Here is a 57,081-nt window from a genome sequence, read left to right on the forward strand (position 1 = left end):
TGCCAGTCGGGATGGCAGCGGGCCTCCTCGCCCCTTTCTGCCCGCTATTTTTTCTAATGGATGGCGAATCTTTCAGCAGATTCATGACGTTGGCTTGCACAAACGAGCCTGCGTCAAAATGCCGCAGATTTTTCTTGACAGTCTCGGGTTGGGTGATAGACTGCGACCCACCAAAAGGGCCGGCATGCCTGAAAGCACGGTTCTGAGGGGCGGCAAGGATGCATGAAACAAGCAGGGAAGTGAGAGAAGATTCATCGGCGCAATGCGCTGATGTTTATGTCGATATAACAGTTGGAGGTAAAAATGGCAGCAACAACTTTGGGTGGTGCAGCTGCGGCCGAAGCGCCGCTGCTGGACAAGAAGTGGCTGGTTTTCGCTATCACTATCTACACCGTGTTCTATATGTGGGTGCGCTGGTACGAAGGCGTCTACGGCTGGTCCGCCGGCCTGGACTCGTTCGCACCGGAGTTCGAAACCTACTGGATGAACTTCCTGTACACCGAGATCGTCCTGGAAATCGTGACGGCTTCGATCCTGTGGGGTTACATCTGGAAGACCCGCGACCGCAACCTGGCCGCGCTGACCCCGCGTGAAGAACTGCGCCGCAACTTCACCCACCTGACCTGGCTGGTAGCCTACGCCTGGGCCATCTACTGGGGCGCTTCCTACTTCACCGAGCAGGACGGCACCTGGCATCAGACGATCGTGCGCGACACCGACTTCACCCCGTCGCACATCATCGAGTTCTACCTGAGCTACCCGATCTACATCATCACCGGCTTTGCGGCGTTCCTCTACGCCAAGACGCGTCTGCCGTTCTTCGCGAAGGGCATTTCGCTGCCGTACCTGGTGCTGGTGGTGGGTCCGTTCATGATTCTGCCGAACGTGGGTCTGAACGAGTGGGGTCACACCTTCTGGTTCATGGAAGAGCTGTTCGTGGCGCCGCTGCACTACGGCTTCGTGATCTTCGGCTGGCTGGCGCTGGCCGTCATGGGCGCACTGACCCAGACCTTCTACAGCTTCACTCAGGGCGGACTGGGACAGTCCATCTGTGAAGCCGTGGACGAAGGCTTGATCGCGAAATAAGGAACTGTCAGGCCGGCGGCCGGTTTTCGGGGTTCTGGCGACAGGCCTCAAGCCGGTCCGGCGGCCGGAAGGGACTCGCGGCGATGGGTGTCCGGGGATTCCCGGGCACCGTCGAAAATAAGAAAACGACAAATTTGGAGGTAACTTTAATGAGTGCTGCGCAATCTGCGGTTCGTTCGCACGCCGAAGCGGTCCAGCTGTCCCGGACCATCGACTGGCTGGCCTTGTTCGTGGTGTTCTTCGTGATCGTGGGCTCGTACCACATTCACGCCATGCTCACCATGGGCGACTGGGACTTCTGGTCGGACTGGAAAGACCGTCGACTGTGGGTCACCGTGACCCCGATCGTGCTGGTCACCTTCCCGGCGGCCGTCCAATCCTACCTGTGGGAACGGTATCGTCTGCCCTGGGGAGCGACCGTCTGCATCCTCGGCCTGCTGCTGGGTGAGTGGATCAACCGGTACTTCAACTTCTGGGGCTGGACCTACTTCCCGGTCAACTTCTGCTTCCCCGCCTCGCTGGTGCCGGGCGCGATCATTCTGGACACGGTCCTGATGCTGTCGGGCAGCTACCTGTTCACCGCCATCGTCGGTGCCATGGGCTGGGGTCTGATCTTCTACCCGGGCAACTGGCCGATCATCGCGCCGCTGCACGTACCGGTGGAGTACAACGGCATGCTGATGTCGATCGCCGACATCCAGGGCTACAACTACGTCCGCACGGGTACCCCGGAATACATCCGCATGGTAGAGAAGGGCACCCTGCGTACCTTCGGTAAGGACGTCGCCCCGGTATCGGCATTCTTCTCCGCGTTCATGTCGATCCTGATCTACTTCATGTGGCACTTCATCGGTCGCTGGTTCTCCAACGAACGGTTCCTGCAGGCCACCTGATCGTCACGATCGGGCCCGCGCAAGACCTATGTGAGAGAGCGTCCGGCCGGGTGACTGGCCGGCGAGAGACCCAACAGCAAGAACTCGAAAGAGGAGAGATCATGAAAACAATAAAGGACCGGATTGCAAAATGGTCTGCAATCGGACTGCTGTCCGCCGTGGCAGCGACCAGCTTCTACGCCCGAACGCTGCCGCCCACGGTGAGAAATCGCAGGCCGCGTTCATGCGTATGCGTACCATCCACTGGTACGATCTGACTTGGTCGAAAGAGAAAGTCAAAATCAACGAAACCGTGGAAATCAAAGGCAAGTTCCACGTGTTCGAAGGCTGGCCGGAAACGGTCGACGAACCGGATGTCGCGTTCCTCAACGTCGGCATGCCGGGCCCGGTGTTCATCCGCAAGGAATCGTACATCGGCGGTCAGCTGGTGCCGCGTTCGGTGCGCCTGGAAATTGGCAAGACCTACGACTTCCGGGTTGTTCTCAAGGCCCGTCGTCCGGGTGACTGGCACGTCCACACCATGATGAACGTCCAGGGCGGCGGTCCGATCATCGGCCCCGGCAAGTGGATCACCGTGGAAGGCTCCATGAGCGAGTTCCGGAACCCCGTCACCACCCTGACCGGGCAGACGGTGGACCTGGAGAACTACAACGAAGGCAACACCTACTTCTGGCATGCCTTCTGGTTCGCCATCGGCATTGCCTGGATCGGCTACTGGTCGCGCCGACCGATCTTCATCCCCCGTCTGCTGATGGTGGATGCAGGCCGTGCGGACGAACTGGTGTCCACCACCGACCGCAAGGTGGCGATGGGCTTCCTGGCCGCCACCATCCTGATCGTGGTCATGGCCATGTCCAGCGCCAACAGCAAGTACCCGATCACCATCCCGCTGCAGGCCGGCACCATGCGTGGCATGAAGCCGCTGGAAATGGCAGCGCCGACGGTTTCGGTGAAAGTGGAAGACGCCACCTACCGGGTGCCGGGTCGCGCCATGCGGATGAAGCTCACCATCACCAACCACGGCAACAGCCCGATCCGGTTGGGTGAGTTCTACACCGCGTCGGTACGTTTCCTGGATTCCAGCGTCTACAAGGACACCACCGGCTATCCGGAAGACCTGCTGGCCGAAGACGGCCTGAGCGTCAGCGACAACAGCCCGCTGGCTCCGGGTGAGACCCGCACGGTCGACGTCACCGCGTCGGACGCAGCGTGGGAAGTGTATCGTCTGTCCGACATCATCTACGATCCGGACAGCCGTTTCGCCGGTCTGTTGTTCTTCTTCGACGCAACGGGCAACCGTCAGGTCACCCAGATCGACGCACCGCTGATCCCGTCGTTCATGTAATCGCTCACGGGGAAGTCCTTCGGGGCTTCCCCTCGGCGGTAAAGGTAAAAGCAAAAACCCCCGGCCGGCAACGGCTGGGGGTTTTTGTTTATCCGGGGAAACGTCGAGCCGACGACCATGGCGACCGGCTGCCCTGGATGATGAAGGCGACCGCCCGCCGTGATCGTTTCCCTCGCCCCGGCCCTCTCCCAAAGGGTGAGCAAGGACGAGCGAAGTGTAGGTTAAAGTGTGAAGGCCCGGCTCGCCGATGCTGCCTGACGGGGGCTGCGGGACCGCGTCAGGTGTCGGCGCTCCGAGAAGCCTTCTTGCGCTCGTGTTCCTGTAAAAGCTTTTTGCGGATGCGGATGGTTTGGGGGGTCACTTCCACGAGTTCATCGTCATCAATGAACTCTATCGCCTGCTCTAGACTGAATTTGATTGCGGGAGTCAGGAGGATGTTCTCGTCACTGCCCGCCGCCCGGATGTTAGTTAGCTGCTTCGCTTTCGTGGGGTTGACCACCAGATCGTTTCCCCGTGTATGCACGCCGACTACCATGCCTTCATAGACTTCGTCGCCATGCTCTACAAATAGGCGCCCCCGCTCCTGGAGATTGAATAGCGAGAATGCCAGCGCTTTGCCCGATGTGTTGGAAATCAGGGCCCCATTGGTTCTCTGGCCGATCGCTCCCTTTTTGATCGGTCCGTAGTGATCGAACACGTGATACAGCAGCCCGGTTCCCGATGTGGTGGTGAGGAACTCCGTCTGAAAGCCGATGAGTCCTCGGGAAGGGATGACGTACTCGAGACGCACGCGTCCTTGACCATCCGGCACCATGTTCTGCAAGTCCCCCTTGCGCTCGCCAAGCTTTTCCATGATGGCGCCCTGATGCGCTTCCTCCAGTTCGATCGTCACGAATTCGTAGGGTTCGCAAGGTTCACCGTCGATTTCGCGGATGATGACTTCGGGTCTGGAAACCGCCAGTTCGTAACCTTCCCGCCGCATGTTTTCGATAAGAATAGAAAGATGCAGTTCTCCCCGGCCGGAAACCGCAAATTTATCCGGGTCTGCCGTGTCCTCCACCCGGAGGGCGACGTTGTGGATCAGCTCCCGATTCAACCTGTCACGAATTTGCCTTGAAGTAAGGAACTTGCCTTCCTTCCCTGCGAAAGGCGAATTGTTGACCTGAAAGGTCATGCTCACGGTAGGTTCGTCTACGGTAAGCGGGGGAAGCTGCTCGGCAAACCCAACCGCACACAGCGTATCCGAAATCTCGAGCCCCTCGATACCGGTGAAGGCGATGATGTCGCCGGCGCTCGCCTCCTCCCTCTCGATACGTTCCAGGCCGTGGAACGCCAGGACTTGAAGAATCCGGGCGCCACTTTGCCTGCCATCGCGTTTGATCAGTGTGACAGGAGTGTTCCTTTTGACGGTGCCTCGGGTGATTCTCCCGATGCCGATGACACCGACATAGGAGTTGTAATCAAGGCTGCTCACTTGCATCTGAAATGGGCCGTCGATATCCACATCGGGCGGCGATACATGATTCACGATGGCTTCGAACAGTGGTTCCAGCGTGCCATCCGTGATATCCGGGCTCAGCCCTGCATAGCCGTTCAACGCCGAGCAGTAAATGACCGGGAAATCGAGCTGGGCTTCGGTTGCGCCGAGGCGGTCGAACAGATCAAAAGTCTGGTCCAGCACCCAGTCGGGGCGGGCCCCAGGGCGGTCGATCTTGTTGATCACCACGATCGGGTGCAGTCCCATGGCGAAGGCTTTTTGAGTGACGAAGCGGGTCTGCGGCATGGGCCCGTCCACGGCGTCGACCAGAAGCAAAACCGAGTCGACCATGGAAAGGACGCGTTCGACTTCGCCGCCGAAATCGGCGTGGCCGGGAGTGTCGACGATGTTGATACGATAATCCCGCCATTTGATCGCGGTATTTTTCGCAAGGATGGTGATGCCTCGCTCTTTCTCGAGGTCGTTGGAGTCCATGACGCGCTCACCCACCCGCTCGTGAGCGGCGAAAGTGCCGCTTTGCTGGAGCAGCTTGTCTACCAGGGTGGTCTTGCCGTGGTCGACATGCGCGATGATCGCTATGTTACGTAACTTCTCTACCATGATTCTCAAAGGGGTCGTGTGGGAAAAAAGAAAGCATCCCGCTTCACGGCGAAGCGGGATGCTCATTGAAAAATTTGACCGCGATTCGACTCAGCGGTTTCAAGGGGAACTGTGAGACGCGTTTAGCCTTGCTCCCAGGGGAGACCGCGATAACGCCACCCTCCTTTTGAGCTGCGATGCCGGCTGTCATCCAATGGGCCTTCGAAGCCTTCGACTATATTGTACAGTTTCGAATAGCCGCCGGATGCTAGCTGTTCCGCAGCTTCCTGCGACCGTTGGCCGCTTCTGCACAGGAGCAAGATCGGAGTCGCGCCATCGGGTGCAAGCTGTTTGACCCCTTCGAGGAAATCGGGATTGATTCGCCAGGCCGGTGCAAACTTCCACGGAACGTTGCTAGCTCCCGCCGGGTGTCCGACCATCGCGAACTCGATGGGGTCGCGAACGTCGAGAAGAACGTGATCGGGATGGTCCAGTATGAACTGCCAAGCGGCAGCAGGGTCGATCTGCTCAATCATGAATGGGGTCTCTGGGCTATAAGAAAAGCTTCGTCACGTTGGCCGGCCTCCGGCTTGCCCGTCAGTGCTTCATCCCGATAATAACGGATCAGCAGCCGGTCGAAGAGCCGGATGAGTTCGTTGTCGCGCAACAGAAAGCGCGGGTTGCCGGGGCCCGAAACGCAGGGCTTGCTTTCTACGAAAGTCTGATAGAACAACAAACCGCCAGGTTTGAGCGCGTCCGCGATGTCCTGCGCCAACGCTCGCTCCAGGAATCTGGCGACGACAATCACGTCGTAACCTTGGGCGGACCACTGGCGTTCCATGACATCTGCTACGCGGGTATCGACGGGAAGCGCTTCGGCGCGCGCAACACTGTTCAACGCCTCGATTCCCACCTCCGAAATGTCGATGGCGTCCACCTCGAACCCGCGGCGGGCCAGAAACATGGCATTGCCGCCGAGCCCGCAGGCGAGGTCCAGCGCTCTGCCGCTGGCCGGGAGAAGGTGCTCATTCTCGGACAGCACCGTTGCAGCTCCGGGGAGGGGGCCCTTCCAGTCCCGATATATCCGGTCCCATTTTTGCCGGGTCGTTTCACCGTCCATCGTCAGTTCCTCGAGGCATCCCCCTGGAACATCTGCTCGATGATCGGGATCACCTTCTTGTCGAGCAGGAACATGATGACATGGTCCCCCTCCTCTATGACGGTGTCGTGATGGACTTGTATTACCTCCTGATCCCTGACCAGGGCTCCCATGACCACGCCTGGCGGAATAGGGATGCGGTCTATCGGTATGCCGATCACCTTCGATTTCCCCGGAGTTCCGTGCGCGACCGCTTCGAGCGCTTCAGCGGCACCGTGGCGCAGCGAATGGACCTGGACCACGTCGCCTTTGCGGATATGACGAAGCAGGGCACCTATGGTGGATTGCTGCGGCGAAATGACCAGATCGATCTGGTTGGGATCTACGATATCCGCGTAGGCGGCTTTGTTGACCAGGCTGATGACGCGTCGTGCACCCAGCCGCTTGGCCAGCATCGCGGAGAGGATGTTGGCCTCGTCGTCGTTGGTGATGGCGCAGAAAATATCGGTGTTTTCGATGTTTTCGCTCAACAGCAGTTCCTTGTCGGAGGCGTCTCCCAGCAACACGACGGTATTGGTCAGGTCTCCCGCGATCTTCTTGGCGCGGTCGGCGTTCTTCTCGATGACCTTGACCTGATATCGTTGCTCCAACGCCTGCGCCACCCGCTTGCCGACATGCCCGCCCCCCGCGAACATGAGCCGCTTGTAGGGCTTGTCGAGCTCACGCAGCTCACTCATCACATCGCTGATTTCCTCGGATGAGGCCATAAAGAACACTTCGTCGCCGTGTTCTATCGTCTGCCGCCCGTTCGGGATGATCGGGCGAGCATTGCGGAAAATGGCGGCGATCCGGGCATGGACATTCGGCATGTGCTGATGAAGCTCGCGGATTTCCCGGCCGACCAAGGGGCCTCCCGTCAGCGCCCGGACCGACACCAGCCGGACCCGCCCTTCGGAGAAATCCAGAACTTGGGAGGCGCCTGGATACTGCAGCAGCCGTTCAATCATCTGGGTGACGATCTGCTCGGGACTGATGACCACGTCTATGGGCAGGCCTTCCTTCGAGAATATCTCCGGATAGCTCAGGTATTCGATGGCGCGCACCCGCGCTATCTTTTTCGGGATGTTGAACAGGGTGTGCGAGATATGGCAGGCCAGCATGTTGGTTTCATCATCGCTGGTCACCGCGATGAGCATGTCGGTGTCGTCGGCGCCCGCGCGCTTCAGTACCGTGGGATGCGCCGCATTACCCTGTACGGTGCCGATGTCGAAGCGGTCGTGCAACTCCCGCAAGACACTGGTCTGTTTGTCGACGACTACGATGTCGTTATCCTCGCTGCAAAGGCTGGCAAGTACGCTCGTGCCGACCTGGCCGGCACCCAGGATAATGATCTTCATCAGCGCTTGTCTTTGAATTTGATGCCCAAGGCGTTGAGCTTTCGATACAAATGCGTACGTTCCAGGCCGATAGCCTGGGATAGCCGGGCAACGCTGCCGCCGTATTTGTCCAGATGGTATTCGAGATAAGTCTTCTCGAAGCGTTCGCGGGCCTCCTTCAGAGGAAGCTCGAAAAAGTCGGATTTGCCTTCCGCTCTAAGCGTGTCGGTCGTGCCGCCGAGTATAGATTTGACCTCGTCCAGTGAGACATCTTCGCCGCTGCCCAGAATCAAGAGCCGCTGGACCAAGTTTTTCAGCTCCCGGATGTTGCCGTTCCAGGCGTAGTGACGTAAGAAATTCTGTACCGACACCGGAAAGCGCCGGAACGGGAGCTTTTCCCGGCTGGCGAAATAGTCAACATAAAAGCGGAGCAATTCCGGGACGTCCTCGCTGTGTTCTCGAAGCGGCGGAATTTTGAGCGTCACAGCATTCAGCAAATAAAACAGTTCCCGGCGGAAAAGTCCGGCGCGGACTGCATCGTCCAGGGGCACATGCGTCGATGCGACCAGACGGAAATCCGTGTGGATGGGTTCGGTTCCACCGACGCGGTAAAACGCACCGGTCTCCAACGCTCCCAGGAGGCGCACTTGGGTTTCCGGCTCGAGATCGGAGACGTCCTCGAGAAAAAGCGTGCCTCCATGTGCTTGTTCCAGCAATCCCCTGCGGATTTTGCCGTTGTTTTCGCTGCCGAAGAATTCGATGGCAGAGGCCGCAGGCGAAATGGTGCCGGCGGCAACTTCCAGGAAAGGCCCTGAGCGGCGCGAGCTATGGGTATGCAGGTACCGTGCGGCGGTTTCCTTGCCGCTGCCCGCCTCTCCAACCAGCAGGACGCGTGCGTCATGCTGCGCCAGGCGCTTGATCTGCTCCCGCAGCAGCTCCATCGTAGCGCTCTTGCCGATCAGCTCCACCGCCGCCATTTCGGCGATGCGTCTCGTCCCCACCGTTTCGCGCCTCAGCCGGACCGATTCCAGTGCCCGCTCCACGGTAATCAGAAGTTTCGCCATCGAGATGGGTTTCTCCAGCACGTCGTGGGCGCCAAGGCGGGTGGCCTCAATGGCGGTTTCCACCGTGGCGTGTCCGGACATCATGATCACGGGGCAGTCTATCGCTCCGCTTTCCAGCCATTCCCGGAGCAGCGAAATGCCGTCCTCGTCCGGCATCCAGATATCCAGCAGGACCAGGTCCGGCCGATGGTCCCTGACGGCCTGGCGGGCAGCGGCCCCATTTTCGGCGGAAACCACGGTGTAGCCTTCGTCGGTGAGGATGTCCTGCACCAGTCCGCGAATGTCGGGCTCGTCATCGACGACCAATATGCAGCCTTGATTCATGATCTCGCTCCAGAGCTCCCGCCATTCGCTTCGGCTCGCATGTCTGTGTCAGGTATCGGGAACCGGATGATGAAGCCGGCGCCCTGCTGGTGCCCGTTTTCCACGCGGATGGTCCCTCCGTGCTCCTCTATGATCTTCTTGACGATCGCAAGTCCCAGGCCGGTGCCCTTGGTCTTGGTGGTGACATAGGGTTCGAAAATCCGATCCGCCTGGTCCTTCGGAATGCCGGGCCCGTTATCCCGGATCGTCAGTTGCACGAAGGCTTCTCCCTGGTCGACCGCCCTGCGAAGAACAAAGCACATATTACCCTGTGTGGACGGCGCCAGTGCTTCCTGTGAATTCTTGATGAGATTGTGCAGGACTTGCCGCAGTTGCAGCGGGTCGGCGGAAATTCTGGGCAGGTTCGGTTCTTCATCGATATCGAAACCGATGCCGGATTGCGGCGGGTACAAAGCCACCACCTCTTCCACGATTTCGGCCAGAGCAACCCGCCGGAGCTGGATGGTCGAAGATCTCGCGTATTCGGCGAAGGCATTTACCATGGCTTTCAGGGCTTCGACCTGCTGCACGATGGTGCGGGTCGAGCGGTCCAGGACTTCCGCGTCGCGGGCGTCGAGCCGGCTGGCGAGCTTGTGATGGAGGCGCTCGGCGGAGAGTTGGATCGGCGTGAGCGGGTTCTTGATTTCGTGGGCAAGACGCCGGGCGACCTCGCTCCACGCCGCTTGACGCTGGGCAAGGATGAGTGCAGTGACGTCGTCGAAGACCACCACGGCCCCGAGTTTTTCCCCGCTGCCATTGAACAGCGGGGTGCCATGGCAGAACAGCTCGCGCCGGCCCGTGGGGCCGACGAAGGATATCTCGCCCTGCCAGGTGCCCGTGCCCTTTTCCAACCAGCGCTCGATGCGGTCCAGCGGTTCGGCGAGGTATGGATGCTCGGCCTTGAGCCGGGAGATGGGAAGGCCCAGGTAGTCGTGAGCGGGAGCGTGCAGAATGTCGTCCACGGAACGGTTCGCGGTGAGGAGCCGGGAGGTGTTGTCGAAGCTGAGCACCCCGGAAGACAGATTGGACAGCACGGTTTCGAGATAGGTGCGCTGGCGCTCGACTTCGAGCCGCGACAGCCGGGCTTCTTCGCTGGCCTGGGCGAGCTTTTCGGTCATCGTGTTGAACGACTCGACCAGGAAGCCAAGTTCGTCTTTCGCCCGCACCGCGAGGCGCTGGCCGTAGCGGCCTTCGGCGACCGCGCGCGTGCCCTGGGCCAGCCGCCGCACCGGGGCGACGATTCGGCGGATGCTGACGAACGCAACCCAGATGGCCGCCAGGAGGCTGAGCAGCAGCACCAGCGACAGCGTGAGAATGAAAGTGTGCTTGAGGGAGCTGCGGAGGAAGCCAAGCTCCTTGTAGTGCACATAGGCCGCTTCGACCGTGCTGGCAAGTTGGGAGATTCGCAGCGGTACCGGGAACACGGCTTGCAGGAACAGGGGGTCGTCGGAGGGGACGGCCACGACGGAGCGGATCTGCAGATTGCCGTCCTGGTTGGGTTCCAGCCGGATGTAGGACTTGCCTTGCTTCACCCGGAGCAGAACCCCGGCATCCGGCAGATCGGGGAGGATGAAGCCGAGTTGGGAGCCGCCGGCCGCGATGATTCTCCCTTGCCTCGAAAACACCGTGAATTCGCCCTCTCCCAACTCGTCCCGGAGTTCGGTGAGGCGCAAGGGATATTCCATGATCGGCGCAAGCTGCAACTTTGCCGCCGCTTGTTCGGTCTGGTGCAGCATGGTGCGCATCCGCTCGTCGAGCGCTGCCTGCCCCAGCTCCAGCGCATCCTCCATGGCCTGGTCGATGCGGACGTCGAACCAGCTGTCGATGCTCTGCTTGAGGAACTGCATGGAGTAATAGAACACGATGGATGCCGGTGCCAGGCTGAGCAGGACGAAGAGAAACGCCATGCGGGCCGTCAGATGGGAGCCGGCCGCTCGCTTGGCGAGTTGCCGGAGGAGTCCGTACACATTGACGACGACCAGCGTCAGCAGCAGGATCGAGCCGACCGAATTGATGAGGACCAGCAGCGAGTACATGCTGCCGAGCTGCGGCGAACTCTGGGTAGCGGAGCTCATCAGGTGCAGCGAGGCGACAATGGCCGTGAACAGCGCGATCACGACCAGACTGAGCGGCAGGCGGATTCTCAGTTTGCGAATGACCATCGGAACCAGGGGCTGTTCAGATGCCACTGGGGGGAGAGATAGGCCGTGGGGCGCAATGGCAGTGGGAGCGATTCGATGTCCAATGTCACCGAGAGGGAGGCGCGATATTCGCCGCCGGCGAGCGTTCGAGGGGCGTCGACCGGCAGGTTTCTTATCCTGCCCAGTTCCTCGAGGAGAGCGTGCAGACTGGCGAAATTCTCGGTTACACCGGATTCCGCCCTCGTCAATTGATAGGCGCGCGCCAGGGGGTGAAAGCGTATGGTTCGCCGATGGTTTTCGGAAATCAGGGTCTCATCCCACCACCAGGGCCTGACCCGCTTAACCCGAAGACGCATGACCAGGGTCAACGGGACGCCGTTATGCATAGCCTCGACGGCGGTCTCGCTGAAATGGTAATCGATGTCGGCATCGAGCCCCCAGGAACGGTCCTCGTGCCGGAACAACTCGGCGCGGCGCACTATGAATCCCGCTTCGGCGCTCCAGCCTGCGATGGGGGCGAGGAGGCCGAACAGGGTCAGCCAGCCGGCAAACCTGTTCATGTCGTCTTACGCAAACGGGCATAGAAGAAGCCGTCCATGCCGGATTCCCCTGTCAGAATCTGGCGTCCATGGCGCAAGGGGATGCCCCAGTCCGCGGTCACCCGCAGTTCGTCCACATCGCCGCGGGTCTCCAGAAAGCGGCTTATCTGCAGTTCGTTCTCGGCGCGGATGACCGAACAGGTGGCGTAGACGAGGATGCCGCCCGGTTTGAGCAGGGGCCAGGCGGCGTCGAGGATGGCAGCCTGAAGTTCATGCAGTGCGTCGAGATCGCGCGCTTCCCGTAGCAGTTTGATGTCGGGGTGGCGCCGGATGACCCCGGTCGCCGAACAGGGCGCATCGAGCAGGATGCGGTCGAAGGGGCGGCCGTCCCACCAGGATTCCGGCGAGCGGGCGTCGCCGGTGACCACCGTGGCGGACAGTCTTTCCCGCTCCAGGTTTTCGCGGATACGCGTGCACCGTTCGGCATCGATGTCCAGCGCGACGGCCTCGATGTCTCCCCGGCTGAGTTCGAGCATATGCAGCGTTTTCCCGCCGGGAGCGGCGCACATGTCCAGAATCCGTTCGCCCGGTTCGGCACCCACCAGCGGTGCCGCCAGCTGGGCTGCTTCGTCCTGGACCGACACCCGCCCCTCGGTGAAACCCGGCAATGCTTCGACCGGGACCGGCGATTCGAGAGTCAGCCCCCAGGGCGAATGGAGGCAGGGGCGGGCGGCGATGCCGGCTTCGGCCAGCCGTGCGAGGTAGCCGGTGCGGTTCTCCTGGAGTGGGTTGACGCGGATCGTCATCGGCGGCGGTAGGTTGTTCTGCTGCACGAGAGTTTCCCACTGCTCGGGCCAGTCGGCGGCGAGCCGGTCGCGCACCCAGACGGGATGGGCGTCCCGGCTCGCGGGGTCCTGCAGGGCCCGGTTTTCCAGTTCGTCCCTGCGCCGCAGATAGTTCCGCAGAATGGCGTTGAGCAAGGGCTTCGCCCAGCTTTTCCGGCCGGCCGCCTCGACCGTTTCCGAAACCGCGGCATGAGGTTTGACGTTCATGCTGCGCAATTGGTGGAGACCGATCAGAGCGAGCAGCCGGACTTCCGGGTCGCGAATCGGTTTGGTCGCCAGTTCGCCGAGCAGGAAGTCCAGCGGCTCGAAGGCGCGAATTACGCCGTAGCACAGCGATTGCACGAACGCCCGGTCTCGCGCATCCGTCAATGAGGAAAGACGTTTTCCCAGCGCCCAGGTCAGCGAATGCCGGTCGACGACGACATCATGAAGCGCCGCGGTAGCCAGCGTGCGGGTTTTAGCGGTCATGTCCCCAGCCGTTTTCCGTCCATCGCATGAGCGTTGAGGAAGTCTGTGGCGCTCATCCGCCGCTTTCCTGGGGCCTGGATTTCAAGAATTCGCAAAGTTCCCTGCCCGCAGGCCACATCGAGGTTTTTCGCGTAGGCGACGATGGTACCGGGCGGGGCGTCCGGCGGGGTATCCAGAGCCTGCGCCGACCAGATCCGCAGTACCGTCCCAGCCAACGTCGTTTCCGCTACCGGCCAGGGATTGAACGCGCGCACCCGGCGGCAGATAGGGGGCGCATCCTGCCGCCAGTCGATGCGTGCCTCGGATTTTTCGATCTTCTCGGCGTAGGTGACCTGACTCTCGTCCTGGGGTTCACCGGGCAGGCGGCCGGCCGCCAGCTCGGGCAGCAATTCGATGAGCAATTCGGCCCCGAGTCCGGCGAGACGGTCATGGATGGAGGCGGCGGTATCGTCGCCGCCGATCGGGCAACTCCGTTTGCCGAGCATCGGGCCGGCGTCCAGACGCGGCTCGATGCGCATGAGAGTGACGCCGGTTTCCATATCGCCTGCGAGGATGGCGCGCTGGATCGGGGCCGCACCGCGCCAGCGGGGGAGGAGGGACGCGTGGATGTTGACGCAGCCGAATCCCGGAGTTGCCAGGATGGGCGTCGGCAGGATCAGGCCGTAGGCAACCACGACCATCAGGTCCGGCGCCAGGTCGCGCAGCCGTTCGAGTTCCTCCGGCCCTTTCAGCGACTCCGGCTGGAACACGGGAAGTCCGTGGTCGGCCGCGAGTTGCTTCACCGGGCTGAACGAGATTTTGCGGCCGCGGCCGGCAGGCCGGTCAGGCTGAGTGTAGACGGCGCAGGGTGAATGGCCGGATGCGATCAGGGCGTGCAGGGCAGGGACGGCAAACTCGGGCGTGCCGGCGAATACGATTCTCATGAAGCCGTTACTACGGTGGGGCGGATGCGGCGCGCTCGCCGGAGGTGGGTGATCAGCGTCTTCGCTCCGGCTTCGGGCGGTCAAACGGCCGCCGCAGCGCGTGGCGCCTTGTGGATTTCCCTCAGCCGCCGCTCTTTCTGAAGTTTTTTGCGCGCCATCTGGCGCTTCAGAGCGGAAAGATGGTCGAGGAAGAGCTTGCCTTCCAGGTGGTCCATCTCGTGCTGGATGCAGACGGCCAGCAGCCCCTCCGCTGACATTTCGAAGAAATCCCCGTTGCGATCCTGGGCGCGGAAGCTGATCGACTCGGCCCGGCACACCTTTTCGAAAATCCCGGGCACCGACAGGCAGCCTTCCTCCATCTCGCCGTTCCCGCTCCTTCCGAGCAATTCCGGATTGATCAGGCACAGCGGTGCGTTCTTCTCGTCGGAAACGTCGATGACGAGAATACGCTTGTGCACGTTGACCTGGGTGGCCGCCAAGCCGACGCCGGGCGCAGCGTACATGGTCTCGAACATGTCGTCGACGGTCCTGCGCAGGGCATCGTCGAAAACTTCGACCGGCGCAGCCTTCTTGCGCAAACGTTCGTCAGGAAATTCGAGAATGGATAGAATGGTCACGGTAGCCTCTTCCGCCGGGCATGCGGGAAACATAGCTGCTCAAGCATGGGGAATTCTAACGAATTCCGCCGGGAGAATGAATCTAAAGCCTGATGCAGCGGGAAATGCATCGTCTGTGAACGGTAAGACAAGCAAACTTCACTCCAGTTTCCTCACGATGTCACGAAAATGCCCATGACCGCCAGGTTCGCAGCGGGCTTGGCGCTGCTCGTCGCCTGCGCAGGGACCTTGGCGGCCGAGATCGCCCTCAATCCGGACCATCCGGAGCGCTACCTGGTGCAGGCGAACGATACGCTTTGGGACGTTGCCTCCCGCTTTCTGCAGAGTCCGGCGCAGTGGTCGCAGGTGTGGTACCGGAACCCGGCATTGGGTAACCCCGACCAGATTTACCCGGGCGACGTGCTCGTGCTGCGCCGGGGCGGCGGCGGGCCCAGGATCGAGCTCGAGACCGCCCCGGCCGTCCCGTTGAGTCCCGTCATCCGGGTGACGCCGCTGGTACGGGAGATTCCGGTCATTCCGGCGGACGCCATCCGGGCATTCCTGACGAGGCCTAGAATCTTGGACAGTTCCGACGTCGATGCCCTCCCTTACATCGTCGGGTTTCCGGACGAGCATATCTCCGGCGGCGCCGGTTACGGCATCTATGCGCGAGGGGTCAAAGAAGCTAAGGATAGCGTTCTGGCGGTCGTGCGTCCTGGCCCCGCCTATCGCGACGGGGCTACCGAAGAAGTGCTCGGCTATGAAGCCTTGTATATCGGGGACGCCCAGGTCCGCAGTGCCGGCGAGCCGTCGGCGCTTCTCCTGGTCCGGGCCGAGCGGGAGGCCGTGATCGGTGACCGCCTGCTGGCCGTCGAGCCTCAAGAGCTTACGACTTCGTACACGCTTCACGCTCCGGAGAAGCCGCTCTCCGGCAGGATCATCGGTGTGCTCGATGGCGTGACCCAGATCGGGCAATACCAGGTGATCGTCCTGGACCGGGGCGGCAGGGACGGTCTGGAGGTTGGGCACGTGCTCGACATCTACCGTGAAGCGGATATGATCAAAGACTACGTCGCCGGCGGTTTCGGCAACGTCGTCGAGACGCCGCCGGACTGGTCGGGTTCGCTGGTGGTCTTCCGGCCTTTCGACCGCGTCAGTTACGCGCTGGTCATGAAGGCGGTCAAGGCGATGCACATCGGCGACATCGTGAAGTCTCCGTGATGTCCGGCCGATGACGGACGCCTCTTTGCGCTGCTGGTTGGCCCTGGTGCGGCTGCCTGGTGTCGGGCCGCGCCGCGCAGCGTCGCTGCTGGAGCGGTTCGGCTCGGCCGGCGCGGTGTTCGCACAGCCGCGGGAGGCCTACGAGGGGCTGCGCTTGAACGGGGATGCACTGCATCGCCTGATGCGCCCGCGATGGGAGGATGTCGAGGCGGACCTCGCCTGGCTGTCGCAACCGGGACACGGTTGCTTCACTCTGCACGATCGCGAATATCCTTCTTTGCTGCGAGAGATCGCGGATCCTCCGGTGGTGCTATTCACGCGAGGGGACGCCGCCGTGCTGAGGAGCAAGCAGATCGCCATCGTCGGCAGCCGCAATCCTACGGTGACGGGGGAGCGGACGGCAAGACGGTTTGCCGCGGCCTTGTCTCGAGCCGGGCTGGCGGTCACCAGCGGATTGGCTTCTGGAATAGACGCCGCCGGGCATAAGGGGGCCCTGGAGGCCGGAGGCCCGACCGTCGCCGTGTTCGGGTGCGGGCCGGACCGGATCTATCCGCCCCGGCACCAGGCGCTGGCCGATGCCATCGCCGCCAGCGGCGGGGTGCTCGTGTCCGAGTTTCCGCCCGGCACTCCACCGAGCCGGGAGGGATTTCCGCGCCGCAACCGCATCATCAGCGGCCTCAGTCTCGGTGTGCTGGTGGTCGAGGCGGCGCTGAAATCGGGCTCGCTCATCACTGCGCGCCAGGCGATGGAGCAGGGGCGCGAGGTCTTCGCCATTCCCGGTTCGATCCTCGACCCCCTGGCTCGCGGCTGCAATACGCTGATTCGTGAGGGCGCAAAGCTGGTGGAGTCGGTCCCGGACATTCTCGAGGAACTCGGCGCGCTGGCGGGTTTCGTGGATTTCCACGGAGATTCCCCTGTTCCGCAGCCGACTGACGCGGAAGCCGCGCGGATTCTGGCACATATTGCCTATGCGCCGACGTCCGTGGATACTCTAGTCGCGGCAACAGGTTATCCAGCGAACCTCATCGCCTCGAAACTCGTCCTGCTCGAGATGGAGGGCCATGTGGCGGCTGCGCCGGGCGGCGGATACTGCCGTATAAAGTAGGGAGCGTACCGACGCTCCCCCACTCGAGAGGGCCAATGAAAGAAAACGTGTTTGATGTGTTGATCTACCTGTTCGAAAACTATCTGGACCGCGATGCCGAGCAGGCGCCGGATCCCGACGAGATGCGGACCGAGTTGCTGGAAGCGGGTTTTCCGCAGCAGGAGATCAATCGGGCGTTCGACTGGCTGGAGACGCTGGGCGCCCAACAGCCGATGCGTGCCGCCTCCCTCCCCGCTTTCCGAATCTTTTCGTCGGAAGAATTGGCCAAGCTGGATGTGGAATGCCGCGGTTTCCTGATGTTTCTGGAGCAGAGCGGCATTTTGACCGCGGAGAGCAGGGAAATGGTCATCGATCGCCTCATGGCTTTGAACGAGGAACCCATCTCGCTCGAAAATCTGAAATGGGTCGTCTTGATGGTGCTGTTCAGCCAGCCCAGCGAGGAAGTCGCGTTCGCACGCATGGAAAATCTCGTTTATGAAAGCTTTCCCGGCTATATCCACTAGAGTCCGGGCGGAGGCTCCGGCCGGGACTGCAGGCGCGAAGCTGCAGCCCGCCCCAAGAGCCACCGCCTGAGGCAGATTTCATCCATGGCTCAACATCTCGTCATCGTCGAATCGCCGGCCAAAGCCCGGACGATCGAAAAATATCTCGGCAAGTCTTTCCAGGTCTATGCCTCCTACGGGCACGTGAGGGATCTGATCCCCAAGGAAGGCGCGGTCGATCCGGACCACGATTTTTCGATGAAGTACGAAATCATCGAAAAGAACAAGAAGCATGTGCAGGCGATTTCCAAGGCCATGGAAAAGGCCGATGCGCTTTACCTCGCGACTGACCCGGACCGCGAAGGCGAGGCGATTTCCTGGCATCTGTACGAACTGCTGAAGGAACAGCAAGTGCTCGACAGCAAGCCGGTGCACCGGGTGGTTTTTCATGAGATCACCAAGCGCGCGATCACCGAAGCGGTGGCTAACCCTAAGCCGCTGTCGACCGATTTGATCCATGCCCAGCAGGCCCGGCGGGCGCTCGATTACTTGGTCGGCTTCAAGCTTTCGCCCCTGTTGTGGAAGAAAATCCGCCGCGGCCTGTCGGCGGGCCGGGTGCAGAGCCCCGCCTTACGGATGATCGTGGAACGCGAGCTCGAAATCGAGCGCTTCGAGATCCAGGAATACTGGACCATCGAGGCGGCGATCCAATCCGAAGATCAGGCGCTTTCGGCACGGCTGACCCATCTGGCCGGCAAGAAGCTCGAGCAGTTCAGCATCGTCAACGAAGAGCAGGCGCAAGCCACGCGGCAGAGCTTGCTGGATCAGGCCCGGGGCAAACTGCGGGTGACCAGGGTCGAGGAGAAGGAGCGCAAGCGCAACCCTGCTGCTCCCTTCACCACTTCGACCCTGCAGCAGGAAGCCGCCAGGAAGCTCGGTTTCACCACCCGGCGAACCATGACGGTGGCGCAGCAGCTCTATGAAGGCATCGACCTCGGCGGCGAGGCGGTGGGCCTGATCACCTACATGCGCACCGATTCGGTGAACCTGGCCCAGGAAGCGATCCAGGAATTGCGCGCGCTGATCGAGTCGCGCTACGGCAAGGACAACGTGCCGGAGCAGCCGCGCCTCTACAAGACGAAGAGCAAGAACGCCCAGGAGGCCCATGAGGCGATCCGTCCGACCTCGGCGTTCCGCAGCCCGGAGTCCGTAAAGGCGCATCTGACGCCGGACCAGCTCAAGCTCTACAGCCTGATCTGGAAGCGTAGCGTGGCCTGCCAGATGGTCCATGCGACCTTGAACACCGTCACGGTGGACTTCGCCTGCGGCAGTACCGACAACCTGTTCCGGGCCACTGGCTCGACCGTGATCCATCCGGGTTTCATGTCGGTGTACCGGGAAGGTCAGGACGATGTACCGGAGGAAAGCGACGAAATCTATCTGCCCAAACTGGCGGAGGGGCAGGAGGTCGACCTGAGGGAGGTAATCCCCTCGCAGCATTTCACCGAGCCGCCGCCGCGCTATACCGAGGCCAGCCTGGTCAAGGCGCTGGAAGAGTACGGCATAGGCCGGCCGTCGACCTATGCGACCATCATTTCGACGTTGCAGCAGCGGCATTACGTCGAGCTGGAAACCAAGCGGTTCCATCCTACCGATCTGGGGCGGGTGGTGAATAAGTTCCTGACGGAGCATTTCAACCGTTACGTCGACTACAACTTCACCGCCGATCTCGAAGACGATCTGGACGCCGTGTCGCGCGGGGAAAAGGACTGGATTCCGCTCATGCGGGAATTCTGGGGGCCATTCCACACCCTGATCGGCGAAAAGGACGAAAGCCTGAAACGGGCCGACGTGACGCATGAGGCGATCGACGAGAAATGCCCGGAATGCGGGAGTCCGCTATCGATCCGGCTGGGGCGCAACGGGCGCTTCATCGGCTGCAACAATTATCCCCAGTGCAAATACACGCGCAATCTGGCGGGCAAGGAATCGGAGCAGGCCGAACCCGAAGTCGTCGAAGGGCGGCAATGCCCAAAATGCAACTCGCCCTTGGTCATCAAGACGGGGCGCTACGGCCGCTTCATCGGCTGCAGCGGCTATCCCACCTGCCGCCACATCGAGCCGCTGGAGAAGCCCACCGATACCGGCGTGACGTGTCCGGAGTGCCACCAGGGTACCTTGACCAAGCGCAAGTCGCGCTTCGGCAAGCTGTTCTATTCCTGCTCGACCTACCCCAAATGCAGCTATGCCGTGTGGAATCCGCCGATTCCCGAGGCTTGTCCCGCCTGCCAGTGGCCGGTGCTCACCCTGAAGACCACCAAGCGCCGTGGCACCGAGAAAGTGTGTCCGCGTAAGGAGTGCGGTTATGCAGCGCCATACGAAGGTGAGCCGCTGACCGATTCCGCCGCTTGAGCGTCGGCTCGGCGCCCGTGGCTTGGGTTTCCGGGTTCCGTGTCGGCCTTGCCGCGGATGCTCTGCGCGGCGGTCGGGTAGTGGCCTATCCCACCGAAGCGGTCTACGGGTTGGGATGTGATCCCTTCAATGAAGACGCTGTCCGTCGGCTGCTGGCGCTCAAGCAGCGCAGCGAGACGAAAGGTCTGATCCTGATCGCGGCGGACGTGGAAGCCATCAAAGTCCTGGTCGACCTTGCCCGCGTCCCGCGCGCCGGTGAAGTGCGCGCGAGCTGGCCCGGTCCCACGACATGGCTGATCCCGGCTCGCCCCGCTATTCCCGGCTGGCTGCGTGGTGCCCATGATTCCCTGGCGGTCCGGGTCACTGCCCACCCCGTTGCGGCCGCCCTGTGCCGCGCCTTTGGCGGCGCGATCGTCTCGACCAGCGCCAACCTTTCAGGGCATCGGCCCGCTCGAACCCCGGTGCGGCTGTGGTGCCAGTTTTCCCGTCAGGCGATCCATTTCCTGCCCGGCCGCCTCGGCGGCGCCGTTCGTCCCACCCCCATCTTCGACGCAATGAGCGGGCAGCGCATCCGCTGAGCGGCGCCTGTCGCAAATCCGACAAAGGCGGGTCCAGCCGGTTTCCATGTGGGAGAACTACCCTGTTGAGATGCCGCCGGCAGGCCCCCCCGGGAGCCGGTAGCCCTCGGGAAACCGCGGTCTTCCGGGCTCTCTGTGCACTCGCCGAGGCGATGGAACGCTGTTTGCTGGGAGTCGTTAAACGATCCCGGAATGTAAGGAGCCCTCTATGCTCGAAATTGCCATTGTCGGAGGTGGACTGTGCGGCTTGGCGCTTGCCCAGAGCCTGCACGCCAAGCGGCGCGATTTTGCGTTGTTCGATGCCCGCGACCGTCTCGGCGGGCGCATCCTGTCGGTGCCTAGCGAAAAGGCCGGCACCGCGCTGGACCTCGGGCCCACGTGGTTCTGGCCGGAAATCCAGCCGCGCATGCTCAAACTGGTAAACGATTTGGGGTTGCACAGCTTTCCCCAGCACGATACCGGCGAAGTCCTGTACCTGACCGATCACGACAAGGCGCCGGACACGCTGAGCCGGCCCGGTCTGCACGGCGGGGCCCACCGTCTCGAAGGCGGAATGGCGAGCCTGGTGAACGCGTTGAGCCGGAGCCTTCCTCTCAGCGCATTGAGGCTCGGCCATGAACTGACCGCCATCACCGATTGCGGCGATCACGTGGAGCTGAGTTTCGTCTGCGGCGGGGAGTCCGTCGTCGTCGCCGCGCGCCGCGTGGTGCTCGCGATGCCGCCGCGCCTGGTCGAAGAACGGGTTCGCTTCGAACCGGCCCTGGACGGCAAGGTACTCGACGCCTTGCGCGACACCTACACCTGGATGGCCGATCAGGCGAAGGCGGTGATCGCCTACGACAAACCCTTCTGGCGCGAGGCCGGGCAATCCGGGAATGCTTTCGTTCAGCACGAACATGTCGTGCTCGGCGAGATCTTTGACGCCTGCGATGCGAATGCCGAACGGGCCGCCCTGGGCGGCTTCTTCGCGCTGCCTCCGGAGGCGCGGGCGAACCTGCGGCAAGGCATGCCGATGTTGGTCTCCAGCCAGCTGGTGCAGGTATTCGGCATCGCGGCAGAGCAGGGGGAGATGTGGTTTCAGGATTGGGCGGAGGAGCCCTACACCTGCAGCCGGAGGGATCATGTGCCGCCGGACAATCACCCGGAATATGGCCACCCGCTGCTGCGGCGGCCGCAATGGGGTGGGCGGCTGCATTTCGGCGGTTCGGAGACCGCGAGCTATGGCGGCGGCTACCTCGAAGGCGCTCTGGAGGCGGCTGCCCGACTCCAAAGGGCGCTGATCCTGGAGCGGCCCTCTGTCGCGCCGGGGATTGCGCAGAACGAGCAGGGCATCGCCGGGTTCGGCGAGTGGGTGGCCGCTCAGCGCGCGGCGGTTCTCGAGCGCTACAAGCGTCTGCTCCATCAGAATCTCGCAAGCCAGCGCGCCGAGCAGCTAACCCAGCGGGCCGTGCTCGGTGTCATGGAGCAGGTCTACAGCGAAGCCTTGGCAAGGCTCGGCGAGCTTTCCTTCGATCCCCCTGCCGGGAGCATCGACACCGGAGTCGCTGCGCTGGCACAGGACCTGCTATCACCCTTCGTCGGCTTCAACAAGTTCCTGCTCGACGAGGCGATCGCGTTCAACAGCGGCTCCTGCGCGTTGTCCAATTTCCCGTCCGAGCATCGGCCGTCGCCCGACTATCTGGAGACCACGGCTCGCGATCTGGCCGCCGCCTGGCGCGAGTTCGCCTACAACGTCAACGCTCTGCTCGCGGGCCGTTTGGCTGTGCGGGCGGCGGCATGATAGAGAGTAAAACGCGGAGGGGTATTCGATGCTTGAAATGGATGTAAGGCTGAGCCGGGATCATTTCGATCTGTCCGCCCGGCTCACGATCGACAGCCCGATGACTGCTTGTTTCGGGCCGCCGGGCGCCGGCAAGAGCACCCTGCTGGGCGTGATCGCCGGCGTCGTCAGCCCGCATCGCGGCTGGATCAGGCTCGGCGGCGATACGGTTTTCGACAGCCGCCAGGGCGTGCGCGTGCCCGCCGCCCGCCGCCGGGTCGGCCTCGTGCGTTTCGATCCGGCCAGCCACCCGCGGCAGACGGTGCGCGCGCTACTCCAGGACGCACATCAGAATTCGGTGCGAACCGGTGCTTTCGGATTCGGCGAGGTGGTCGACCTGCTGGAGCTTGAGCCCTTGCTCGAGAGCGGCGTTCACGCCTTGACGCCGGGAGACAGGCAGCGGGTTGCGATGGCGCATGCGCTGATCCCCGCGCCACGCCTGTTGCTGCTCGACGATCAACTCGAAGTTTCAGGCGTTTCCAACTCGGCGTTGCTGCCCTATCTCACGCGAGTTCGCGATGAGTTGAACGTCCCCGTCATTTACGTCAGCCATTCGCTGGGCGAGGTGCTGCAACTCACCAACCGCATGGTGCTCATGGTCAATGGCCGCATCCTGGGGGTCGGGGATCCGCATGAAATCATCACCGACAAAATCCTTTCCGCCGTCTCGGCCTTGCAGGGCATAGAGAGTATCCTTCCGGTGACCGTGCTGGGTCACGAGGCCGAGAACGGCTGCACCATCGCCTACTACCACGGTACTGAGCTGGTATTGCCGATGGCCGCGCATCTGGCGCCGGGCGATTCCACTCACGTCTCCATCCGCTCCAGCGACGTTGCCCTGTCGAAGCAGTACCTGCGGGGGACGTCGATCCAGAACCAGATCAAGGGCCGGGTTTGCGCGGTCATCCGCACGCCAGGGCACGCCGTCGTACAGATCGACTGCGGCGTCACCCTGCTGGCTGGCATTTCCCTCAAAGCGCTCCATGAAATGGCTTTGCAGGAAGGAGACACCGTGTATTGCCTGATCAAGGTGCATGCGTTCTCCTATGTGGGAATCCCTTCACAGGACCGGCGTTCCGGCGATACGTTGGAACTACCGGTCATCCATTGAAGAATCGAGCTAATTCTCAAGGCAGACATCTATGAGCACCTATATCAAGACTACGCAGGACGGCCGCAAGGTCGAAGTCATCGGACTGGCCGTTTGCCTCGACGGCCACAAGGAAGCCACCCGCCTGGTTTCCGTCAGCGAGCACCCCAACCGGGATGCCATCCTGGCGGCGATGCCGGATGCTACCCACATGGCGGGCCGGCTGCCGCTCTCGGCGGAAGAGGCCGCCGCCGCCCAGGCGGCGCTGGATGCAGCCAAGGAGGCCTATGCGTGCAGCCCCAAAGGGCTTTCGGAACGGATTCGCGTGGTTCAAAACCAAGCTTTGGCTAACCGCGACGGTTGAGCCGACCGCGTTCGCGGATGACGAACCCTTACGAAATCTACGACCTGCTGCAGGACTATGCCGGTGCCCCGGTGCCGGTGAGCACCGTAGCGATAGGTCTGGTCTGGACGCTTTGCGAAGCCGACGCCGTCGGGCTCTCGATGAGCCCGGGTGTTCACACACGGACTCTTCCCTGGGCCGGTACGTTGCGCGGCAAGATCTTGTCCGAACTGGCCGCGTGGGTGCGGGAGTTCGATCCTTACCGGGCCACAGTCGGTATGGCGGCGGTCAACGCCGGCATCAACCGGCTCGGCCTGTTCCCGGAAGGCGAGACGCTTGAACCGAAGGCCGGCGCCAACAACAACCTTGCCGTTTTCGAGCACTTCCTCGCCGAGATGCGCGGCAAGCGGGTCGTGGTGATCGGCCGTTATCCCGGACTGGATCGGTTCGCCGAAACCCATGCCCTGAAACTGACTGTCCTAGAGCGTCAGTCCGGTCCGGACGATCTGCCGGATTCCGCCTGCGAGTACCTGCTCCCGGAAGCGGACTGGGTATTCCTCACCGCTACGTCGATTCCGAACAAGACCTTTCCACGTCTTGCGACCCTGGCGCGCGGTGCCACCACGGTGCTGATGGGCCCCACCGCCCCCTGGCTGCCGGAACTCCAGCATTTCGGCATCGACTATCTGGCCGGCGTGGAGACCGCCGATCCCGGAATCCTGAAAGCTACCGTGTGCGAAGGCGGCGGCGTGCGGATTTTCGATTCCGGGGTGCGCTACCGGATCGCGCCCATCGGCATGGAAGCCAGTAAGTCCTGGGCGCGCCGCATGATCGCGGCGGCGGCGGCGGAGCGGGAGCGCCTCAAGCAGGACATGGAAGCATGGTATGGTCGGGGCGGTTCCGTGCGTTTCCCGGAGTTTGCGCAACTGGAAGCGGTCGACCGCCGTCTTTCGCGTCTGGACACCTGCTTCAAGCGGCTCTGGGATGCCTCTCCCGATCCGCTCCCGGGACGTTTTTCCAGCGCCTCCCGCTGCTGATCCGGCGCCGATGGCCGTCGGCCTCGGACGCCCCAAAAACCATGTGAATTGACGGGTTTTGCCGGGACAGTACAATGCGATCGGAATCAAATCTTTCTGGAGATGGTCTCGATGGTTGCTGAAGTCAGAGTTTCGCCCGAACACGATTCGGATGCCCCGGCCCGGTTCGACGGTCACCTGCTGGACAAGCTCTGCAAGGAGACTTTGGCGTCTTCCGACGACGCAGGCCTACTGGACCGGCTGCGCCAGGCCTATCCTACGTATCCGCTGCATCTCGCCCGTCTGGGACATGAGTGGTACCGCCTGGGCGGCATCGTTAAGCCGAACGGCACCAGGATCGCGGCGGACATCGGCGAGTGGGCGGAGCGCACCTACATCGAATGCGGGCAGAATTTCAACACGCTGCTCGCGCACTGCGAGGAAGGCGGCTTCCTGGCTACCCACCACACCGGCGTCACCCTCTACCTCGTCGCCCAGACCGGGCCGCGCGCGGAAGATTTCGTTCAGATCGAAGTGGACCGGACGCAGGAAACGGCAGACCGCTATCTGATCGATGCGGAGAATCCGCCGGAGGACCTTGAGGAGCTGATCGATCCCATCGAGCCGGTCGCCGTCGAGCCTTTTGCAGTGGGCGCCGCTCGCTACACTTACCGCCGGAAGACCGAGGTGGCCCTGTTCATGCGCGAGCTGGGGCGGCATCGTGCAGACCGCCACCCCGCCCAGCGTTTCATGGACGACTGGAACGCCAGCAGCGCAGGCCTGCAAAGAGCCTTCTGCGAGGACTGGAGCCTGCGCCTGTTCCAGCACATCGGCCGCCATGGCGAACAGATCATGAACGTCGAGATCGTCCACAACCGCACCCGGGAAGTGCCGCGCCTGGAAGGGCCGGACGGCAAGAAAGGCAAGGCACTGGCGGCGCTTCTCAACCGCTTCGATACGCAGGCGGGCTATCCCTTCGCCTGGTACTTCTACATGCTCAAGGGGCTGGTTTCGCCGCACGTAGGCGAAGCTGTGCAGCGCGACCTGTCCAAGGACTATGCCTATCTGCCCGACCGTGACGCTGCCGTGTTGAAGCAGTGGGCCGCGGAGCCTTACTGTTTGTGAGGCGCTCTCGCCGGGGCCCGGTCCGCTTGCCGAGGTAAGCGAGGCGGATTTTCAATCTGCATTGGGCCGCGGTCTTGACCTGTGGTAGAAAGTTCGGAAGGAAATCCGGAACGCAGGCAGACGACAATGAAATCCCTCCCGCATTGGGTACGCACGCCGTGGTTCAAGGTGCTTGCGGTGATGCTGGCGTTGAGCGGGCTGTACGCGGCGCTGGGTTTTTTGCTGCTGCCCAGGCTGGCGGAACACTTTGCTCCGGAGCTGGCTGCCAGGTATCTCAAACGGCATCTGTCGATTGCCGAAGTCCGCTTCAATCCGTTCAGCTTCAGTCTTGAACTGCAGGGTTTCGCGCTCGATGAGGTGTCGGGCGAGCCTCTGCTGAGCTTCGCGCGCCTTTCGCTCAATCTCGATCCGGTCGGCTTGCTGGACAACGCTTGGACATTTTCCGAGGCTCTGGTCGAAAAGCCTTCGGTTGATTTGGTGGTGGATGCGGAGGGGCGGCTGAATCTCGCCAAGCTCGCGGACGATCTGCCCAAATCGGCGGAATCGGGGAAGCGGGAGGACGAGTCTCTGGCGCTGACCTTCCAACATCTCTCGATGGTCGGCGGCAAAGTCCGGTTCGCCGACAGGTCGAGGACGGCGCCGTTCGACGAGACCTTCGATTCCATCGATCTCGAAGTCGAGGACCTTTCCACCTTGCCCGAAGTTCAGGGCACCCAGCATGTCACCGCGAAATTCCATGAGCGCGGCATCCTGGACTGGCACGGCAGGGTTTCGGTCAATCCGCCCTATTCCGAAGGCGACTTGCGGCTCGGACATGTCCCGCTCGCGGCCCTCTGGCCTTTCGTGAAGGACCGGCTCGCTCTTGCCGAGCCGGGCGGGGAACTGGGGGCGGTCGCGCACTACAGGCTGGCCGAAGGGCCTGCCGGACTCGATCTGAGCGTGAGCGGCCTGGCCGCGGAAATCGAGGGCTTGAGGCTGATTCCGGAGGGCGGTTCGGAACCGATCCTGGCCCTGGCCCGCCTTGAAGCGAAGGAGGGAGGCATTGACCTGGCAAACCGCACGGTCCGCGTGCCGAAGTTCGAAATGCGGGAAGGCCGCTTGCGCGCAGCCGTCGACGAAGCCGGCGAAATCGACTGGCTGAAACTGCTGAGGCCGGATGCCCCGGCCCCCGGCTCCGCCGTTTCGAATGATCAGCCGGAGCCGCCGTGGCGGGTCGAGGTCGGCGCTTTCAGTTTGGCCAGGATCGGCGTGGATTATGCCGATGCCAGCCGGCATTCGCCGATCCGCCTCGGTGTCGGCGCGCTCGAGCTGTCGTTCGCCGCCGCCATCGAGGCCGGGGCGGGGGATTTGAAGGCGGCGATAAGCCGCCTGGCACTCCGCATGGACAATATCGCGCTGACCGCGGCGGGCTCCTCGGGACAGCGGAAAGACCTGGTGACCCTGGCATCGCTCTCGGTTGAGGACGCAAATCTGGACCTGGCAAAACGCGAAGTCGGCATCGGCCGGATTGCCCTGAAAGGCGGCGGTACCCACATCGTTCGCGAGGCGGCGGGCGGCATCGTTCCAGCGGAAGCGCTGGTACCCAGGTCTGATGATGGCCGGTCTCCGAAGCCGCCGGAAACGGGGGAATGGCGCTACGCTTTGCAGCAGTTCGTCCTCGAGGATTTCGACGTGGCAATGGCCGATAGGACCTTTTCCCCGGCGATCGCCTACGACCTGGACAGTCTGCGGCTGAGCTTGGGGCCGGTCGCCAGCGGAGCGGATATGCCCATGGCGTTCGACGCGGCATTCGCGCTCAGGCAGGGCGGGGAGTTCAAGGCCTCGGGCACCCTGTCTCAAAGCCTGAACCGGGCCGAGGGGGAGGTCAGGCTGGGGCGGATCGATCTCAAGTCCCTGTATCCCCTGGTGGCCCGCTTCTCGGGCCTCAAGCTCGAAAGCGGGGATTTGTCCGCGCAGCTCAAATTCGGCTACCGGCAGGATGCCGGCACGGCCTTGAAGGCCAAGGGCGATTTGAGCGTAGGCGGACTGCTCTTGAAAGAGACTGCCACCGGCAAGCGTTTTCTGTCGTGGAAGAATCTGTCCGCGGAAGCGTTCGACTTCGGCTTGGCGGAAAGGCGGCTGGCGGTCAAACAGGTGCGCGTCGCCGAGCCGGGCTGGAATATGGAGATCTTCGAGAACCGCTCGACCAACATCGAGAGGATTTTCGCCAGCGGCCGCCCAGCCGGCGCGGCACCGAAAGCCGTCGAAGGTCGGCGCCGGACGGGAAAATCCAAGCCCTTGCTCGTGACGGTGGAAGCCGTTCGTGTCGAAAAGGGCGACATCGATTTCAGCGACATGTCGCTCGTCCTCCCCTTCGCCACCCACATCCATGATTTCTTCGGCACGGCGGCGGGCCTTTCGACCCGGCCCGAAGCGCGGACGATGCTCCAGTTCCACGGGCAGGTCGACCGTTACGGCGCGGTCGACGTCTACGGTCAGTTGAGCCCGCTGGCGCCGAAACATTTCGGCGACGTCAGCGTGGCGTTCCGCAATGTGGACATGCCGTCTCTCTCACCCTACAGCGCGACCTTCGCGGGCCGGGAGATCACCTCGGGCAAGCTCAATCTGGACATCCGTTACCAGATCGACGACGGCCGGCTGAGGAACGACAACCGGATCGTGCTGGAACGATTCGCTCTGGGCGAGCGGATCGAGAGCCCCAAGGCGGTCTCGCTGCCGCTCGACCTGGCGGTCGCGCTGCTGACCGATGGCGACGGAAAGATCGAGGTATCGGTTCCCGTCGAGGGCGATTTCGGCAATCCCAGGTTCGACTATGGGAAAGTGATCTGGGAGGCTTTCGTCAACGTGGTTACCAGGGCCGTGACCGCGCCGTTCAGGGCCTTGAGCCATCTGTTCGGCGGCAACGGCGATGAGATGGGGGGCGTGTTGTTCGAGCCCGGCAGCACCGACATCGGGCCGCCAGAACTCGAGAAACTCAACAAGGTCATGGTCGGCTTGGCGCAGCGTCCTCAGATCAGCCTGGAGGTGCGGGGCGGAGCCGATCCGGACCTGGACGGGCGTGCGCTGAAGTCCTTGCAGGTACGGCGGGCCGTCGCGGCGAAGCTGGGTTTCCGGTGGTCGCCGGAGGAGGAGCCGGGGCCGGTCGCGTTCGACAGTGCCGCCAGCCAGTTGGCGCTCGAGGATCTGGCCGGCGAGCGCGGCGGTCCGAATGCAGCGGAGCAGGTTCAGGCCGCCTTTGAAAAGAAGGAAGGCAGAAAGGCCGAGCGCATCGGCCGCGTTTCCGCCCTGGTGGGCCGTCCCAGCCCGGATCCGGCGTTCTATCGGGCATTGTTCGACCATCTGGTCGAAACCGCGCCGCTGTCTGCCCAGGATCTGGAGGCTTTGGCCGGCCGCCGCGCCCAGGCGGTAGCCGGAGCGCTGGTGCGGCGAGGCGCGCTGGACCCTGGCCGCGTCAGGGTGGGCGATACCGCGTCCGGGGATGTCCGGGACGGGCGGATCGTCACCAGGCTGGACCTGAAAACGGCGGGGGGCTGAACTTCCCCGCGCGATATCAGCGCGAGAACGGAGGGAGCGTACGACAGCCCGGCCGATGGAATCGCCCGCGAAATTTGGGTACTCTCCGATTGGCACTTGCTCCCGTACTTCCCTGAGGAGGCGGGGCCTTAAAGCCGAGGTGGCGCTGCATGACGATACCGCCGATCCAGGTCCGCCCTCCGGTTTCCGCCGGGGGAAGGTGCGGCAGCCGGCCGTTCGCCGCCGCATTCCTCGCGTGCCTGTCCGCTCTCGCGTCGGCGCACTTGGGCTGCGCTCTTGCCCAGCCGGACGATTACGCGGCAGCGCGCGGACGCATGGTCGAACAGCAGCTCAAGGGCGCCGGCCGCGACATCAGCGATCCTGGGGTGCTCAAGGCGATGGCGGAGGTGCCTCGGCACGAATTCGTGCCCCAGCCGCTGCGGGAATACGCCTACAGCGACAGCGCGCTGCCCATCGGCTTCGGACAGACGATTTCCCAGCCCTATATCGTCGCCTTCATGACCGAGCGGCTCGAGCCCAAGCCCTCCGACAAAGTGCTGGAAATCGGCACCGGCTCGGGCTACCAGGCGGCCGTGCTGTCGAAGCTGGTGGCGGAGGTTTACACCATCGAGATCGTCGAGCCGCTGGGACAAAGGGCCAAGGCCGACCTTCAGCGCCTGGGCTTCGGCAACGTGCGGGTCCGGATCGGAGACGGCTACCGGGGTTGGCCGGAAGCTGCGCCTTTCGATGCGATCATCCTGACCAGTGCGGTAAGCGACGTGCCGCAGCCTCTGATCGGACAGCTCAAGGAGGGCGGCCGGATGATCGCCCCGCTCGGCCCGTCGTATTACCAGGACCTGTACCTGCTGAAAAAGCAGGGTGGAAAACTGGAACGGCAGGCGGTCCTTCCGGTCCGGTTCGTCCCCATGACCGGCGAGGTCTTGAGGGGGACGCAGCCGTGATGCGGCATTGAGCGCTGGAGATGCACGAAGTACGCCGATTCGGCTTGCCTTCCGCCACCTTGCTGGTGGTGGCCAGCATGGTTGGTTCCGGCGTTTTCACGACCGGTGGTTTCCTGCTGGAGACGCTGCGATCGCCCTGGCTGGCTTTGCTGGCCTGGCTGGCGGGCGGAGCGATCGCCGCCTGCGGCGCCCTGAGCTACGGCGCGCTGGCGCAGCGCTTTCCGGAGTCGGGAGGAGAATACCTGTTCCTGTCCCGGACCCTGCATCCCGCCGCCGGCAACGTGGCCGGATGGGTGTCCCTGGTGGTCGGTTTTTCCGCGCCCATGGCTGCCGCCGCCTACGGTTTGGGCGAGTACCTGGCTCCCTGGACGCCCTGGCATGCGCCTCAGCTGACAGGAACGCTGCTGCTGGTCGCCGTCGCCTTGCTCCACGGCGCACACGGCCCGGTGGGTACCGGGGTGCAGAACTTCGCCGTCGCGTTCAAGCTCGTGCTCATCGCGGGCTTCGTTCTGCTGGCCTGGCCGCGTTTGGCCGTCGCGCCGTTCGCCACCGGATCGGGCGAAGGCGCCGGCCTCGGCACCTTCTTTTCCTCGCTCATCTGGGTCTCGTTCAGTTATTCCGGCTGGAACGCCGCCGTCTACCTCGGTGGCGAAGTGCGCGATCCCGAACGCAGCCTGCCGCGGGCGCTCCTGCTGGGTACCGGCCTGGTCACCGTCCTTTATCTGGCGCTGAATACCGCGTTCATGTTTTCCGCCGCTCCCGAGGCTCTGGCGGGCAAAGCGGATATAGGGCGCGTTGCGGCATTCGCGCTGGGCGGCCCGGTCTGGGCGGATTTTTTGACCCTGCTGGTGGCTTTCGCCCTTTCCCTCTCGGTCTCGGCCATGATGATGGCCGGTCCCCGCGTCAGCGCGTGTATGGCGCGGGACGGGTATCTCCCGCCCTGGTTATCGCTCCATGAGGACGGCGCGCCCAAGCGTGCGACGTTCCTGCAATGCGCCCTGTCTTTGGCGCTGCTATGGAGCGCGGGCTTCAAGGAATTGCTGACCTATACCGGCTTTACCCTCGGGTTGAGCACCGCGGCGACGGTCTTCGGCCTGATCCGGCTGCGGCTCAAGGAAGGCGATGCCTGCCCGGTCATCGGCTGGCCCTGGGCACCGCTGGTCTACCTGCTGGCGGTCCTCGCCATGACCGCCGCTGCCTTGGTCCGCCAGCCGCAGGCCGCCCTCTGGGGGCTTGCCACACTGCCGGCGGTTTGGGGGCTTTTGCGCATGGGTGCCATCTGGTCCGGAAACGCCCGGTCAGAAACCTGATAGGCCGGTGCCGGCCCCGGTTGACGGACTTCCCGGGTAAAATGGCGGCATCGAAACCAAAAATCGCGCAGACGTCGCCGAAAGACATGCCAAGAAAGACCAGCCCCGATTCCAACAAACTCGACCGCATCGTCGCCGAAGCCCGCCGCAGCCAGGAGGAGCGGGAGCGCGGCTACCGCGAGCGGGCGCTCAAGATGTATCCCTGGGTGTGCGGACGCTGCGCCCGCGAATTCAACCACAAGAACCTGCGGGAACTCACGGTTCACCATCGCGACCACAATCACGACAACAACCCTGCCGATGGCAGCATCTGGGAATTGCTGTGTCTGTACTGTCACGACAACGAACATCAACGCTACCTCACTGCGGATCTGACCGGCAAAGTCGAGGCCGGGGCGCGGCAGGGTTCGACGCTGACCCACAATGCCTTCGCCGGCCTGGCCGATCTGCTGAAGGGGCAGAAGTAAACCATGGCGGTGGAAAGCGAGGCGCGGCTGGTCGACATCGAAACCAAGCTCGCCTACCTGGAAGACACGGTTCTTGCCTTGAATGACGTGGTTACTCGGCAGCAGAAGCAGATCGATCAGTTCGAAACCAAGATCCGGTTGCTGGTCGAGCGCGTGCAGCAAATGTCGATTCTGGCCGAGACGGCTGCTCCGGCGGCGGACGAAAAGCCGCCTCACTATTGAGCCAGGCCCATGATCGGGGCCTGCCGGAGCACCGTGGTGCTGTGCCTCGGGATTGGCAGAGAGCGGCCTCGCGCTTTTGACGGATGAGGGCGCAACAAATCACCGGGATGACTGACAGACAATGCATTGGATCGCCCCCACCGAAAAAGACACCGCTTCGACCACCCTCGAAAAACGCCTCTGGGACGCCGCCGACCAATTCCGCGCCAATTCGGGTCTGAAGGCCCAGGAGTATTCCGGTCCCATCCTCGGCCTCATTTTTCTGCGCTTTGCCGAGGCCCGCTTTGCTACCCAACGCGCCAAGCTTGAAGATGCAGGCGCCAGTTCGCGGCGCGGCAGCCGGGTCGATGAGCCCATCGCCTACCACGCCGCAGGCATTCTCTACCTCGCGCCCGAAGCGCGCTTCGACACCCTGCTCAAGCTGCCCGAGGGCATCGATGTCGGCGCCAACGTCAACAACGCCATGCGCGCCATCGAGAAGCACAATCCTCAGCTCGCCGGCGTCTTGCCCAAGACCTATAACCTCTTCACCAGCACGCTGCTCAAGGAGCTGTTCAAGAAGGTCTCGGAAATCCCCGCCGGCGCGGATTACGACGCCTTCGGCCGCATCTACGAATACTTCCTCGGCGAATTCGCCCGCACCGAGGGCCAGAAAGGCGGCGAGTTCTACACGCCCAGCAGCATCGTCAAGCTGCTCACCGAAATCATCGAGCCCTTCCACGGCCGCATCCTCGACCCCGCCTGCGGCTCCGGCGGCATGTTCGTGCAGTCGGCGCGCTTCGTCGCCGAGCATCAGAAGAATCCCGCCGCCGAACTGGCGATTTGCGGCGTCGAAAAGACCGACGAAACCGGCAGGTTGTGCCGCCTCAACCTCGCCATCCACGGGCTCGAAGGCGACATCCGCCACGGCGGCCAGGTCAACAGCTACTACGACGATCCCCACGACGCTTGTCTCCCCTCTCCCTCTGGGAGAGGGGTCGGGGGTGAGGGCGGGGCTTTCGACTTCGTCCTCGCCAATCCGCCGTTCAACGTCAACGCCGTGGACAAGGAAAGGCTCAAGGACCTGGTCGGCCCCGGCCGCCGCTTTCCCTTCGGCCTGCCCCGCACCGACAACGCCAACTACCTGTGGATACAGCTCTTCTACTCATCGCTGAACGAGCAGGGCCGTGCCGGCTTCGTCATGGCAAACTCGGCCTCCGATGCCCGCGCCTCGGAGCAGGACATCCGCCAGAAACTCGTCGAATCCCGCGCCGTGGACGTGATGGTCGCCGTCGGCCCCAACTTCTTCTACAACGTCACCCTGCCCTGCACCCTATGGTTCCTCGACCGGGGCAAAGCAAATCCCCCCTCCCCTGAGAAGGGGAGGCCGGGAGGGGTTTCTCGCGCCGACACCGTACTCTTCATCGACGCCCGCCACATCTACCGCCAAGTGGATCGCGCCCATCGCGACTGGACACCCGCGCAGATCGGCTTCATCGCCAACCTCGTGCGACTGTATCGCGGCGAAGCGCTGGATTTCACCCTCGGCGGCGAAGAGGCCAAGGCCAAGATCGAGGAAGTCTTCAGTTTCCCTTATCCTGCTGGTGGGGATGAGGGCGCCTGCGGCGTCGCGTACCGCGACATTGCAGGCCTATGCAAGGCGGCGGCGCTGAAGGAAATCGAAGCCCAGGGTTGGTCCCTCAACCCCGGCCGCTACGTCGGCGTCGCGCCGGGCGAGGAGGTGAGCGACGAGGATTTCAAGGAACAGCTCGAAGAGCTGAATGAGGAGTTGGAGGCGCTGAATGCCCGGGCGCGGGAACTGGAGCAGATCATCGCCGCGAATGTGGTGGAGATTCTGGATTCTTGATGATGAACTCTAACTCGACATTCTGGCGGCGTTTGCCAATCGTTGAACTTTGTGAGGCGCACGTTGATTGCCTTAATCGGACGGCACCAGTTGTGAGTGAAGTTACGCCGTTCAAGATGCTACGCACTACAAATGTTCGCAACGGTTATATTGACGTTGAGAACGTTCGATATGTGACCGCAGAGACCTATAAGAAGTGGACGAGACGGCTTGTTCCGAGGCGCAATGACATCATCCTAACGCGCGAGGCACCACTTGGCGATGTGGGCAAAATACGCACGGACGATCGTGTGTTTCTTGGACAACGTCTGTATCACTTCCGTCCTGACCCTCAGAAGCTGGACGCAGATTTCCTTCTATATTCATTGCTTGGCGATGATTTACAAGGGCAAATCAAAGGGTTCGGTTCGGGGGCGACGGTCGAGCATATGCGGCTCCAAGACATTCCCAGTTTAGAGGTCAACGTTCCCCCGCTTCCCGTTCAGAAACGCATCGCAGGCATCCTGTCGGCCTACGACGAACTCATTGAAAACTGCCAGCGGCGCATCAAGATTCTGGAAACGATGGCCCGCGCCCTCTACCGCGAGTGGTTCGTCCACTTCCGCTTCCCTGGCTACGAAAATTATCCCCCCGTCGCCTCCTCTCTCGGCGAGATTCCGCAGGGGTGGGAGGTGAAGACTCTTCCCGAATGCGTGAAAATCAATCCCCGAGTGGCAATACCACGGGAGGGCGTGAAACCGTTTGTTCCAATGAGTTGCCTATCAAACGACTCGATGCTCGTTACTGACTTCGAAACCCGCGAGGGCAACAGTGGCAGCAAGTTTCAGAACGGCGATACGCTCTTTGCTCGAATCACTCCGTGTTTGGAGAATGGCAAGACGGGCTTTGTCCAATTCTTACCTGATTCAAAGGCCGTAGCGTTCGGTTCGACGGAGTTTATCGTCTTACGGTCTCGGACCCTTACTCCGGAATTGGTTTACTTGCTGGCGCGCAGCGACGAGTTTCGTAACGTCGCTATCAAGAGCATGACCGGTGCGTCTGGGCGTCAACGCGTGCAAGAACAATGTTTCCATGAATACCTTGTTATGCAGCCACCGGACGCCTTGCTCGACCATTTCTCGGCTATCGTCGCTCCGAGTTTCCGTCTTATCCACAGACTACAGCTACAAATCCAAAACCTCCGCAGCACCCGCGACCTCCTGCTGCCGCGCCTGCTCTCCGGCCAAGTCGAACTTCGCGAACAGGTTACCGCATGACCGAAGCTGAGTTGAACGCGTTACTCCTCGTGCGCTCCGAGAATGAACACGTCGAATTCAAGTAGGCCAAGAGCCATTTCCACTTCGAGAAATTGGTCGATTACTGCGTGGCGCTCGCCAACGAGGGTGGTGGCCGCATCGTTCTGGGCGTCACCGACAAACCGCCCCGCAAGGCGGTGGGCACTCAGGCTTTCGAAATGCCCGAGAAAACGGTCGCCGGTATCCATGAGCGGATTCACCTCCGGGGGCTGTGGCATGAGATTCCGCACACGGACGGTCGTGTGCTGGTGTTCGAGGTGCCGTCACGAACCGTTGGGCATCCGCTGCACTATGACGGCCGCTACTGGATGCGCGCCGGTGAGGACCTGGTGCCGATGACGCCCGATCAGCTGAAACGCATCATCGACGAGGGTAAGCCGGAATTCATCGATCAGCCGGCGCGGAGCCGTTGTACCGAGGAAGAGGTGGTTTCACTGCTGGATGTGCAAGGCTATTTCGATCTGCGCAAACGGCCCTTGCCATCGACTCGCGCCGAAGTACTCGATACGCTCGTCGGGAAAGGTTTCGTTCGCCGGGAGGACGGCCTTTTCACCATTACCAACCTGGGCGCGCTGCTGCTTGCCAAGCGGCTGACCGACTTTGAGCCGGTCGCGCGGAAAGGCGTCCGGCTGATCGTCTATGACGGAATTTCCAAGCAGCAAGTCCGCGACGGCAAGGATATTACCGGGCAGAAGGGCTATGCGGTCGGCTTCGAGGGTTTGGTCAACTATGTGTACGAGCATTTGCCGGCCAGCGAGGAAATCGCTGCGGCGCTGCGGACCACGACTTACGCCTATCCGTTAAAGGCGATTCGCGAAGTCATCGGCAATGCCATCGTGCACCAGGACTTGACTCAACAAGGTACGGGCATAACGGTGGAGATTTACGATGACCGGCTCGAGATGACCAATCCCGGCTTGCCGGTGTTGCCGCTCGATCGCTTCATCGACGAAAACCAGTCGCGCAATGAACGTTTTGCCGATGCTCTCCGGCAACTGGGCATTTGCGAGGAGCGAGGATATGGCATGGACGCCGTGGTGATGCAGATCGAATTGCACCAATTGCCATCTTATTCTTGCCGCCTGGGAACGCGCCACACGACCGTCATGCTTTCCCGTTACAAGCCGCTGAAAGACTTGTCCCCCGAGGAGAGGGTCAATGCCGTCTACCAGCACTGTGTTTTGAGGTACGTAACGAACCAGATCACCAACAACGAGTCGATCCGCCAGCGATTCAAGATCGACAAGAAGAACGCCGCTATCGCCTCCAGACTTCTGGGGGAAGCTGTTGCCGCGCAAAGGATTCGCCCATCCGATCCCGACGCGGCGTCCAAGCTCATGCGGTATGTGCCTTACTGGGCGTAGAGGATTTGCTTGATGCGATTGGCGAGTTCAAAGCCGATGGCGACGTATGCTTATGTTATTTATTGAAATATTTCTTTGACGGGTATTTGATTGGTCAGACGGGTATTGGCAGGAGACTTCCATGATGGAATGTCTCCAAGATGCCCTTAAGTCGGCCTACCGCCTTGACTTTATGAGCAATTTTTCTTTGATTGATCTTTGATGGACGCTCGATCGCAACGATATGAGCCCCCACGCCGACACCGAAGACCAACTCGTCGAACAGCCAGCCATCGGGCTATTTGCCGCGCGCGGTCGGCAGACTTGCGCGGTTTTCACCGAACGCTGAACCTCATGCTCGACATCCTCCCGCTTCCCGCCGATTACGCCGCTTGGCTCGCCGAGCTGAAGGCCCGCATCCACGCCGCCCAGCAGCGGGCGGCGCTGGCGGTCAACCGCGAATTGGTGCTGCTGTACTGGCAGATCGGCCGCGACATCCTCGATCGGCAGGACCGCGAGGGCTGGGGGGCGAAGGTGATCGAACGGCTGGCGCAGGACTTGCGCAATGCCTTTCTGGACATGAAGGGTTTTTCGCCGCGCAACCTGAAGTACATGCGCGCCTTCGCCGAGGCGCGGCCAGATGCCGAATTTGTGCAAGGGGTGCTTGCACAATTGCGTTCAAGGCATCTCGTCACCAGCCTCCGGCGGGGCTTCGGGGCTGGCGGTGAGCCAGGTATCGAAGGCGGAGAGGTCGCCCCGCGCCTGCCGCTCGCGAAAATAGGCTTCAGTCTTGAGGGCGGACACTTTTTCCGCGATGGCCATGACGAAGAACTGGTTCATGGAAACATGCTCCTCCTCGGCCACTTGGCGGGCGTAGGCGAGGAGCGAATCGGGAACTCGCAATGCGTAATTGGCCATCAGGTTTTCTCCTCGTTCAGTTGCCGCAGGAACGCGCCGGGGGTCATGACCGGCATGCGGAAATCCGCAGCGGCGGCGAAATCGCCGACATTCAGTGTGACCAGCCCGTCGGCGCGGCCGTTCAGCGCGGTTTCCAACACCATTTCGTCGGCCGGATCGCGCAGTTGCGGGCGCCACAGGTAATGTAAATGCACCGGCTCGACCAGCAGGCAGAGGGCATCGAGAAAGGCGCCGTTCATGGCGATGTTGCGCCCGCTGGCGGCGAGATGTTCCGGCCGGTTGAGCACCGCTTCGTATTCGAGCATCAACGGTACCGATACCAACGCTTTGTACCGTCCATCCCTCAGGGCTTGCAGCAAGGCGAACGATGCACCCAGCCGACTGCGGGAAGCTGCAACGAGGACGTTAGTGTCGAGCACGACGCGCGGTATAGTCATATTGTCGATGATATTTGCATGATACAGGAAGTCAATGCATGAGCACCCATGCCTACAGCGAATCCCATTTGGTTGAGCAGCCTGCCATCGGGCTGTTTGCCACGCTGGGCTGGGAGACGGTGTCGGCGATGGAGGAAATTTTCGGCTCGGCAGGCACGCTGGCGCGCGAGACCAAGGGCGAGGTCGTGCTGGTGGGCCGATTGCGTGTGGCGCTGACCCGGCTCAACCCTGCACTGCCACCTGAGGCGATAGACGCAGCCATCGATGAACTGACCCGCGACCGTTCGGCGATGAGCCTGGAGGCCGCGAACCGGGAGGTGTATCGGCTGCTCAAGGAAGGCATCACGGTGTCGGTGCCCGACCGCACCCTCACCCTCACCCTCACCCTCACCCTCACCCTCACCCCCGGCCCCTCTCCCTCACCCTCACCCCCGGCCCCTCTCCCAAAGGGAGAGGGGAAGAAAAGGTGCGTCTGCGCGTGGTGGATTGGGAGCATCCGGAGAACAACGACTTCCTGCTCGTCAGCCAGTTCAGCGTGACCGGCGCGCTCTACACCTGCCGGCCCGACTTGGTTGGTTTCGTCAACGGCTTGCCGTGGGTGGTGATCGAACTGAAGAAGCCGGGCGTGTCGGCGCGCGCGGCGTTCGACGAAAACCTCACCCACTACAAGCGGGAGATTCCCCAGCTGTTCTGGCACAACGCGTTCCTGATCGCCTCCAACGGCACCGACAGCCGCGTCGGCTCGCTCACCGCGGACTGGGATCGGTTTTTCGAGTGGAAGCGCATCGAGTGCGAGGACGAGTCGCGCCGCGTGTCGCTGGAAGTGATGCTGCGCGGCACCTGTGACCTAAAGCGCCTGCTCGATCTGGTCGAGAATTTCACCCTGTTCTCCGAGCACAAGGCCGGGTTGGTCAAGATCATCGGCCAGAACCACCAGTTCCTCGGCGTGAACAACGCGCTTCGCTCCATGCTGGAAGCGCGGAAGCTGGGCCACGGGCGGGGCGGTGTGTTCTGGCAGACGCAGGGCAGCGGCAAGAGCTTCTCCATGGTGTTCTTCGCCCAGAAGGTGCTGCGCAAGCTGGCCGGCAACTGGACTTTCGTGGTCGTCACCGACCGCATCGAGCTGGATGAGCAGATCGCCAAGACCTTCAAGACCACCGGCTCGGTGTCGGAAGCCGAGGGCGATGCCTGCCACGCCGCCAGTGGTGCGCATCTGCGCGAGCTGCTGCGCGGCAACCACCGCTACGTTTTTACGCTGATCCATAAGTTTCGTCCCGAAACACCCTCATCCCCAGCCCTTCTCCCAGAGGGAGAAGGGGGCACAATGCCGGTGCTCTGTGATCGGTCCGACGTGATCGTTCTGACTGACGAGGCGCACCGCAGCCAGTACGACACGCTGGCGCTCAACATGCGCGCCGCGCTGCCCAAGGCGATGTTCCTGGCCTTTACCGGCACGCCGCTGATCGCCGGGGAGGAGCGTACCAAGGAGGTGTTCGGCGACTACGTCTCGATCTACGACTTCCAGCAGTCCATCGAGGACGGCGCCACCGTGCCGCTGTTCTATGAGAACCGCACGCCGGAATTGCAGCTCACCAACCCGGACCTGAACGACGACATCTACCGGCTGATCGAGGACGCCGAACTCGACCCCGAACAGGAAGCCAGGCTCGAGCGCGAGCTCGCCCGCCAGTATCACCTCCTGACCCGCGACGACCGGCTGGAAACCGTGGCGCAGGACATCGTGCGGCACTTTCTCGGGCGCGGGTTTTTAGGCAAGGCCATGGTGGTCTCCATCGACAAGGCGACTGCCCTCAGGATTCACGACAAGGTGAGGAAACATTGGGCCGCGGAAACCTCGGGGGTGCGCCAGGCATTGGGCGAGCTGGCCCACTTGCCGCGTGGGGAGGGCAGCCCGGAGCAGGCGCGGCGTGACCTGAGGGTGGTCGAGCTGAAGGCACGCCTCGCGGTCTTGAGCAACACCGACATGGCGGTGATCGTTTCGCCTGGGCAGAACGAAATCCAGCATATGCAGAAGCTCGGGCTCGACATCGAACCGCACCGCAAGCGTATGAACGAATCCCAGCCGGGGCTGGACGAGAAGTTCAAGGACACCGAAGACCCGTTGCGCCTGGTGTTCGTCTGCGCCATGTGGCTGACCGGCTTCGACGCGCCGAGCTGTTCGACGGTGTACCTCGACAAGCCCATGCGCAACCACACGCTCATGCAGACCATTGCCCGCGCCAACCGCGTTTTTCCCGGCAAGCACAGCGGCGTGATCGTCGATTACGCCAACGTCTTCGCTTCGCTGGAACAGGCGCTGGCGATCTACGGTGCCGGCAAGGGCGGCAAGAGCCCGGTCAAGGACAAGCAGCAACTGGTCGAGGAGCTGCGCAACGCGGTAGTGGATGCCACGGAATTCTGCGCCCGCCATGGCGTGGAGCTGGCCGCGATCGAGACTCTGGCTGGCGGCGGTCTGGAGCGCTTGCAGAGCATCGAAGACGCGATGAACGCGCTGATCTCCCCCGACCCGCTGCGGCGCGAGTTTTTCGGCCATGAGCGGCTGGTGAGCACGCTGTATCGGGCGGTGAAGCCCGATCCGGCAGTTCTGGAGTTCGCCGGCCGCGTGGCCTGTCTTTCGACGTTGGCTGAATCCATTCGAGCCAAGCAGAGCCCGAATCCGCCGGATATCTCGCAGGTGATGGCCGGCATCAACACGCTGCTCGACCAATCGATTACCGGCCACGCAATCCGCGAGTCGGGGCCGCCGCCGCTCGACCTATCGAAGATCAACTTCGAGGCGCTGGCACAGCGATTCAAGCAGTCCAAGCACAAAAACACCGACCTCGAGGTGCTCAAGGCGGCCATCCGCGCCAAGCTGGAAAAGCTGATCCAGTTCAACCGTACCCGTGCCGACTTCGCCGAGAAATTCGAGGAACTGATCGAAAGCTACAACGCGGGCAGCCGAAGCATCGAGGAACTGTTCGAGGAGCTGCTGAAGCTCTCCAACAGCCTGAATGACGAGGAACAGCGCCACGTGCGCGAGAACATGAGCGAGGAGGAGCTGGTCATCTTCGACATCCTCACCCGCCCTGCGCCGGAGCTCAGCACGGAGGAGCGCGCCGAAGTGAAAAAGGTGGCCCGTGATCTGCTGGCCCGCCTCAAGGATTTGCTGGTGCTGAACTGGCGGCAGAAATCGACGGCGCGCTCACAACTGAAGCTGACCATCGAAGACACTCTCGACACGGGACTGCCGCGTGCCTATACGCCGGAGCTGTACCGGCAGAAGTGCTCAGCCGTGTTCGAGCATGTGTACGAGAGCTACCCGGAGCGAAATGCCGGTGTTTATGCCTGTCTCCAGTGATGGCTGCACAGCGGTGGGCGGTGTGCCATGAGACAACAAAAAACCCGCTAAGCCTTGTAGCTCGCGGGTTCTGAGACGTCATGAGACGGGAGGGAGGCAGTCGAACTGTTTGTACAAGACAATGATTTTATGATGAATTTGTCTATGTAGATTTTTCGTATGCCCCCAAATATGCCCCCACATCATCGATGCTACCCTTCAAAGGCGTTCAACTTTGGCGCCGAAACTTGCGCCGCTGGGGGTGCAGGAGGGTCGATGCCGGTTTCCCGGCATCATTGTGGTAGGTGCCACGCCCGCGCGAAATCCTCAGTTACAAATGTGTCGCTAGGAGTTCCTTTACGATGCGTTCTTCGGTGTATCTAAGGTTGCAATGCCAAATTCGGACTTGTTCTGACCCGTTGACCTGGATTCGAGGTCGATAGTCGCCGACGCCGAACAGCAAGAGATTTCGGTGATCTGTAGCTATTGCAGTCTGAACAGCGGTTCGGTAAGCGTCAATCTTGTTGACATACGCTTTCAGTCCGAGCCTCTCGCGATCTGCTTTGAGGTTAACAGAATCGGTCGGGCGATGAAGATACCAAGCACCATCATGAGAACTGATCTCAAACTGCAATAAACGCGATCTATCAATTTTATTAGTGAAGCGTTCGGCGCGCGCTCTTGCTTCGATGTACCACGGTTTTTGTGTCATATCGTCTCCTTGGTAGCGTCCAATTTTGACAGATGGCGACGGTAACCTTCAGTTTAATCCATCGCAGCGCCTCGGCATGCAGTTCGTGCCATAGAGAGCCGGAACGGTTCCGCTTTATGCTTTGGGAAGTGCGGATTCAAGAGTGGATTGGATACCTTGGATGGTGGTGTCCGCCGACATGAAGAAGAAAACAACAACAGCATATAGGGCCGAAATTCATCCGGAAACCGCGAGTGAGCCGAACCCGTGGCGATATACCCTCCAGGAAGGACCCACGTCAGTTGACGCGGCAAGAGCCGGGCGACGTGCTCCCAGTTGGTAGGATCGGGGTGATTGAGAATGCCGCACCGCCGCTTGGGTTGACGGTTTTTTTGATGATGAAGCCTGAACAGCCGATGCAGTCTATGAGTTCGGCAAGCCGCTGGCCGATGCTTTCAAGCTCTAGGTCGATTGCGTCTCTTGTCATGGTGTGCTGTCTTGGTTGTTGTTGATGTCGTGCGCGGGTCCTTCCCGAAGACTTACGCCATACGGGTGACGCACTGCGCGAGGTTTGGCTAGTCGCAGGGTTCCCATGGATTTCCTACCTATGCCACGTCCAACCCGCGTGGTTGCTGGGCTTCAACCACACCCCACAGGAAATTTGCCGAATTTCATTTCCTATGGCTCATGGCGGCTCATCCGCGTCCTGGCCGATGACGAACGGCCAGCGGATCACCCGCCGGGAGCGCCCTTCTGTGAAGGCGTCTGCTGTCCCGTCGCCTCGTGGTCGGATGGTAAGAAACTGGCTGGCCTTCAACAGCGTTCCGTCCTCGGCCACCAGGAAGCCGCGCCGCCATAGCTCAGTGAGGGAAATCGACTCAGGGATCATCGGACCACCTCGTAAGCTCCCAAGCGCAGACAGTACCGCTGCCGCAGATCGCCCATCAGTTCATCGGCGGAACATTCGCCCACGGCAACGCCGCCACCCTGGTCCGCCTTCAGGCGGAACCGGATCACGGCCCGGCGGTTTCGTGCATTACTCTCGGCTTCGATTTTTTTCGGGGTATCACAGGTATCAAGGGTGCAGCCCTTGTGCAGCAAGGCTTCCGGCTGATACCCCTGCTTTTTTGGTGAGGTATCAGAGGTATCAGGCAGGGGTGGGCGTGCCGATCTTGATACCCCTGATACCCTTGCTCCCTGCTTGGGGTATCGGCTGGAAGCCGCGCCATTCGTGGCTTGCACCCAAGATACCCTTGATACCTCTGTTTCGAGCAAAGTCAGAAGCGTTTCAAGCGTCATGGTCGCCCTCCAGCGTATCCGAAGCGATTGGATAGAGCTTCACGCCCCTGCCTCCGATCCGATAGAAACGCGCCCGCTTACCATCCGCTCCGGCCGCCGGTAGTGCCCCGACCTGCTCCAGCACGTCCAGCGCCCGCTTGAAGTCGAAGCCCTTCAGCGCCTCGCGCAGCCCGTCCGCCGTGAACAGATAGATGCGCCCGCCGGGCCCGTCCTTCCACCAGCCAGCCCGATCCCGAATCACTGGATCGTTTCCACCATCGGCGTAAGAAAAGCGGCCATCGCCGTGGCGATCTATGAACGCTGAAACCTGCTCCAGTACTTGCCGGCGTTCGTCGTTGCCCCGGCCACGTGCGGATCGCCATAACCGGAAGCCTTCCGCCGCCGCTTGGGTGGCATCGCCCAGCGCCCACGGCGTCACCTCGTACTCGGTCGCCAGCTCGCCGGCCAGCGCCAGCAGGGCGAACCGCGCCGCCGCCCGTTTGTCCTGGCCTTCTCCGGGATCGTCCCAGATCGGCAGGGCCTTGAGTCGTTCGAGGTAGGTACAGAAGTCGCGGGTATCGCGCGTGACTCGTTCCAGGAAGGCGCGCCCAGCATGGCCGTGGTGAACCGCCGCCGCCCGCTTGATCGCGTCAGACAGCGCCGCGCCGGACTCGAAGCCGTGCAGCGCGTCGAAGCATCCATGCGCCCGGCCCGCCGGCACATCCAGCAGCCGCACGCCCTGGCCCGCCTTGGCTCGGTGCCCGCCCTCGGCCATTGTGGTGGCGATGGTACGCTCGCCGCTGGACATGACCAGGCAGCGCCAGCGGACCACGCCCCGCGCACTGCCGCTTCGGCTGGCTCGCTGCTTACCCCGCCCGTTGCCCAAGGCATAAACGATTGCGCCCACCTCTCGGGGATCGCATTCCGAGATTTCATCCAACGCCAGCAGGCCATCATTGAATAGCGCCGCCGCGCCTTCCATGCCGTTCGCGGTCGCGCGCCAGCTTCGTTTGTAGCCCGGCCCGCCCCAGACGGAACAGGCAGCCTCAAGCAAGGTGGTCTTGCCGGTGGATGAGTCGCCGACGAAATGCAGCCCGCCGGACTCGGCGTTGCAGCGCGCCAACAGGGGGCCGGCGAAAGCGGCGGACAGCGCCAGCATCAGTAAGGGGTTACCGGCAGCTCGCCCGGCAATCTCGGTTTGCCAGCCATCCAGCGTGCCCGCTACCGTATACTCGTCGTGCCCGCGCTCGCCGGATTGGAAGATCACACCCGATGCGGACGGCCCGATCACGGTGTCCGGTAGCACGAACGACGAACCCGACCAGCCGGTTTGAAGTGCACAGGTGATGCGCAGCTTCGGGGTTACCGCTTGGAGATACTGCCCCAGCAGGCGGTGGGAGCCTGGGTCGATCTGCAAGCCCATCGCCAGCAGCTCGCCGCGCAGATCGGCACCATCAGCCCGCAGTAGCTCCATGGGCATGGCCCATTCCCGCCAGTGGCCCAAGGTGTTCTTGAACTGCAGCAGCCGCCCGAAATTGCCCTCGGCCGCATCATGGGTGATGGCCTCGACGTGCAGCGGTGAACAAACCCACTGGTCCGTGAGGGTGGCGGGCCCATCGTTCTTGCCGGGCTTGACGCCGAAGAACCAGACGCCGGGCCGATGCTTGCGCCCGCCGTGCTCGGTCCAGTCGTCCAACACTATGAACTTCGGACGCTCGGATTCGTTGGGAATGGGGGACCGGGCTTCGCCGTCCTCCGTCTCTGATACGGCTGATACGTCCGCACTTTCGCTGCCGTATCCGCTGGAATCCCCGTCGTCCGTGGCTTGCACGTCTGATACGGCTGATACGGCTGTTTTCAGCAAATCTGAACCTGATTTGTTAACGCCAAGCAATTCGTTAGCCAGCGCATCGAGTCTTCCTTCAGCGGTGACGACCATGGTTCACCTCTTGCCGGATTCCGTCGATGACCTCCACCGCTCGCCTGGCGCGACTGCAGTCGGCAACGTTCGTGCCGCGGCCTTCGATCACATCAGTAACGACCAGGGCACAGATGGTTGCCTCACGCGCCGCGAGATCGATCAGATCGCGGGCGCGGTGTTCTGGAATGCCCAGGCGCGGCCGGTAGCCTTTGGGCGGCGGATCGCGGGGTGGAAACAGGTCCTTGATGCCTAATCCGACTGCCGTGAGCACGTCATCGACTGAACATCCGGCGAAGTCATGGACTAAAATGCGGCCGTCATCTGTCTGGCGGACGGATAAGGAAGGACTGCGGTCATTGTGAGCTGGGCAGCGGGCGAGCCACTTACCGGCGCCCGTCTTTCGGACGCCTTTAAGCCGCGACAGTATGGAGTCGATCACGCTCCTATCTCCGATGTGCGTGCCTCGTGGAGCTGGCGGACCAGTTCACGGATTTCGTCGGTGGACTTGCCGGCGATCCGGGCGCGAACCAGGGCGTCGATTTCATCGGACGGCCAACGGCTGGAGACGCCGAGCTTGATTGGTTTTGGAGCAAGTCCGGCCTGGATGTCTCTGTGCCACGCGGAGCGCGATTGCCCGGCGTGCTTCAATGTCTGTTCGAGCGGGAGGAGGAAGACGGCCGGTATGGCCGGATTGGTGGTATAGGTTTTCATGGTGCCCCCGTGGGCGATTGTGGATAACGGGGACGATTTTGGAATCGATTTTCCGCAAAAAAGAGGGGACGAATTAGGAACAGCTATATTAGTAATTTCTTATCTGTTAAAACTGACTCTTGCCGGGACTAATCGCGGCGGGTGGGGAGGTTTCCAGGCAAGCGTTTTGACTACTTGCTCCTCTTCGGGAATAGTACGGTCCCAGAAAACAGCGGTGATCGTACCGTCTTCGCCTTTTTTTGCCAGGGCTGTCATTCCGAAAAAATCCTTATGTCGGCGCGCTCTGCGAATGTCGCGCACGTCCACATCAAAGATTTCTGCAATACGGGTATCCGCTTGGCTTGGTGTATCGTTCAGTGCTACTTGTGCCGCAAGACTCGCCAGCGCGTATAGATGACGTGAGTACGATACTCCCGCCTTCCTCCCCGGCTTCTTATCATAAAAGTCAACACCGTCTAGCGTTCCTGTTGCGAGTCCGAGAAATTCGCCACCTTGATAAATCGGGCCATATACTTTTATGCCGTCAGGGGTTTTCTCAAACTGTCTGAACTTGATTTCGAAGCAGCGCGAACCGTCGCGCGAAACTATGGCCATGGACCTCTTGGGTTTTGGCATTCCGATCTTCCCCGGAATATCTTCAAGGTAGGAACCACGCCAGCGGGTGAAGGTATCCCGGTTTCGGCCCGTCGGCCTAGGCGCGGTTTAACTCGGTTATCACATATCAATCGGTCGATTTCATCTCACAAAAACTATTCAATTGGCCTGGTCATGCGGGCTCCTCCTCGCCAAACTCGGCCGCAAGCACATCAAGTCGAAGCTCGGTATCGGCGGCGCCGATGTCTCCGAAAAGATGCCAGCGCTGCACGGTCTCGTTCACATTTAATGTAAATACATAAATCGCGCCGTCCTCATCGATGCGAAAGTTACCTTCGCCGTGCCCGGCCTTCAAAAGTGCCCTGATTACGTTTGTCGGGTACGCCGTTCCGTTGCCATAAGGAACTGTACGGACAGCTTCGCAAACCACGCCAGTCACACCGGCTTGGCCCTCGTAGCGGTCAAGTCGGCGATTTTGGCGATTCTGGACTATCACAAAGTCTCCAGGATTAGGCGTGATAGATGGGTCAATGAGAAGTCTGTCGCCCCGTAGCAACTCGGGTGTGAATTCATCCGTTTGCAGGGTGACGAAGAAATGCTCGGATGGGCGGTTTTTATCCTGGATTGTGGTAGCGTCTTCAGTAGCCATAGATTCACCTCTTTATCAGGTGGATTTGTGGTCAGGGCCGGCCCGGCGTTGGCGCGCTGCTCCGGCCCGCTTGGTTTGCCGGGATCACCCGCCCGGCCGGGATTTCAAGCCTTCCGCCGCGCATCGAGCTCGATCACGTCGGCCCCTTGCTTGAGCCTGTCCAGGTAGTCGGCCCAGGCCTGCATCATCTTACGGCGCTCGGGCAGATGCTCGGCATAGTTGTAGGCGGCGCGTACGGCGTTGCGTTCGGCGTGGGCAAGCTGGCGTTCGACGGCGTCGCGGTGCCAGCCCTGTTCATTCAACAAGGTGGACGCCATGGAGCGGAAGCCGTGGCCGGTCATCTCGCCTTTTTCGTACCCCATACGCCGCAGCGCCGCCAGAACGGCATTCTCTGAGAGGCAGCGGTCACCCTTGGGGCTGCGATCGGAAGGAAACACGTAGCGGCCGTGGCCGGTGAGAGGCTGAAGATTCTGCAGAACCGTCAAGGCTTGCTGTGACAGGGGGACGACGTGGACGGAGCGCATCTTCATCTTGGGGCCAGGGATGCGCCATTCCGCCGCCTCGAAGTTGATTTCCGACCACTCGGCCTGGCGCAGCTCTCCCGGCCGCACAAAGACCAGGGGGGCAAGCCGAAGAGCGGCCCTGACGACCACTGAGCCGTGATAACCATCGATGTTGCGCAGCAGATCACCAATTTCCGCAGGTTTCGTGATGCTGGCATGGTGCCGTTTGGCGCCGGCTGGGGTCAGGGCGCCGCGCAGGTCCCCGGATAGGTCGCGTTCCGCCCGGCCGGTGGCGATGGCGTAGCGGAATATTTGGCCGCAGGTCTGGCGCAGGCGGCGCGCTGTTTCCGGGGCGCGGGACTCGGTCTCTCGCAGAGTCTTGAGTAGGTCAGGGGCGGTGATGGTCGAAATGGGCTTGTCGCCGATTGCGGGGAAGATGTTCTGTTCCAGCCGCGATAGCACGTTTTCGCTATGGCCGGGCGTCCAGGCGGATGACACCTTTTGATGCCATTCCCTGGCGATCACCTCGAAGCTGTGCTCCGTCAACGCGGCCTTGGCTGCCTTTATGGCCCGCTTGTGCTCGGTGGGGTCGATGCCTTGGGCCAGCAGCTTCCGCGCTTCGTCACGCTTATCACGGGCCTCCTTTAGGGTAACCTCGGGATACACGCCGAAGGCCGCGCGCTTTTCCTTGCCCTCGAAGCGGTACTTCATCCGCCAGTACCGGGCGCCGTTCGGCATGATCTCCAGATACAGCCCTTTCTCGTCAGAGAGCTTGTAAGCCTTCTCCTTCGGCTTGGCCCGTCTGATCTCGGTATCGGTCAACATCGTCTGCACCTCCAGGAACGGCGCGGCTTTCGTCGATTTGGGGGCATCGACTCTCACCGCTAGGGAGCATGCCCCCAGATATGCCCCCGCGAAAGGTGGGATTTGGGGGCACAGCATGGGACTGCCTGGGATGCAGTATAAACAAAAAAACCCGCAATTACGCGGGTTCTGGGACTACATGGGACGCTGTGGGAATGCTGTATGGCGGAGAGGGAGGGATTCGAACCCTCGTGCCGGGTTTCCCCGACCATCCGATTTCGAGTCGGCGCCGTTATGACCGCTTCGGTACCTCTCCGCGTCAAGCGATGATATTATAACCAATTCGTTACAGACATACGAATGGTGCGTGACATGAATTCAAAGTTCATGGCGGACGGCGTTCTGAAAGTCGGACAAGTCAGGCTTTTGTTTCGCAAGTTCAATCGCCGTACCCGCCAGCGCTGTCTCGGCGCGGGTGTCGCGGCGCTACTGGTGTCTCAGCTTTACGGCTGCGGCAATCCGGTTCCGGAGCAGCGCAAGCTGCCGCAATCCGAAAGGATCAGGGCGGCGGGAGAGCTCCGGGTGCTGATCCGCAACAAGCGTTTCTCCTCGTCCCGGACGGCTTTGGGCCCGGCCGGTTTCGAGCGCGACCTCCTCCAGAAATTTGCCGAATACCTTGGCGTCAGGCTCCGGTTCATTCCCGTCCAGGCCCGAAGCATAGCGGAACGGCTGGGCGACGGCGACGCTGATCTGGCGGCGGTTCCTTCCCATTCCCCCGCCCGTGTCGGCGATGCAATGCAAGTCGGGATGACGAGTGTCGACGAAGGCGAGCCTCCACCGTTCGCCGAGGTTACGCGGGTCGGCGGCTGGATAGCGGCGGCTGCGGGTGGCCTTCGGGGAATTGCGCAGAATAGCGCGCAGAAGTTCAATCCACGGCTCGCCCTTGCGGAATATCCGCAACGTAGTGTGCGTGCGTTGAGGTGGGCCATCCCTGAAAGCGCCGGCGTTTGCGGCTCGCGGGCGCTGGCGTTGATGTTCGCCGACCCGGAGGGCGAATACCTGGCGCGGGCGGCCGAGAACTTCTTCCGCGACTTGCGGGAGCACAAAGGACTCGATCAGTTGGCTGATCGCCACTTCGGTCATCGCGAGGGCGTCGATACTGCCCTCGATCGCACGCTGCGCAAGTCTTACGGTCGTCAGTTGGGCAAATACCGCAGGACTTTCGTCGAGGCGGGGGAACGCCACGGCCTGGATTGGCGGCTGCTTGCGGCGGTGGCTTTCCAGGAATCGAAATGGGACGGCAATGCCGTGTCGGCCGAAGGCGTGCGCGGCATGATGATGCTTACCGGCGCGACGGCACGTGAAATGGGGGTCGACCGCAACAATGCGGGGCAGAGCATTCACGGCGGCGCGCGCTACCTCAAGGAAGTATGGTCGCGCTTGCCGGAAGAGATCGCCGAACCCGACCGTACTTGGCTCGCGCTGTCCGCCTACAACTTAGGTTTAGGCAGCGTCGAAAACGCGCGCCGCTTGGCGAAGGGCATGGGGCGAGACCCCAATAAATGGATAGACGTCAAGAAGGCCTTGCCGCTGGTCGGCGCCAAACGCTCCGGCGGACGTCCGCGCCATCCTTCGGCGCGGGGAAAACTGACGGTTCATTACGTCAACCGGGTACGCCACTACTACGATCTGCTGGTGCGCCTCAGTGAGAAGAAGCGAGGCGAGCGGGCGGAGCAAGGTTAGCGCCGGCTCCGGAAGAAATCCCGGAGCAGCTCGCCGCATTCCTCGGCCAGCACGCCTTCCGTCAGCTCGACCCGGTGGTTCATAAACTCGGCCTCGTTCAGCCGGAGCGCGCTCACCACCGCGCCGCGCTTGGGATCGGCGGCGCCGAACACTAGCCTGCCGACACGGGCATGCAGGATCGCGCTCATGCACATCGCGCAGGGTTCGAGTGTGACATACAGCGTGGTATCCACCAGCCGATAGTTGCCCAGCCGTTTCCCCGCAGCCCGTAGGGCGATGATTTCGGCATGGGCGCTGGGGTCGTGGGTGGAAATAGGCTGGTTATAGCCTTCGCCCAGGAGTTCGCCGTTCTTGACCAGCACCGCTCCGACCGGCACTTCGCCCGCCGATTCGGCGGTCTGGGCCAGCGCCAAGGCGTGACGCATCCAGATTTCGTCAGAGCGTGGTTCGCTCATTCCCACTCGATCGTCGCCGGCGGCTTCCCCGAAATGTCGTAGGTGACCCGGGAGATGCCGGGGATTTCGTTGATGATGCGGCGGGATACCAAGTCGAGGAAATCGTAGGGCAGGTGGGCCCAGCGGGCGGTCATGAAGTCGACGGTTTCCACCGCGCGCAACGCGACCACATAGTCGTAGCGGCGGCCGTCGCCCATGACGCCGACCGATTTCACCGGCAGGAAGACAGCAAAGGCTTGGCTGACCTTGTCGTACAGGTCGTGGCGGTAGAGTTCTTCGATGAAGACGGCGTCGGCGCGGCGCAACAGGTCGGCGTATTCCTTCCTGACCTCGCCGAGGATGCGCACGCCGAGGCCGGGGCCGGGGAAGGGATGGCGGTAGACCATTTCGTAGGGCAGGCCGAGTTCGAGGCCGATCTGGCGGACTTCGTCCTTGAACAGCTCCCGCAGCGGCTCGACCAGCTGCAGCTTCATGGTCTCCGGCAGACCGCCTACGTTGTGGTGGGATTTGATGACGTGCGCCTTGCCGGTCTTGGAGCCGGCGGATTCGATCACGTCCGGGTATATGGTGCCCTGGGCCAGCCAGCGGGCGTCTTCGATCTTGGCGGCTTCTTCGTCGAAGATTTCCACGAACAGCCGGCCGATGATCTTGCGCTTGTCTTCCGGGTCGGCGACGCCTTGGAGGGCGCCCAGGAAGCGTTCTTCGGCGTTGACCCGGAGGACGCGGACGCCCATGTGTTCGGCGAAGGTCGCCATGACTTGATCGCCTTCGTTCAGGCGGAGCAGTCCGGTATCCACGAAGACGCAGGTCAGCTGTTCGCCGATGGCGTGCTGCAGCAGGGCGGCGACCACGGACGAGTCCACCCCGCCGGACAGGCCCAGCACGACGCGCTCGGCGCAGACTTTCGAGCGTACCTTGGCGATGGCGTCTTCGATGATGTTGCCCGTGGTCCAGCGGACCTCGCACCGGCACAGCTTGCGTACGAAGCGTTCCAGGATGCGCTTGCCCTGGCGGGTGTGTGTGACTTCCGGATGAAACTGCAGTGCGTAGAACCGGCGTTCCTCGTCCGCCATGCCGGCGATGGGCGCGCTCTCGGTGCTGGCGATCAGCTTGAAGCCGGGCGGCAGGCCGACGACCTGGTCGCCGTGGCTCATCCACACGTCTAGCAGCCCATAGCCCTCGGCGGTGGTGTGGTCCTCGATCTCGTTCAGCAGTTGCGAATGGCCGCGCGCCCGGACCTGGGCATAGCCGAATTCGCGGTGTTCGACGGCTTCCACCTTGCCACCGAGTTGGGCCGCCATGGTCTGCATGCCGTAGCAAATGCCGAGCACCGGCACGCCGCGGGTGAACACGGAGGCTGGCGCCCGGGGCGTATCGGTCCCGGTTACGCTCTCGGGGCCGCCGGAGAGGATGATGCCCTGCGGGGCGAATTCGGTTATGAAATCGTCGCCACAGTCGTAGGGATGGATTTCGCTGTACACTCCGAGTTCCCTCACCCGCCGCGCGATGAGCTGGGTGTACTGGGAGCCGAAATCCAGGATCAGGATTTTTTGGGCGTGGATGTCGGTCATCGGGGGGCTCTGGGGTCCGGAATCAGTCGAGGCGGTAGTTCGGTGCTTCCTTGGTGATCGTCACGTCGTGCACATGACTTTCGCGCATGCCGGCGGTGGTCACCCGGACGAAGTTGGCGTGCTCGCGCATTTCCTCGATAGTGCGGCAGCCGGTGTATCCCATGGAGGCGCGGACGCCGCCCACGAGTTGGTGCAGGATGGCGATGAGGCTGCCCTTGTGCGGGACGCGGCCTTCGATGCCTTCCGGCACCAGTTTTTCGGCCTCGGTGCTGTCCTGGAAGTAGCGGTCGCTGGAGCCCTGCTGCTGGGCCATGGCGCCCATCGAGCCCATGCCGCGGTAGGCCTTGTAGGAGCGGCCCTGGTACAGCTCCACTTCGCCGGGCGACTCTTCGGTGCCGGCGAACAACCCTCCGATCATCACGCAGTGGGCGCCGGCGGCGATGGCCTTGGCTACGTCGCCGGAGTAGCGGATGCCGCCGTCGGCGATGACTGGGATGCCGGTGCCGGCCAATGCTTGGGCGACGTTGGAGACGGCGGTGATCTGAGGCACGCCGACGCCGGCGATGATGCGGGTGGTGCAGATCGAGCCGGGGCCGATGCCGACCTTGACCGCGTCGGCTCCGGCTTCGGCCAGCGCCCGGGCGGCGGCGCCGGTGGCAATGTTGCCGCCGATCACCTGGACCTGCGGGAAGTGGGTCTTGACCCAGCGCACCCGGTCGAGCACGCCCTGGGAGTGTCCGTGGGCGGTGTCGACCACGATCACGTCGACGCCGGCATCGACCAGAGCCTCGACCCGTTCCTCGGTGCCGGCGCCGGTGCCGACGGCCGCGCCTACGCGCAGCCGTTCGAACTCGTCCTTACAGGCCTGCGGGTAGTCCTTGGACTTCTGGATGTCCTTCACGGTAATCATGCCGCGGAGCTGAAAGGCTTCGTTGACGATCAGGACCTTCTCGATGCGGTGCTGGTGCAGCAGGCGGATGGCCTCCTCCTTGCTGGAGCCTTCCTGCACCGTGACCAGCCTTTCCTTCGGCGTCATCGCCTTGGTGACCGGTTCGTCGTAGCGGGTCTCGAATCGCAGGTCGCGGCTGGTGACGATGCCGACGAGTTCGCCGCCGTCCACCACGGGAACGCCGGAGATATTGCGGGCCCGTGTCAGCTCCATGACGTCGCGGATGGTTGCCGTCGGTGGCACCGTAATCGGTTCCTTGATGACGCCGCTTTCGTATTTTTTGACGCTCCGGACCTCGGCGGCCTGACGCTCGGCGGTCATGTTTTTGTGGATGATGCCGATGCCGCCTTCCTGGGCGATGGTGATGGCGAGCCGGGCTTCGGTCACTGTGTCCATGGCAGACGACAGCAGCGGGATGTTCAGTGGGATGCCCCGGGTGAGCCGGGTGGTCAGGGAAACGTCGCGGGGGAGCACGTTCGAATACGCAGGAACCAGCAGGACGTCATCGAAAGTCAGCGCTTCTTGTTCGATACGCATGGAATACTCCCGGCAAGTAAAAAACTGATTAGTATAACCTTTTCTTTGTCCATGTAAACCGGCAGGTGTCCGCGGCTTTCGTATTCCAGGCTTCCGCGGGAGGAAGCCGAACTTCACGCCAACGACGTGCGGAGCCGGCGGCCGTTCATGGCTCCGCCTGGGCGCAGATTTCGGCGAATGCGGGGAAATCCCGCGCCAAGGCGTCTGCGAGTTCGGCGCCATTCTCGGGCTCGGGAAGCTTCAGGAAGAAGTCGAGCATGGCGGCCAGGGCGATCGCATCCAGAAAAGCGGCCTTGATGGTCCAGGCCAACAGGAAGGCGAACACATAGGGCCATAGGCCGGGATCGAGCGGAAGCCCCGCCAGAATGCTCTGGACAGCAACCAGCAGAACCGGGAAGGTCGCGAAACACCCCAGCCAGCCGAAGCCGAACAGGTACAGCCGGTTGCGCAGGATTGTCGGGAAATGCGCGGCCAGGATGAGCAGGCCATCCCGCGCGGACCGGGCGAAGCCGTTTGCCGGATGGGCGAAGTGGTAGCCGAGCAGGGTCAGTGTTTCCGTGGTTGCAAGCAGGCCTTTTGCCTGGAGCAGCCAACGTTGCGGCTGGGTTTGCGGCGGCGGTTCCTTCCAGCCGGGAAGCGCGGACGATACCGTTCGGATCGCCGCAATCAACGGGCTCAGTGCTTGCAGGGCGGGAAGGCGCTCTGCCACCCGGCCGCGGGCGAAGTCGATCTGCCCCTTGCCTTTGGGGATCGGCTCTTTCAGGGCTTCGGCGCCGAGCAGCGCGGCATTGCGGGCCTGAACGCCGGTCAGGAAGCCGTTTCGGAACTTGTACAGGACCCAGCCGACGACGCCCATTCCGATCCATGCGCCCGCGGCGGCAAATGCGGTCGGGTTGGAACTCAGCGAGCCGACGCCGATGGTCGTGCCTGCGCCGATGATCGCGCCGAAGATATAGGCCAAGCCGACGCCGAGATAGATGAGCCAGCGGTGCAGAACAAAGGCCATGCTCTTCTCGAGGGTGCGCATGGCCGAAAGCAGATTGAAATCCCACATGACGGATGACCTCTTCGTTTTTCTTGGCTTGAAATCCGGGGTTTGGGAGCTCAGCCGTGCCCCTTTCGCAACTTCCGGAGCGCCGGTTTCCTGCCTTGCGGCGAAACTCCGGCATGCTGGGTCCGGAACCGCTTGGGTCTCTGGCTCGTTCCGGTCTCTGCGGCGCCCGTACCCTGCGGTTGCCAGGCAGGGATCAGATGGTGCTTGCCGTTGCCGATCAGGTCGGCGCGGCCCATCCGCTTCAGGGCTTCCCGCAGCAGCGGCCAGTTTTCCGGATCGTGGTAGCGCAGAAAGGCCTTGTGCAGCCGGCGCTGGGTCAGCTTACGCGGGGTCTCCACCGTTTCGCTGGTGCGCGAGATCCGGTGCAGCGGATTCTTGCGGCTGTGGTACATGGCCGTGGCCACGGCCATGGGCGAGGGCAGGAAAGCCTGCACCTGGTCGGCGCGGAACCCATTCTTCTTGAGCCACAGCGCCAGGTTCAGCATGTCCTCGTCGGTGGTGCCGGGATGGGCGGCGATGAAATAGGGGATGAGGTACTGCTCTTTACCGGCTTCCTGCGAGTACTTGTCGAACATCGCCTTGAAGCGGTCGTAGGTGCCTATCCCAGGCTTCATCATCTTGGAAAGGGGCCCGGGCTCGGTGTGCTCGGGGGCGATCTTGAGATAACCGCCCACATGGTGGGTCACCAGTTCCTTGACGTATTCCGGGGAGGTGACGGCCAGGTCGTAGCGCAGCCCCGACCCGATCAGGATCTTCTTGATGCCGGGTAGCTGGCGGGCGCGGCGGTAGAGCCGGATCAGCGGGCCGTGGTCGGTGCCGAGGTTCTTGCAGATGCCCGGATAGACGCAGGAAGGCCGCCGGCAGCTCGCCTCGATCTCGCGGCTCTTGCAGGCCAGCCGGTACATGTTGGCCGTCGGGCCGCCCAGGTCGGAGATCACGCCGGTGAAGGACGGGGAGGTGTCGCGGATGGCCTCGACCTCGCGGATGATGGAATCTTCCGACCGACTCTGGATGATCCGGCCTTCGTGCTCGGTGATGGAGCAGAAGGTGCAGCCGCCGAAGCAGCCGCGCATGATGGTGACCGAATGCTGGATCATCTCGAAGGCGGGGATGCGCGCTTCGGCGTAGCGTCGATGGGGCAGCCGGCTGTAGGGCAGGCCATACACCCGGTCCATTTCCTTGGTGGTCAGCGGCAGGGCGGGAGGATTCAGCCAGACGTTGCTGGTGCCATGGCGCTGGACCAGAGCCCTGGCGTTGTGCGGATTGGTCTCCTGGTGCAGCACCCGCGAAGCGTGGGCGTACAGTACCGGATCGCCGCGTATCGCGTCGAAATCCGGCAACCGGATCACCGTGTTGGCGGCGTTGCGGGCGTGGCGGTCGAAGCGGACCGGGGCGCCGGTTTCCGCGGCCGGCGAGGCGCAGCCAGCCGGCGATTCCTGGTAAGGGTCGAGCGGCGGAGCGAGCGCGCCGGGTCGGTCGATGGTGGTGGAGTCGATCTCGCCCCAGTTCTCGGGCAGGTCGCGGCGGACGAAGGCGGTGCCGCGAATATCGGTGAGCTGGGAGGCGGTTTCTCCGGCGGCGAGGCGGTGGGCGATCTCGACCGCCTGGCGTTCGCCGTTGCCGTAGACCAGGAGGTCGGCCTTGGCGTCGACCAGCACCGAGCGCCGGACTTTGTCGGACCAGTAATCGTAGTGCGCGACCCGGCGCAGGCTCGCTTCGATGCCACCCAGCACGATGGGCACGTCTTTGTAGGCTTCGCGGCAGCGCTGGGCGTAGACCAGGACGCAGCGGTCGGGTCGCCGGTCGGCGGCGCCGTCAGGGGTATAGGCGTCGTTGGAGCGGATGCGGCGGTCCGAGGTATAGCGGTTCACCATGGAGTCCATATTGCCGCCGGTCACGCCGAAGAACAGGTTGGGGCGTCCGAATTCCTTGAAAGGTTCGGCCGAGTGCCAATCCGGCTGG

The 57,081-nt window shown here is 62.4% G+C and carries 50 protein-coding genes, 1 tRNA gene and 2 pseudogenes (1 of these 53 running past the window's edge); 25 read left to right on the top strand and 28 right to left on the bottom strand.

All coding sequences use genetic code 11. The features are described from left to right. Positions 1-303 precede the first annotated feature (303 nt). The 3 genes and pseudogenes from amoC (at position 304) to amoB (ending at position 3,324) form a co-directional block, all read left to right on the top strand. Positions 304-1,086 (top strand): bacterial ammonia monooxygenase, subunit AmoC, encoded by a 783-nt coding sequence (amoC, locus tag OOT43_RS14050; RefSeq protein WP_266021196.1) that lies wholly within the window; start codon positions 304-306, stop codon positions 1,084-1,086. Positions 1,087-1,235: 149 nt separating this feature from the next. Beyond that, entirely contained in the window at positions 1,236-1,979 is a 744-nt protein-coding gene (amoA, locus tag OOT43_RS14055) for a bacterial ammonia monooxygenase, subunit AmoA (protein WP_266021197.1), read from the top strand. Between the two features lie 101 nt (positions 1,980-2,080). Next, positions 2,081-3,324 (top strand): annotated as a pseudogene (gene amoB, locus OOT43_RS14060) (bacterial ammonia monooxygenase, subunit AmoB). 277 nt (positions 3,325-3,601) lie between these two features. Here amoB and typA read toward each other — a convergent pair. The 10 genes from typA to def all read right to left on the bottom strand — a co-directional run bounded on the left by typA (position 3,602) and on the right by def (position 14,836). Continuing rightward, positions 3,602-5,422 carry a translational GTPase TypA gene (gene typA / locus OOT43_RS14065; RefSeq protein ID WP_266024932.1) on the bottom strand — a complete coding sequence of 607 codons (1,821 nt, stop codon included), beginning with the start codon at positions 5,420-5,422 and terminating at the stop codon, positions 3,602-3,604. Between the two features lie 122 nt (positions 5,423-5,544). After that, a complete protein-coding gene (locus OOT43_RS14070) occupies positions 5,545-5,937 on the bottom strand; it encodes a rhodanese-like domain-containing protein (RefSeq protein ID WP_266021198.1) in 393 nt (130 codons plus the stop codon). Then, the gene (locus OOT43_RS14075) at positions 5,934-6,521 is read right to left on the bottom strand and encodes a class I SAM-dependent methyltransferase (RefSeq protein WP_266021199.1); all 588 of its coding nucleotides are present in this window, start codon (positions 6,519-6,521) and stop codon (positions 5,934-5,936) included. The genes OOT43_RS14070 and OOT43_RS14075 overlap by 4 nt, the downstream gene beginning before the upstream one ends. Positions 6,522-6,523: 2 nt before the next feature. Continuing rightward, entirely contained in the window at positions 6,524-7,897 is a 1,374-nt protein-coding gene (trkA, locus tag OOT43_RS14080) for a Trk system potassium transporter TrkA (protein ID WP_266021200.1), read from the bottom strand. Further along, positions 7,897-9,264: a sigma-54-dependent transcriptional regulator gene (locus OOT43_RS14085; protein WP_266021201.1), complete on the bottom strand. Its 1,368-nt coding sequence runs from the start codon at positions 9,262-9,264 to the stop codon at positions 7,897-7,899. The genes trkA and OOT43_RS14085 overlap by 1 nt, the downstream gene beginning before the upstream one ends. Continuing rightward, positions 9,261-11,465, bottom strand: a complete 2,205-nt coding sequence (locus tag OOT43_RS14090; protein ID WP_266021202.1) for a sensor histidine kinase — start codon at positions 11,463-11,465, stop codon at positions 9,261-9,263. Before OOT43_RS14090 ends, OOT43_RS14085 begins: the two co-directional genes overlap by 4 nt. Next, positions 11,447-12,004 carry a DUF4390 domain-containing protein gene (locus tag OOT43_RS14095; RefSeq protein WP_266021203.1) on the bottom strand — a complete coding sequence of 186 codons (558 nt, stop codon included), beginning with the start codon at positions 12,002-12,004 and terminating at the stop codon, positions 11,447-11,449. The genes OOT43_RS14090 and OOT43_RS14095 overlap by 19 nt, the downstream gene beginning before the upstream one ends. Next, complete coding sequence (gene rsmB / locus OOT43_RS14100) at positions 12,001-13,296, bottom strand: 16S rRNA (cytosine(967)-C(5))-methyltransferase RsmB (RefSeq protein WP_266021204.1); 1,296 nt, start codon at positions 13,294-13,296, stop codon at positions 12,001-12,003. The genes OOT43_RS14095 and rsmB overlap by 4 nt, the downstream gene beginning before the upstream one ends. After that, positions 13,293-14,219, bottom strand: coding sequence for a methionyl-tRNA formyltransferase (gene fmt, locus OOT43_RS14105; RefSeq protein ID WP_266021205.1), 927 nt, complete (start codon positions 14,217-14,219; stop codon positions 13,293-13,295). Before fmt ends, rsmB begins: the two co-directional genes overlap by 4 nt. 80 nt (positions 14,220-14,299) lie before the next feature. Next, positions 14,300-14,836 carry a peptide deformylase gene (gene def, locus OOT43_RS14110; protein WP_266021206.1) on the bottom strand — a complete coding sequence of 179 codons (537 nt, stop codon included), beginning with the start codon at positions 14,834-14,836 and terminating at the stop codon, positions 14,300-14,302. Between the two features lie 174 nt (positions 14,837-15,010). Between def and OOT43_RS14115 the strand changes: the two genes are divergently transcribed. From OOT43_RS14115 to OOT43_RS14205, 19 genes and pseudogenes are all read left to right on the top strand, one after another. Further along, positions 15,011-16,036: a LysM peptidoglycan-binding domain-containing protein gene (locus OOT43_RS14115; RefSeq protein ID WP_266021207.1), complete on the top strand. Its 1,026-nt coding sequence runs from the start codon at positions 15,011-15,013 to the stop codon at positions 16,034-16,036. 10 nt (positions 16,037-16,046) lie between these two features. Beyond that, positions 16,047-17,141, top strand: coding sequence for a DNA-processing protein DprA (gene dprA, locus OOT43_RS14120; protein WP_266021208.1), 1,095 nt, complete (start codon positions 16,047-16,049; stop codon positions 17,139-17,141). Between the two features lie 35 nt (positions 17,142-17,176). Then, positions 17,177-17,644 carry a DUF494 family protein gene (locus OOT43_RS14125; RefSeq protein WP_266021209.1) on the top strand — a complete coding sequence of 156 codons (468 nt, stop codon included), beginning with the start codon at positions 17,177-17,179 and terminating at the stop codon, positions 17,642-17,644. 84 nt (positions 17,645-17,728) lie between these two features. Beyond that, positions 17,729-20,035, top strand: a complete 2,307-nt coding sequence (topA, locus tag OOT43_RS14130) for a type I DNA topoisomerase (RefSeq protein WP_266021210.1) — start codon at positions 17,729-17,731, stop codon at positions 20,033-20,035. Positions 20,036-20,052: 17 nt separating this feature from the next. Beyond that, the gene (locus tag OOT43_RS14135; protein WP_266024933.1) at positions 20,053-20,613 is read left to right on the top strand and encodes a Sua5/YciO/YrdC/YwlC family protein; all 561 of its coding nucleotides are present in this window, start codon (positions 20,053-20,055) and stop codon (positions 20,611-20,613) included. Between the two features lie 208 nt (positions 20,614-20,821). Continuing rightward, on the top strand, positions 20,822-22,393 hold the full coding sequence (locus OOT43_RS14140) for a flavin monoamine oxidase family protein (protein ID WP_266021211.1): 1,572 nt from the start codon (positions 20,822-20,824) through the stop codon (positions 22,391-22,393). Positions 22,394-22,421: 28 nt separating this feature from the next. Next, entirely contained in the window at positions 22,422-23,543 is a 1,122-nt protein-coding gene (locus tag OOT43_RS14145; RefSeq protein WP_266021212.1) for a molybdenum ABC transporter ATP-binding protein, read from the top strand. 31 nt (positions 23,544-23,574) lie between these two features. After that, positions 23,575-23,886: a hypothetical protein gene (locus tag OOT43_RS14150; RefSeq protein WP_266021213.1), complete on the top strand. Its 312-nt coding sequence runs from the start codon at positions 23,575-23,577 to the stop codon at positions 23,884-23,886. A 17-nt stretch (positions 23,887-23,903) separates the two neighbouring features. Beyond that, positions 23,904-24,902, top strand: coding sequence for a DUF364 domain-containing protein (locus tag OOT43_RS14155; protein WP_266021214.1), 999 nt, complete (start codon positions 23,904-23,906; stop codon positions 24,900-24,902). A gap of 111 nt (positions 24,903-25,013) precedes the next feature. Then, positions 25,014-26,006: a hypothetical protein gene (locus OOT43_RS14160; RefSeq protein WP_266021215.1), complete on the top strand. Its 993-nt coding sequence runs from the start codon at positions 25,014-25,016 to the stop codon at positions 26,004-26,006. 126 nt (positions 26,007-26,132) lie between these two features. Then, positions 26,133-29,540, top strand: a complete 3,408-nt coding sequence (locus OOT43_RS14165; protein ID WP_266021216.1) for a DUF748 domain-containing protein — start codon at positions 26,133-26,135, stop codon at positions 29,538-29,540. A gap of 149 nt (positions 29,541-29,689) precedes the next feature. Then, complete coding sequence (locus tag OOT43_RS14170; RefSeq protein WP_266021217.1) at positions 29,690-30,481, top strand: protein-L-isoaspartate(D-aspartate) O-methyltransferase; 792 nt, start codon at positions 29,690-29,692, stop codon at positions 30,479-30,481. A 20-nt stretch (positions 30,482-30,501) separates the two neighbouring features. Then, on the top strand, positions 30,502-31,791 hold the full coding sequence (locus OOT43_RS14175; RefSeq protein WP_266021218.1) for an APC family permease: 1,290 nt from the start codon (positions 30,502-30,504) through the stop codon (positions 31,789-31,791). 86 nt (positions 31,792-31,877) lie between these two features. Continuing rightward, positions 31,878-32,258: a YajD family HNH nuclease gene (locus tag OOT43_RS14180; protein ID WP_266021219.1), complete on the top strand. Its 381-nt coding sequence runs from the start codon at positions 31,878-31,880 to the stop codon at positions 32,256-32,258. A 3-nt stretch (positions 32,259-32,261) separates the two neighbouring features. Continuing rightward, positions 32,262-32,480: a SlyX family protein gene (locus tag OOT43_RS14185; protein ID WP_266021220.1), complete on the top strand. Its 219-nt coding sequence runs from the start codon at positions 32,262-32,264 to the stop codon at positions 32,478-32,480. Positions 32,481-32,601: 121 nt separating this feature from the next. After that, positions 32,602-34,326, top strand: coding sequence for a type I restriction-modification system subunit M (locus OOT43_RS14190; protein WP_266021221.1), 1,725 nt, complete (start codon positions 32,602-32,604; stop codon positions 34,324-34,326). Further along, a complete protein-coding gene (locus OOT43_RS14195; protein WP_266021222.1) occupies positions 34,326-35,582 on the top strand; it encodes a restriction endonuclease subunit S in 1,257 nt (418 codons plus the stop codon). Before OOT43_RS14190 ends, OOT43_RS14195 begins: the two co-directional genes overlap by 1 nt. A gap of 92 nt (positions 35,583-35,674) precedes the next feature. Continuing rightward, positions 35,675-36,985, top strand: coding sequence for an ATP-binding protein (locus OOT43_RS14200; protein WP_266021223.1), 1,311 nt, complete (start codon positions 35,675-35,677; stop codon positions 36,983-36,985). 333 nt (positions 36,986-37,318) lie between these two features. After that, positions 37,319-37,600 (top strand): annotated as a pseudogene (locus tag OOT43_RS14205) (DUF1016 N-terminal domain-containing protein); the annotation flags it as partial. A gap of 42 nt (positions 37,601-37,642) precedes the next feature. Here the strand turns inward: OOT43_RS14205 and OOT43_RS14210 are convergent. Both OOT43_RS14210 and OOT43_RS14215 read right to left on the bottom strand, forming a co-directional pair. Continuing rightward, complete coding sequence (locus tag OOT43_RS14210; RefSeq protein ID WP_266024982.1) at positions 37,643-37,882, bottom strand: toxin-antitoxin system HicB family antitoxin; 240 nt, start codon at positions 37,880-37,882, stop codon at positions 37,643-37,645. Further along, positions 37,882-38,319: a putative toxin-antitoxin system toxin component, PIN family gene (locus OOT43_RS14215; RefSeq protein WP_266021224.1), complete on the bottom strand. Its 438-nt coding sequence runs from the start codon at positions 38,317-38,319 to the stop codon at positions 37,882-37,884. The genes OOT43_RS14210 and OOT43_RS14215 overlap by 1 nt, the downstream gene beginning before the upstream one ends. Positions 38,320-38,357: 38 nt before the next feature. Between OOT43_RS14215 and OOT43_RS14220 the strand changes: the two genes are divergently transcribed. After that, complete coding sequence (locus OOT43_RS14220; protein ID WP_266021225.1) at positions 38,358-38,858, top strand: type I restriction endonuclease; 501 nt, start codon at positions 38,358-38,360, stop codon at positions 38,856-38,858. After that, a complete protein-coding gene (locus tag OOT43_RS14225) occupies positions 38,786-41,680 on the top strand; it encodes a type I restriction endonuclease subunit R (RefSeq protein WP_266021227.1) in 2,895 nt (964 codons plus the stop codon). Before OOT43_RS14220 ends, OOT43_RS14225 begins: the two co-directional genes overlap by 73 nt. 310 nt (positions 41,681-41,990) lie before the next feature. Here the strand turns inward: OOT43_RS14225 and OOT43_RS14230 are convergent, their stop codons facing one another. From OOT43_RS14230 to OOT43_RS14280, 11 genes are all read right to left on the bottom strand, one after another. Further along, positions 41,991-42,371 (bottom strand): hypothetical protein, encoded by a 381-nt coding sequence (locus OOT43_RS14230; protein WP_266021228.1) that lies wholly within the window; start codon positions 42,369-42,371, stop codon positions 41,991-41,993. Between the two features lie 277 nt (positions 42,372-42,648). Continuing rightward, positions 42,649-42,837, bottom strand: coding sequence for a hypothetical protein (locus OOT43_RS14235; RefSeq protein WP_266021229.1), 189 nt, complete (start codon positions 42,835-42,837; stop codon positions 42,649-42,651). Positions 42,838-43,035: 198 nt separating this feature from the next. Then, positions 43,036-43,239 carry a hypothetical protein gene (locus OOT43_RS14240; RefSeq protein WP_266021230.1) on the bottom strand — a complete coding sequence of 68 codons (204 nt, stop codon included), beginning with the start codon at positions 43,237-43,239 and terminating at the stop codon, positions 43,036-43,038. Next, positions 43,236-43,649: a hypothetical protein gene (locus OOT43_RS14245; RefSeq protein WP_266021231.1), complete on the bottom strand. Its 414-nt coding sequence runs from the start codon at positions 43,647-43,649 to the stop codon at positions 43,236-43,238. The genes OOT43_RS14240 and OOT43_RS14245 overlap by 4 nt, the downstream gene beginning before the upstream one ends. Further along, the gene (locus tag OOT43_RS14250) at positions 43,639-45,459 is read right to left on the bottom strand and encodes a DUF927 domain-containing protein (protein WP_266021232.1); all 1,821 of its coding nucleotides are present in this window, start codon (positions 45,457-45,459) and stop codon (positions 43,639-43,641) included. The genes OOT43_RS14245 and OOT43_RS14250 overlap by 11 nt, the downstream gene beginning before the upstream one ends. A 91-nt stretch (positions 45,460-45,550) precedes the next feature. Further along, the gene (locus OOT43_RS14255) at positions 45,551-45,988 is read right to left on the bottom strand and encodes a DNA primase (protein WP_266021233.1); all 438 of its coding nucleotides are present in this window, start codon (positions 45,986-45,988) and stop codon (positions 45,551-45,553) included. After that, positions 45,985-46,260 (bottom strand): helix-turn-helix transcriptional regulator, encoded by a 276-nt coding sequence (locus OOT43_RS14260; RefSeq protein WP_266021234.1) that lies wholly within the window; start codon positions 46,258-46,260, stop codon positions 45,985-45,987. Before OOT43_RS14260 ends, OOT43_RS14255 begins: the two co-directional genes overlap by 4 nt. Positions 46,261-46,359: 99 nt before the next feature. After that, on the bottom strand, positions 46,360-46,854 hold the full coding sequence (locus tag OOT43_RS14265) for a hypothetical protein (RefSeq protein ID WP_266021235.1): 495 nt from the start codon (positions 46,852-46,854) through the stop codon (positions 46,360-46,362). A 172-nt stretch (positions 46,855-47,026) separates the two neighbouring features. After that, positions 47,027-47,503 (bottom strand): S24/S26 family peptidase, encoded by a 477-nt coding sequence (locus OOT43_RS14270; protein ID WP_266021236.1) that lies wholly within the window; start codon positions 47,501-47,503, stop codon positions 47,027-47,029. A gap of 104 nt (positions 47,504-47,607) precedes the next feature. After that, positions 47,608-48,831: a tyrosine-type recombinase/integrase gene (locus OOT43_RS14275; protein WP_266021237.1), complete on the bottom strand. Its 1,224-nt coding sequence runs from the start codon at positions 48,829-48,831 to the stop codon at positions 47,608-47,610. Between the two features lie 202 nt (positions 48,832-49,033). Then, positions 49,034-49,126, bottom strand: a tRNA-Ser gene (locus OOT43_RS14280). Between the two features lie 56 nt (positions 49,127-49,182). On the opposite strand from OOT43_RS14280, the gene OOT43_RS14285 reads away from it, so the two are divergent. Then, positions 49,183-50,553, top strand: coding sequence for a transglycosylase SLT domain-containing protein (locus OOT43_RS14285; RefSeq protein ID WP_266021238.1), 1,371 nt, complete (start codon positions 49,183-49,185; stop codon positions 50,551-50,553). Here OOT43_RS14285 and tadA read toward each other — a convergent pair. The 5 genes from tadA to OOT43_RS14310 form a co-directional block, all read right to left on the bottom strand. Next, a complete protein-coding gene (gene tadA / locus OOT43_RS14290; RefSeq protein WP_266021239.1) occupies positions 50,550-51,008 on the bottom strand; it encodes a tRNA adenosine(34) deaminase TadA in 459 nt (152 codons plus the stop codon). The two genes, OOT43_RS14285 and tadA, sit on opposite strands and share 4 nt — an antisense overlap. Further along, on the bottom strand, positions 51,005-52,579 hold the full coding sequence (gene guaA, locus OOT43_RS14295) for a glutamine-hydrolyzing GMP synthase (protein ID WP_266021240.1): 1,575 nt from the start codon (positions 52,577-52,579) through the stop codon (positions 51,005-51,007). The genes tadA and guaA overlap by 4 nt, the downstream gene beginning before the upstream one ends. 22 nt (positions 52,580-52,601) lie before the next feature. Continuing rightward, positions 52,602-54,065: an IMP dehydrogenase gene (gene guaB, locus OOT43_RS14300; protein WP_266021241.1), complete on the bottom strand. Its 1,464-nt coding sequence runs from the start codon at positions 54,063-54,065 to the stop codon at positions 52,602-52,604. Positions 54,066-54,210: 145 nt separating this feature from the next. After that, positions 54,211-55,119: a hypothetical protein gene (locus OOT43_RS14305; RefSeq protein ID WP_266021242.1), complete on the bottom strand. Its 909-nt coding sequence runs from the start codon at positions 55,117-55,119 to the stop codon at positions 54,211-54,213. A gap of 50 nt (positions 55,120-55,169) precedes the next feature. Then, a protein-coding gene (locus tag OOT43_RS14310; RefSeq protein ID WP_266021243.1) for a YgiQ family radical SAM protein crosses the window boundary here: on the bottom strand, positions 55,170-57,081 show its 3' portion. 224 nt of this gene lie beyond the right edge of the window; only the last 1,912 of its 2,136 coding nucleotides appear in the window; its start codon lies beyond the right edge, outside the window; its stop codon occupies positions 55,170-55,172.

The organism is Methylococcus mesophilus (assembly GCF_026247885.1).
Classification (GTDB): domain Bacteria; phylum Pseudomonadota; class Gammaproteobacteria; order Methylococcales; family Methylococcaceae; genus Methylococcus; species Methylococcus mesophilus.

What these genes read in the sequence shown, in the direction of transcription:
- amoC (WP_266021196.1), top strand. Translation starts at nt 304, where the DNA reads ATGGCAGCAACAACTTTGGGTGGTGCAGCTGCGGCCGAAGCGCCGCTG.
- amoA (WP_266021197.1), top strand. Translation starts at nt 1,236, where the DNA reads ATGAGTGCTGCGCAATCTGCGGTTCGTTCGCACGCCGAAGCGGTCCAG.
- typA (WP_266024932.1), bottom strand. Translation starts at nt 5,422, where the DNA reads ATGGTAGAGAAGTTACGTAACATAGCGATCATCGCGCATGTCGACCAC.
- OOT43_RS14070 (WP_266021198.1), bottom strand. Translation starts at nt 5,937, where the DNA reads ATGATTGAGCAGATCGACCCTGCTGCCGCTTGGCAGTTCATACTGGAC.
- OOT43_RS14075 (WP_266021199.1), bottom strand. Translation starts at nt 6,521, where the DNA reads ATGGACGGTGAAACGACCCGGCAAAAATGGGACCGGATATATCGGGAC.
- trkA (WP_266021200.1), bottom strand. Translation starts at nt 7,897, where the DNA reads ATGAAGATCATTATCCTGGGTGCCGGCCAGGTCGGCACGAGCGTACTT.
- OOT43_RS14085 (WP_266021201.1), bottom strand. Translation starts at nt 9,264, where the DNA reads ATGAATCAAGGCTGCATATTGGTCGTCGATGACGAGCCCGACATTCGC.
- OOT43_RS14090 (WP_266021202.1), bottom strand. Translation starts at nt 11,465, where the DNA reads ATGGTCATTCGCAAACTGAGAATCCGCCTGCCGCTCAGTCTGGTCGTG.
- OOT43_RS14095 (WP_266021203.1), bottom strand. Translation starts at nt 12,004, where the DNA reads ATGAACAGGTTTGCCGGCTGGCTGACCCTGTTCGGCCTCCTCGCCCCC.
- rsmB (WP_266021204.1), bottom strand. Translation starts at nt 13,296, where the DNA reads ATGACCGCTAAAACCCGCACGCTGGCTACCGCGGCGCTTCATGATGTC.
- fmt (WP_266021205.1), bottom strand. Translation starts at nt 14,219, where the DNA reads ATGAGAATCGTATTCGCCGGCACGCCCGAGTTTGCCGTCCCTGCCCTG.
- OOT43_RS14115 (WP_266021207.1), top strand. Translation starts at nt 15,011, where the DNA reads ATGACCGCCAGGTTCGCAGCGGGCTTGGCGCTGCTCGTCGCCTGCGCA.
- dprA (WP_266021208.1), top strand. Translation starts at nt 16,047, where the DNA reads ATGACGGACGCCTCTTTGCGCTGCTGGTTGGCCCTGGTGCGGCTGCCT.
- OOT43_RS14125 (WP_266021209.1), top strand. Translation starts at nt 17,177, where the DNA reads ATGAAAGAAAACGTGTTTGATGTGTTGATCTACCTGTTCGAAAACTAT.
- topA (WP_266021210.1), top strand. Translation starts at nt 17,729, where the DNA reads ATGGCTCAACATCTCGTCATCGTCGAATCGCCGGCCAAAGCCCGGACG.
- OOT43_RS14140 (WP_266021211.1), top strand. Translation starts at nt 20,822, where the DNA reads ATGCTCGAAATTGCCATTGTCGGAGGTGGACTGTGCGGCTTGGCGCTT.
- OOT43_RS14145 (WP_266021212.1), top strand. Translation starts at nt 22,422, where the DNA reads ATGCTTGAAATGGATGTAAGGCTGAGCCGGGATCATTTCGATCTGTCC.
- OOT43_RS14150 (WP_266021213.1), top strand. Translation starts at nt 23,575, where the DNA reads ATGAGCACCTATATCAAGACTACGCAGGACGGCCGCAAGGTCGAAGTC.
- OOT43_RS14155 (WP_266021214.1), top strand. Translation starts at nt 23,904, where the DNA reads ATGACGAACCCTTACGAAATCTACGACCTGCTGCAGGACTATGCCGGT.
- OOT43_RS14160 (WP_266021215.1), top strand. Translation starts at nt 25,014, where the DNA reads ATGGTTGCTGAAGTCAGAGTTTCGCCCGAACACGATTCGGATGCCCCG.
- OOT43_RS14165 (WP_266021216.1), top strand. Translation starts at nt 26,133, where the DNA reads ATGAAATCCCTCCCGCATTGGGTACGCACGCCGTGGTTCAAGGTGCTT.
- OOT43_RS14170 (WP_266021217.1), top strand. Translation starts at nt 29,690, where the DNA reads ATGACGATACCGCCGATCCAGGTCCGCCCTCCGGTTTCCGCCGGGGGA.
- OOT43_RS14175 (WP_266021218.1), top strand. Translation starts at nt 30,502, where the DNA reads ATGCACGAAGTACGCCGATTCGGCTTGCCTTCCGCCACCTTGCTGGTG.
- OOT43_RS14180 (WP_266021219.1), top strand. Translation starts at nt 31,878, where the DNA reads ATGCCAAGAAAGACCAGCCCCGATTCCAACAAACTCGACCGCATCGTC.
- OOT43_RS14185 (WP_266021220.1), top strand. Translation starts at nt 32,262, where the DNA reads ATGGCGGTGGAAAGCGAGGCGCGGCTGGTCGACATCGAAACCAAGCTC.
- OOT43_RS14190 (WP_266021221.1), top strand. Translation starts at nt 32,602, where the DNA reads ATGCATTGGATCGCCCCCACCGAAAAAGACACCGCTTCGACCACCCTC.
- OOT43_RS14195 (WP_266021222.1), top strand. Translation starts at nt 34,326, where the DNA reads ATGATGAACTCTAACTCGACATTCTGGCGGCGTTTGCCAATCGTTGAA.
- OOT43_RS14210 (WP_266024982.1), bottom strand. Translation starts at nt 37,882, where the DNA reads ATGGCCAATTACGCATTGCGAGTTCCCGATTCGCTCCTCGCCTACGCC.
- OOT43_RS14215 (WP_266021224.1), bottom strand. Translation starts at nt 38,319, where the DNA reads ATGACTATACCGCGCGTCGTGCTCGACACTAACGTCCTCGTTGCAGCT.
- OOT43_RS14220 (WP_266021225.1), top strand. Translation starts at nt 38,358, where the DNA reads ATGAGCACCCATGCCTACAGCGAATCCCATTTGGTTGAGCAGCCTGCC.
- OOT43_RS14230 (WP_266021228.1), bottom strand. Translation starts at nt 42,371, where the DNA reads ATGACACAAAAACCGTGGTACATCGAAGCAAGAGCGCGCGCCGAACGC.
- OOT43_RS14235 (WP_266021229.1), bottom strand. Translation starts at nt 42,837, where the DNA reads ATGACAAGAGACGCAATCGACCTAGAGCTTGAAAGCATCGGCCAGCGG.
- OOT43_RS14240 (WP_266021230.1), bottom strand. Translation starts at nt 43,239, where the DNA reads ATGATCCCTGAGTCGATTTCCCTCACTGAGCTATGGCGGCGCGGCTTC.
- OOT43_RS14245 (WP_266021231.1), bottom strand. Translation starts at nt 43,649, where the DNA reads ATGACGCTTGAAACGCTTCTGACTTTGCTCGAAACAGAGGTATCAAGG.
- OOT43_RS14260 (WP_266021234.1), bottom strand. Translation starts at nt 46,260, where the DNA reads ATGAAAACCTATACCACCAATCCGGCCATACCGGCCGTCTTCCTCCTC.
- OOT43_RS14265 (WP_266021235.1), bottom strand. Translation starts at nt 46,854, where the DNA reads ATGGCCATAGTTTCGCGCGACGGTTCGCGCTGCTTCGAAATCAAGTTC.
- OOT43_RS14270 (WP_266021236.1), bottom strand. Translation starts at nt 47,503, where the DNA reads ATGGCTACTGAAGACGCTACCACAATCCAGGATAAAAACCGCCCATCC.
- OOT43_RS14275 (WP_266021237.1), bottom strand. Translation starts at nt 48,831, where the DNA reads ATGTTGACCGATACCGAGATCAGACGGGCCAAGCCGAAGGAGAAGGCT.
- OOT43_RS14285 (WP_266021238.1), top strand. Translation starts at nt 49,183, where the DNA reads ATGAATTCAAAGTTCATGGCGGACGGCGTTCTGAAAGTCGGACAAGTC.
- tadA (WP_266021239.1), bottom strand. Translation starts at nt 51,008, where the DNA reads ATGAGCGAACCACGCTCTGACGAAATCTGGATGCGTCACGCCTTGGCG.
- guaA (WP_266021240.1), bottom strand. Translation starts at nt 52,579, where the DNA reads ATGACCGACATCCACGCCCAAAAAATCCTGATCCTGGATTTCGGCTCC.
- guaB (WP_266021241.1), bottom strand. Translation starts at nt 54,065, where the DNA reads ATGCGTATCGAACAAGAAGCGCTGACTTTCGATGACGTCCTGCTGGTT.
- OOT43_RS14305 (WP_266021242.1), bottom strand. Translation starts at nt 55,119, where the DNA reads ATGTGGGATTTCAATCTGCTTTCGGCCATGCGCACCCTCGAGAAGAGC.